The following is a 57,671-nucleotide window of genomic DNA, read 5'->3' on the forward strand; positions in this document are numbered from 1 at the left end:
ATGGTGTACGGAATCAACTGCGACTCTTGCGTCAGGCTAACTCTGATGTTGCCATTGGCAGCTATTGACGCCGTGCTGTTCGTCGGGTCGAGGCTGAGTTTCACGTCGTCGGTGGTGCCGTCCGGGTCTTCGTCGTTTTTGAGCACCGGTACATCAACTGCGGTTTTGCCTAAGGTTTCTTGTTCGGTGAAGTGATCGTCGCTTGCAATCGGTGCCTTGAGCGGAGAATCCGGTGTGACCTTCATCTTGATATGCGCGTTGGACGTGCCACCCTTACCATCGGAAATCGTGTAGTTCATGGTGTAGTCGCCCGGGTCCTTCGGCGAGGTGACAATGACGCGACCTTGTTCGGACAGATGTGGCTTCATCTCTGCCGGGCCCTCGAACTTATCGGGCACAACGCCTAACGGATCGCCGTCGGGATCGGAATCGTTGAGTAACACGTCTAAAGCAACGTTGCGGCCCGGCCGCATCGAAATCACATCATCGTTGGCCACCGGTGGATGGTTTTGCACTTGAATCGGCGCAACACCAACACGGACAGTCCCAGTTGATTCGGCGCCCAAGCGATCGCGCACTTTATAGGTAAGGGTATCCGTGCCCGCGGAGCTCGACGCCGCGGTGTACCGGATGGAATTGCTGGCGACAATTGCGGTACCCAGGCCGGGCGCCTTATCGATGCCAACAAGTTCCACCGAGTCGCCGTCCGGATCAATGCCATCCAACGGGACGTCAATATTGGTCGAGGTACCCGCGATGACACGGCCTGTGAGCGGCTTCGGCACTGGTGCTTGGTTGTGCCCGGGATCGGCCGGCAAGACTTGGATGTTCACTGCGGCAGAACCGAATTGCGGCGAACCCGAATCGATGCTGTTTGCCACCCGGTAAATCGCAGTAAAAGTTCCTGGTTGGTCCCCAGCTATAAATCGCAACCGATCTTGATCCACAAACATCGTGCCGCTGCTGGGCGCGGTAACTATTTGCAACATCTTCAGCGGTTGACCATTAGGATCTGAGTCGTGGGCAAGCACCGGGATGTTCACAATGTCACCGACCCGGACCACAGCTTCATCCGGCAGCACTGTTGGCGGCGCTAACTTTGATGGCCGAGGAATCGGCGTAACAGCAATCTAGCCAACACTGGTGCCATAGGCGTTCGCGACCGTGTAATTGATCTCTACCGGTGAGATGATGCCGGGCTGGTCAACAATCTTGACTACGTTGTGCTCTAAAACTGTTGCTGTTACTGCGGCACCATTCGGCACGCTCACCGATTTGACCACTAGTACGCCGCCGCTTGGATCGGTGTCCTTGCCTAAAACATCCACGAGGGTACTGCCACCAGCGGGCAGTTGCGCAACATCCTTTACCGCGATGGGCGGGCTTTGTTCTTGAGACTGAGCTACTTCAATACGGATCAAACCAGTAGAACTCTGCGGTCCATTGCTCACTTGGTAGGTCAAGTACACCGCACCTGCCGAATTGCTCTTGAACGTGAAGAAACTACTGTCCTGAATGTCGGACATTTCGGCAGTATTAGTCCGCTCGACTTGCGCTAAACGCAGCTCTTGCCCAGAGGGGTCGACGTCGTTCTTCAAAGGTGCGATTGAGATCTCTTGGCCCACGACGGCGCGAAAATAATCGGCGTTGGCGATTGGTGGCACCGATCCGACTGGCTTAATGACAATTTTGATCTGCTTGGAGGTAACTGCCCGGCCGTCTGAAACCTGAACGGTTAGAGTTTTTTGTCCGGGAGCCTCGCTGTTGTCTGCATAGACCAGCTGACCATCCGGTGTGGTCTTGATCTGGGCGCTATTGTCATCCGAGACCGCGCTGGAAAGGTAGATGTCGTCGCCGTCGGGATCACGCCAATCAGTCAAAATATTCTGCGAAATCGACTTACCCTGCTCAACCACCAACGTAGTTTCACGCAACTGTTTCGGCGGATTATTCTCCGAATCAGGCACCACCCTAATCGCTACCGGAGCAGACGCCGAACCATTACGACCATCATCAGCCGTATACGCAAACTGCGCACTACCAATCGTCGTCCCCGCCGGCACACTCAACTGCAAACCCGTACCACCATAAACCGTCTGCAACTGACCAATAGCCGGCTGCTCCGACGGCGGCACCACCGTCAAAACATCACCATCCGGATCAGAATCATTAAACAAAACCGGCGACAACGTCGTCCTACCAGCCCGCACCCCAAACTCATCCGCCACCGCATTCGGCGGACGATTAGGCTTCGTCCGATCCGGCAACGTATTCACAAAAATCGGATCAGCAGACTCCTTCTGCGCATCCGGACTATTCTTCGTCTGAGTTTCCAAATCCTGCCAGTTATCAACAATGATCATGTTCTTATTCACCAACCGCACCGTGCCCGCACTCACATCATTGAGCACCACAATGTCCCGGTTTTGCCGGAAAGCAAACAACGCCCCCGCAGCAGCCTTCGGCACATCAACAAGCCGGTTATCCCCACCATCGCAATACCGCACATACTTACTCGCACCAGACCACGCCATATGCACACAACCCGACTGCTGCACCGGAGCCGGCGGCGTACCAGAACCCTTCAAATCAAAACTACGCGACGCCGAACCATCCAACGGCTGCTCAACCAACCCCTTAGACGTAACCAATCGCCACAAAAGAACTACCCGCGCTGTACTGCTGCAACTGGGCACCACGAGCCTGATCAACATCAACAATCTTGTTACCGGGCAAATAAAGCTTCGATGCACTCGGATCAAAAATAACAACCTGATCACCCACCACAGTGATCTGCAACTTCGCCTCCGTACCAAGCCCCTCAATCTTCGACTCTTTCTTACCCGTCACCGTGCCCGCTGCATCGAGTGAAATGCTGGTTAAGATGCCGGTTTGACCATCGGCAACGTAGATAGTGTCATCCAGCCCAACCGAAGCTACTGGATTTGCCAGGTTTTCCAGCAACGGTTTGCTGCTTTTGTCATCGAATGAGCCGGCGTTTCCCGCGGTAACCGCCCAGACACTCTTCTTCGCTTTATCCACCAAAGCCAAAACTCCGGAGCCGAGCGATATTTGCTTATTGCCGCCAAGTTTGGTGTCCGGCAACAGCGACATTTGCGGAACATCAACGCCAGCAAGCAACGAACCAGAATCATTATCCATAAAAACATTGCTCGCCTGCTGCAAAACATCAAAACCAGCCGACGTCGCCGTAAAACCACCATCAAGAGTCTTCGACTGATAATTCAAATGACCAACCAGATTCTTACTCCGATTAGTCACCCAAATACCACCATCATTAAGATTCACATCGGCAGTAGTGAACCCCGGATAGATCACCGCGCTAGTCACCAGGACTGTACCAGCAATCACCATGCCACCTGCGGCGAAAAACCGCGATCGGTTCCTCAGTTTTTTCGCAAAATTAACCAAAGCCATTTACAGCCAAACCTTCATGAAGCAATCGACACCCGAGTCCCCCAGCAAACATGAATTTGCCAATACTCTGGAATAACCAGCTTATCCAGTTTGCACTGCATGATCGATTAATACAACGGGGACTTCTCCCCATCCAGACCAGGTTTGAACCCTTAGTCCAAGACCAGCCCGCTGCCGCGACCTCGACTCAATAAGATCGGTTCAACGTCGCCAAAACCACGCACGTTCTGGCTCGGAAGCGGGGTGAAGATAAACCGTTCGTCTTTTTTCAAAGCCGCCATTGTCACACCGTCAACCAGAACCGTCCCCGGCTCGGCCAAGGCGGTAAGCCGGGCAGCGAGATTAACGGTCGGACCATAAATATCGCCCAGACGGGACAGAATTCTGCCCCACACCATGGAAACTCGGGCCTGCGGCAGCACTTCGTCTTCGGTGAATGCCTGCGCGAGCGCCAGCGAAATTTCGGCACCAGCAACCGGTGTCTCAGCGGTGTAGAGGACTTCATCGCCGATCGTCTTGATCAGCCTGCCGCCGCCAACCGAAATGATCTCAGCGCACTTGTTTTCAAAACGCTGCACCAACTGCGCCAAGGTTTTCTCATTCATCCGGCGCGACAGCGAGGTGTAACTAACTAAGTCAGCAAACCCTACCGCGCGGGCCAACGGCAACGGTGCGTCGTCCTCGTCGCCGTCGCGCCCTGCTTCGCTAGCTTCCAAACCAGATTGCGCACGCACCGCCATTCGCTGCACACCGGCTGCGAATTGCCTACGCCAGGCATACGTCAGCATTTCTTGGAGCGGCTCAACCAACTCCGGTAACGCCGTCACCAATTCCTGCCGTGCCTGCGCATCAGTCAAGCCGCGTTGGGCGACCATATCCTCAATCATCGCTTCGACTTGCCACACCACAATCCGGTCAGTCATCTGGCCCACTGATCGGCTCAGCGATATTGCCGCATCTTCAGTCAGCTTGCCAGCCCGAACCAGGTCAATAATGTTGCTGAGCGCGCGCTCATCGCTTGGCGTGAAGGCCTTGTCATCGTCGCCAAGATTAGGGAAGCCCAATGCGCGCCAAATTTTCCGCGCGGAAAGCAACGAAACTCCCGCAGCAGCTGCCACTTCACGACGTCGCAGACTCCGCTCGCCGCCAAGTAACTGCGCCTCCAAAGCGCGCACATCTCGACGCAGTGCACTAGGAAGCGAGATGTCAGCAGGAGTTTGTTCAGCCAAGCTGGGCGGCGCAAGTTCTTCGACGAACTCTTCATCACCAATTGCTGTCTCGTCCACGCTCCCCCTCTCCGGCAAGTTGCACTGGGCTCATCTGGCCCGGTTCCCATGGCATATGTTCTTCGCCTAGTAACGCCGAGTGCGGTAGTTCCTCAATCGCGTCAAGAGTCAAGTTTTTGAACTTAATCACTTCGGGAACCTCACGAACCACCACCGACTCGCCGACCCCCGAAATCAAGGTTATATTCCCGCACCGCCGCATTCGCTGTGCAACACCTTGGCTCACGTTGAAGGTAAGCAAGGAGAAAAGCGGAATATCCGTTTGTCCACGCGTGAGCGCTCCTTTTCGGATCACAATGCGCCTGCTGGTCAAGATATAGGAGGTAGCAAACCACTTCAGGTAGCGGCGCAACGAAAAAAAGAGCAGCACCACAATCGTCAACGCCACAGCAACGAACTGACTCGCCGCGCGCCATGAGTCCCACTGTGGGCCCCAATAAGCTCGGCTTAACCAAGCCAACCCAATGCCGAGTGCGGTTGGCAACAAGATTGCGATGATCGCGGGAAGGGCCAGCTTTCGGGCGTGCGGTCGGGTGATGACGATGACTTGCTCCCCTGGTACCAGCCACTTACGCATAACCGATGCCTTGCCCATCCGCTCGGCGCAAGTGCACGACGTCGGCCGCGGAGATCGTGGTAGTACTGCCGGCCGCGTCGGTCACTAATAGCGCGCCCTGAGCATCAATTCCGCTGGCTCGACCATACGAATAAACTCCGCCGGGCAATTCCGCCCGGACTTGTTGGCCAAAGGTGATCAGAAGATCGGTGACCTCTTGACGCAAACTGGGAATTCCTTCGCCCGAGCTACGCACCGGTAGTTGTGCCAATTGAAGCCGTTGATAAAGCTCGTTGAGCCTGCGCAGATAGTCTTCCAACAAGTGGTTGCGATCAATCGAGGTGCCACCGGCAACCAATACTGAGCTGGAAGTTTCAGTGGGCAATTCCTCAGTTGATTGCGAGACGTTAATTCCGGTACCCAGCACGACTACTGGCGATTTGCCGGGTAAAGCTACCAGCTGAGCCAAGGTTCCACAGACCTTTTTGGCTTCGCCATCAGCGCCTCGAACCAAAACATCGTTTGGCCATTTGATACCTGCTTCGACGCCGACGTTGCGCAAGGTCTGACATACCGCGACTGCGCTCATCATCGATAACCAGCCGAACGTCTCCACAGCGAGGTTTTGCGGTCTAAGCAGCACACTAATTGCCAACGCCGACCCCTGAGGCGCCTGCCAATTTCTTTCTAAGCGTCCTTTGCCAGCAGTTTGAACTTCCGCCGTGAGCACACTGAAGTCCGGCCATTCTGCTTCATGTCGAGTGACAACAGCTGCCAACTCAGTGTTTGTTGAGGCGAGCGCCTCCGACCAGTCAAGCCTCGAAACCGGTCCAGCTGGCGCCAATAATCGCGAACGCAAGTCGCCTATATTTAGGGCGAGACGCGACTCCTCGATTGAATGACTCATGCTTCGATCTTATCCGGGCGAAGCTACTCAGCAGCCGATGCGGAGCTGAGCGAAAGCGCGTTTCTGACGGGTAACTTGCCATGATGTTCTCGGGATATTTGTAGGTTTCCTACATCTTCAAGGAATCCGCGACTAGCTAAACTAGGCTGAGGTTTAGAGGAAATATCCAAATATCATCAGTAACCTGATGTTGGACGAGGAACCGGAGCAACAATGAGCCATGACCTGACCACCACCGCGGGAAAGATTGCAGATTTCCGCGATCGGATTGCTCAGGCGGCCCAGCCTTCGGGACCGGAAGCAATCGAAAAGCAACATGCACGCGGCAAAAACACCGCCCGAGAGCGCATTGCCTTACTTCTAGACGAAGGTAGTTTCGTCGAATTCGACGCGCTGGCAGTGCATCGCTCAACAGCATTCGGCATGGAAAAGAAGAAGCCGCTTGGTGATGGCTTAGTTTCTGGCTATGGGACTGTGGATGGCAGAACGGTAGCCGTTTACAGTCAAGACTTCTCGGTTTACGGCGGATCGCTCAGCCAAGTCAACGGCGAAAAAATCTTCAAAGTACAAGAGTTTGCGTTACGAAATGGCTGCCCGGTGGTCGGCATCCTCGACGGCGGCGGCGCACGAATTCAGGAAGGCGTAGCGTCCTTGGCAATGTTCGCGGACATTTTCCGCAACAACGTGCACGCATCCGGTGTAGTACCGCAGATTTCAATCATCATGGGACCCTCTGCTGGCGGCGCAGCGTATTCGCCCGCCCTTACTGACTACGTGGTGATGGTAGATAAGACCTCGCATATGTTCATCACTGGGCCTGATGTCATTAAGACTGTCACTGGTGAAGACGTCGATATGGAAACGCTTGGCGGCGCGCGTCAACATAACGTCACCACCGGAACCTCCACCTATCTGGCCGCCGATGAAGTTGATGCCATTGAATTTGTCCGCGAGCTCTTGGACTTCCTGCCATCCAATAACCTCTCGGAAGCGCCGCCGACCGAACACGATCAAGAGCTGGAAATCAGTTCGGACGATCTAGCTTTGGATACGTTAATCCCTGATTCCGCGAACCAGCCGTACGATATGCGCGCCGTGATTGAAAACATCATCGACGACGGTCATTTTCTGGAAATGCAGGCACTTTACGCGCCAAACGTCATCATCGGCTACGGCCGGGTTGAAGGCCATACAGTGGGCATCGTTGCGAATCAGCCGATGCAATTTGCCGGCACGCTAGATATCAACGCTTCGGAAAAAGCTGCCCGCTTTGTGCGGCACTGTGATGCCTTTAACATCCCGATTCTGACCTTGGTCGACGTCCCTGGCTTCTTGCCCGGTAAAGATCAAGAATTCCAAGGCATTATTCGCCGTGGTGCAAAACTTCTCTATGCCTATGCGGAGGCTACCGTGCCGAAGCTGACGGTCATTACTCGCAAAGCTTACGGTGGTGCTTACATCGTGATGGGGTCCAAGAAGCTGGGTGCGGATCTCAATTTAGCCTGGCCGTCAGCGCAAATTGGCGTCATGGGTGCGCAGGGTGCTGTCAATATTCTCTACCGTCGTGAACTGGCAGCGGCCCAAGACACTGAAGCCTTACGTGCAGACCTCATTCAGCAATACGAAGAAGAACTGTTGAACCCTTACCAAGCCACGCAGCTTGGCTACGTTGATGCGGTGGTTAGCCCATCAGAAACCCGCTCGCAAATCATCAGAGGTCTGCGCGCTTTCCGTGACAAGCGCTCCAGTTTGCCGGCCAAAAAACACGGGAACATCCCGCTATGACCGAACTCATCGAAGAGGCTTTCGCCTCTGAACTAACTGCCCAGCTGCCGCTCTTTCAGGTAACCAAAGAGAACCCGAACGCAGAAGACCTCGCGGCCTTGACCGCCGTCGTACTGGCGCTGGCTTCAGCAGAATCCGGTGCGGAAGCAGCTGATTCAGTGGAGCACGGCCGCGCCTGGATTCGTCGTGAACGATTGCGGCTGGCTCCTACGCCAGGACCGGGCGCTTGGCGACGCAGCGCTTGGCGCTGACTATCTCAAAAGCCGGGGGCGGATTAGGCTCTCTATGTGACTGAGAACACCAAACCAACTCGTACCCCGTCAGCCATCGATGCAGCTGCAGAAAAATATAGCCTGCAGCTCTTCGATCTAAACCCGGAACTAGCCACCATGCTTGGCGTTTCCGGATACGAAACTGAATACCACGATCACTCTCCCGCTGGGCTTGCCAGTTTGAACGATCTTGCCGTGCAGACCCTTGCGGCCCTGGACTCCTTAGAAGCCACCGACGACGTCGACCAGGTCACCCTGGGCGCGATGCGCGAACGGATCGGCCTGGAAATTGAGACCTATAACTCGGGCTGGACGCTAGCCTCGCTCAACAACATCGCTTCACCGGCGCAAGAAATCCGCGCCATCTTCGACTTGATGCCAACCGATACCGACGAACAGTGGGGGCACATTGCAGGCCGTTTGGCTAACGTGCCGAAGGCCATCGACGGATACATCGAAAGCCTTGCCGCCGCAAAAGAAGCTGGCAAAGTAGCGGCAATTCGCCAAGTCAAAACCGTGGTTGAGCAGGTCACCCGTTATGCCGAAGATGGCGGTTTCTTCGATAAATTGGTTGCGGGGGCAAGCGATGACGGCGACCTGCGTGGCAAATTGCACCAGGGTGCGGAAAAGGCGAAGGCGGCGTATCGCGACCTAGTGAATTTCCTCAACGATGAGCTGTTGCCAGTTGCGCCAGAAAAAGACGCAGTGGGGCGCGAGCGTTATGCCTTGGCCTCGCGCGACTTCCTGGGCGCAACCGTTGATCTCGAAGACACCTACCGTTGGGGTGTCGAGGAACTCGCTCGAATCATTGCTGAGCAGAAAGCCGTTGCTGAGCTGATCAAGCCCGGCGCCAGCATCGAAGAAGCCAAGCAAGTCCTCAATAATGATCCGGCCCGTCAGTTACACGGCACCTATGCCTTGCAATCCTGGATGCAGGGCTTATCAGATACCGCGGTCAAAGAACTTGCTGGCGTGCATTTCGACATTCCAGACATCATGAAGAAGCTCGAATGCATGATTGCACCAACTCAAGATGGCGGCGTTTACTACACCCCACCGACTGATGATTTCTCCCGTCCGGGCCGGATGTGGTGGTCAGTTCCTGAAGGCGAGGACTCCTTTACTACTTGGGGCGAAGTCAGCACGGTCTATCACGAGGGCGTGCCGGGGCACCACTTGCAGTGCGCAACCGCTGCCTACCAGAGCGGCCTGTTGAACACTTGGCGGCGCAATATGTGTTGGGTCTCCGGCCACGGCGAAGGCTGGGCACTCTACGCTGAGCGGCTGATGGACGAACTGGGATATCTCTCTGATCCCGGCGACAAAATGGGCATGCTAGATGGGCAGCGCATGCGCGCCGCGCGCGTCGTTTTTGACATCGGCCTGCACCTAGAACTTGAAGTCCCGGAACAGTGGGGCTCCGGAGTTTGGACTGCCGAATCTGGCTTGGAATTCTTGCGAAAGAACTTGGACATGTCCGATGGCCAGCTAAATTTCGAGTACTTGCGCTACCTAGGCTGGCCGGGCCAGGCGCCGTCCTACAAGGTTGGCCAGCGCATCTGGGAAGAGATTCGGGCTGAGCGCGAAAATCGTGAGGGCGAAGCGTTCGACGTTAAATCCTTCCACACCGAGGCGCTAAACCTCGGTGGTTTGCCACTAGACGTGCTCAAGACCGCACTGCTGGGCTAGCCCCCTTCACCACGATCCGTCGAGTGTCGACTTGTGGTCGGTTTGCGACGCGCAAACCGACCACAAGTCGACACTCGACGGAAACCAAGCGGACAGCCAGTAGCCTGGCCCGATGGCCCAATTGCCCTCATCTCCGATCTGCGCGGCAACGTTACGGCGTTCAAAGCAGCGCTAGCGGACATCGCGTCGCGCGATATCGACGCGATCTACAATCTTGGCGACGTGGTGGGCAAGGGACCGCGAGGTTCCGAATGTGTTCGGCTGAGCAAAGCTCATTGCGAAGTTACCGTGCGCGGAAACTGGGACGAATTCTTAGCGCAAGAATCTGAGCCAAATCGCGATGAAGCTGGCTGGTGGTGGCACCATGAGCTTACGGATGCCGACCTTGATTGGTTGCGAACGCTGCCGCTGGTGCACACCATTGAGCTGAGCGGTCGCGTCATTCGGCTGGTGCACGCCTCGGCAGAAAGTCCACACGTTCGCATCCAGCTGGCGCATACGCAACAACAGTTCGAGGACATGTTCGCCAGCACTGAAATGACTGGGGACAGCCCCACGCCGAGCATCGTCTGTTGCGGCGATATTCACGATGCTTATCTGAAAGTCCACGAAGGCCGAACCCTTGCCAACGTTGGCAGCACCGGAAATCCACTCGATGAGCCCACTGCTTCGTACCTGATCTTAGAAGGCACCCTTAATGGCTCAGTACGAGATGGCTTCTCGATGCAATTTGTTCGCGTCCCTTATGACCTCGAAGCAGAGATCGCGGTTGCTCAGGAGCTAGGCATGCCCGAGCTTCAGGCCTATGCCATTGAACTCCGCACCACGGTACACCGTGGGTTGCACGCCAGATTGGGTCTCGTCTAAGCGTTCCAAGCTCGTCGAGTGTCGACTTGTGGTCGGATTTCGCGCCGCAAACCGACCACAAGTCGACACTCGACGGGTTGTGGTGATTCGACGGGCTTGCTTGGTTCGACGGGTGAATTCACTGAACAACACAGCGATTTCAAGGCCAATATTGCTGTTGAATCTGGGGACTGCTGAGATAGGCTAACTCCGAGGTTTTCCGAAATAAAGGGGCAAAAATGATCATCGTCACCAGTAACGACGTTCCGGGTTACAAGATCGACGCGATTTTCGGTGAGGTAATGGGATTGACCGTTCGCGCCCGGAATATTGGCGCGAATATCACGGCGGGCTTTCGCTCGCTTGGTGGCGGCGAGTTGCCGGAAATGACCAAAGCACTTTACGAAAGCCGCCACGAGGTGATGAACCGGATGGTCAACGAAGCGCAGCAAAAGGGCGCCAACGCAATCATCGCGATGCGCTTTGACACTTCTGAAATGGGCCAGACCTGGACCGAAGTGTGCGCCTACGGTACTGCCGCATTCGTCATTCCGCTCGCTGAAGGTGAGCCCGGCGCCACGGGTCAATCTGCCTATCTAGTAGCCAATCCACAGGTTCCCCAGCAACCACAGACCCAGCAAATGCCGCAAAACGTCCAGCAAGCCTGGTGACCGCCCGACTGGTTCTGGCCTCGGCGTCACCGGCTCGAACTACGCTGCTGAAGCAAGCCGGGATCCAGCACACCGTGTTGGTCTCGTCGGTCGATGAAGATGCGGCAACAGCGGCAGCCGGTCAGCCGACGCCGGCAGAAACGGCGCTGCTGTTAGCCCGGGCAAAAGCTGAAGCCGTTGCCGAGTTGCCCGAAACGGCAGCTGCCTTAGTCCTGGGCTGCGACTCGGTCTTCGAGTTCGACGGCGAAGCGTACGGAAAGCCGCACCTCGCCGACGTCGCAAAGCAACGGATCTCAGCCATGAGCGGACGCTCCGGCGTCCTACACACCGGCCATTGGCTCGTCGACAATCGATCCAAGAGAGAAGCACCGGGAGAGGGAACTGGACAGGGCGCGCTGGCGTCAGCAACCGTGCACTTCGCGACCATGACTTCCGCTGAAATTGACGCCTATGTTGCCACCGGCGAACCCTTGGAAGTTGCGGGTTCATTTACCATCGACAGCTTGGGCGGGGCTTTTATCACCAGGGTGGATGGTGACCCGCACGCCGTGGTTGGTTTATCAGTTTCGACCTTGCGCGAGTTGTTGATCAACAGTGGCGTGAGCATCACCGAGCTGTGGGCCGTCTAGTAACATTTCAGCAAAACACCAACCTTTTGTAGAAAGTCTACAAAATCGGCTGGCAATACACGCAGAAATGCCATGTCTCTTGGGCGAAATCCTCCCAAAACCGCTAGGCTCCACAGTGAGAAGAAGGAGTCTTTGTGCCCACCATCACCAAGGTACTGATCGCTAATCGCGGCGAAATCGCCGTCCGCGTCATTCGCGCTGCTCGCGACGAAGGCATTGCCTCCGTGGCTGTTTACGCTGAGCCAGATAGGGACGCCCTGCACGTGCGTTTGGCTGACGAAGCCTGGGCATTAGGCGGCCAGAATGCGGCCGAGTCGTACTTAGCCATGGACAAGCTATTAGAGGTCGCTGCGCAAAGCGGGGCCGACGCGGTTCACCCCGGCTACGGCTTCCTTTCCGAAAACGCCGAGTTTGCCCAGCGGGTTATGGACGCCGGATTGACCTGGATCGGCCCCTCACCGGACGCTATTTCGCAGCTGGGCGATAAAGTGCAGGCTCGGCACATCGCTGAACGCGTTGGCGCTCCCCTGGTTCCAGGCACCAAAGATCCCGTGCAAAACACCCAAGAAGTTTTGGACTTCGCGGACGAATTTGGCCTTCCGCTAGCTATCAAGGCTGCTTATGGTGGCGGCGGACGCGGCATCAAAGTGGTGCGAGACCGCTCAGATATCGCCGAGGCTTACGAGTCCGCAGTGCGTGAAGCAGTCGCCGCCTTTGGCCGGGGCGAATGCTTCGTCGAGCGCTTCCTCGATTCACCCCGACACGTAGAGACTCAGTGCCTCGCCGATGCGCACGGCAATGTTGTGGTGGTTTCTACCCGCGATTGCTCGCTGCAACGACGCAACCAAAAGCTCGTCGAAGAAGCGCCCGCGCCGTTCTTGAGCGCCGAGCAAAACACCAGACTTTATGAAGCGTCAAAAGCCATTTTGCAAGAGGCTCGCTACCAAGGCGCAGGAACGTGCGAGTTCTTGGTTGGCCAAGACGGAGTCATCTCCTTCCTCGAAGTAAATACCCGGTTACAGGTCGAGCACCCCGTCTCCGAAGAGGTCTCCGGGCTGGACTTAGTTCGGGAGCAGTTCCGGTTGGCTCGCGGCGAAGAACTGGGTTACTCAGATCCTGAGGTGCACGGTCACTCCTTCGAATTCCGCATAAACGGCGAAGATCCTGGCCGGAACTTCATGCCGGCCCCTGGAACAGTGGAGAGACTCAAGTTGCCAAGTGGTCCTGGCGTCCGAGTCGATTCTGGTATTGAATCTGGCGAAGTCATTGGTGGAAATTTCGATTCCATGCTGGCCAAGCTGATCGTGACCGGCGCGACTCGTCAGCAAGCGCTAGAACGTTCCCGCCGGGCTCTGGACGAAATGGACGTCACCGGGATGCCTACCGTGTTGCCGTTCCACCGCGCCGTCGTGAGCGATCCGGCGTTTACCTCGAACCCTTTCACCGTGCACACTCGGTGGATTGAAACTGAGTTCGTCAATGACCTGCCAGCCTTTGTGCCCGGCGCACCTGCCGACGCAGACGACGACGGCGAGCGCCAGCGCGTCACCGTTGAGGTTGGTGGCAAACGACTCGAAGTTGTTTTGCCGGCGTCGTTGGCCGTTTCCGGGCGCGCCGCCACACCAAAGGCTAAAGCCAAAAAGGGTGGCCGGTCCCGTGGCGCTGCGTCCGCCGCTGCCGATGGTGATGCGCTCACCTCGCCCATGCAGGGCACGATCGTCAAAGTGGCAGTCGCTGAAGGCGATCAGGTCGCCGAGGGCGATCTGATCGTGGTTCTTGAAGCGATGAAGATGGAGCAGCCTTTGACGGCGCACCGGGCCGGGAGCATTCGCGGGCTAACTGCCACCGCGGGTGACACTGTTTCAGCTGGCGCGGTCATCGCAACCATCGAGGACTAGTTACTCTTCAGCACCATCGAAGATAGCCAGGCGGCTTTCGGATAGCAACAAGACACTATGTCTTGCTATCCGAAAGCCGCCTGGCTATCTTTTTTGGAATTGCGCAGAAGGTTTGCGCGGCGGACGAGGTTAGCTAGATTGCTCTACCAAGTCGGCGTCCTTGGTTTCCTTTGAAAGGTAAATCGCGATCAAGGTCAGGATCGCCATAGCGCTCAAGTAGATTCCGACCAGCCAGGTACTGCCGTTTGCGGCTTGCCAAAGCGCGACGGCGATAAAATAAACGGCGCCACAGCCGCGCCCAAGATGCTGGAGAGGTTGTAGCTAACCGCAGAACCGGTATACCGGACGTTTGTTAGGGAAGAGCTCGGGCAAAAACGCGCCCATTGGCCCAAAGGTCAGTCCCATCAAAGTGAAACCAATGATGAGCCAGGCCATAGCCCCAACGAACCCACCCGCAACCAACGGAACGAAGCAGAGACCAAAGACGAAGGTCAGCGCGGTAATCACGGGCAAAGACTTGCGCCGACCGTATTTCTCCGCAATCGGACCTGCAACCAGGGTGAAAATGCCGAAGAAGACCACCCCGATTATCAACATCAACAAGAAGTCGTTGCGTGAGTACCCCAGACCTGGCACAAAAGCATCGATTGCACTCTGCGTCATCGGCTTGCCGGCCTTGGCAGCAGCGGCCTTTGCCGCATCTAAGCTCGCGGCAGTGGTGCCAAACGTCAAGGTGAACGTGGTCATGAGGTAGAACAACACATACGTTGCCAGCATGATGAAGGTGCCCAAAATGAGCTGCTTCCAGCTGGTGCGAAATACCCGACCAATCGGCAGTTTGGAAACTTCGCCTTGCTCAACGACTTTTTGAAACGCCGGAGTTTCCACCAATTTGAGTCGAACATAGAGACCAATAATCACCATGACCGCACTGGCCAGGAAGGGGATACGCCAGCCCCACGCGGCAAAAGCATCAGCAGACAACGTGAGGTTGAGCAGCAAGAAGAGCAGGTGCGCAATAATGAAACCGATTGGCGCACCGAGTTGCGGAAAAGTGCCGTAAATAGCTCGCTTGTTTTTGGGCGCATTTTCAGTGGCCAGCAACGCCGCACCACTCCACTCGCCGCCCAGAGCCAAGCCTTGAGCAAAGCGAAGCACTACAAGCAACGCCGGCGCCCAGAATGTCCAACCACCTATCTGCGCTGTTGGCAAACAACCGATCAAAAACGTTGCGATACCCATTGTAAGCAGCGATGCAACCAACGTGCCTTTGCGCCCTACCCGGTCGCCAAAGTGTCCGAACAGAATCGAACCAAGCGGCCGGGCGACAAAGGCAACACCGAAAATCGCAAACGAACTAAGCAACTGGGTGACGTCATCGGCATTAGGGAAAAACAGTTTTGGGAAGACCAAAACTGCGGCCGTGGCATAAACATAAAAGTCATAAAACTCGATCGAGGTTCCGACCAAGCTCGCCAAAATCACACGTCCTCGTGTATTGGCTTTGGGAATCTCTGTATCTATAGTCGACATCGCTGCGAGCTTTCCACTAAAGACAGCTCCGCGCTTTCAGACTCCCCAGAGTCCCGCACGCCAAGCTGCCGCATCCTCAATGATTTAGTCATAGTAGACCCGTAAGCACAGGAAACTTCCATCCCTCGGACGGCATGCCCATTATTCGGACGCGATCTTGCGACAGTCTGACGCTAAACCGAAATGCGTTCGCCCAAGAGCGCCTTGATAGAGTCCAGGCTGAATTGAACGCCATCTTGCGTTGCCATCTGCAAGGCAATCTCAGCCGATCGTTCACGGATCGCAGGTTGCTGGGCTGCTTCGAAAGCCGCGCGGAGATCAGCTGCGGTAGCTTCGAACCCGTCCACCTTCACCGCAACTCCGGCAGCAACTAGTGAGTCAGCATTCTGGAACTGGTCGACTGCCTGCGGTGCCGCAATCATCGGCACGCCCAAGCTGAGTCCTTCGCGAGAGCCACCCATCCTCGCGTGCGTCAAAAACAGCTCGGCATTCTTGAGGATCGCTACCTGCGGTACCCAAGAATGCACCTCAAAGTTCGCTGGAATATCACCCAGCTCCTCGACGGCTGTCAACGGCCCAATCTGCAGCACAACATGCCAGTCTTCAAGGCCGCCAAAGGCCTCGATGCATGCCCGGTAGAACGCGACATTTCGGGTAAAGGTGGAGCCGAGCGACATGAGCATCACCTTTTTGTCCGTTGGCAGATTCCAATCAACCTCACTCTGCGAATCGCTAATGGCGACGCCGGCAAAGTGATAGACGCTGCGATCAACCTTTTCCGGATGCGGCTGCAAGGCTTCAGGAATGAAGACCAAAGCATTTTGAGGCCGGGAATTGAAGCCGACACGGTCGCTCCACTCTTCGAGCCCAAACTCCCTCAGTGTTCGATGCGAATCTTCTTTTGCTGCCACGAACGTCGGATCGCTCAGATCGACACTACCCATCCGCTTCAGCATCTACTCTTCCGCGCCGTCCCACGCAGCAAAAGCCGGAACCATCGCCACCGCGGGCACATTCATTTTCTCGGTAAAGATGCCAGCCGCAGGAGCTCCTGAGCCGAAGAGCACCAGATCTGGTCGGTCTGATTCAAAAAAAGCGCTGAGTACCGGCAGCATTGCAGCGGTGTCATTGGCCATGAGGATCATGCCCGTAGCCGGGTTCAGTTTCTGAATGTCGCCGGCAAAAGCTGCTTTCGACGTCGAATCAGCAGCGTTCGTTGCGCCGCCTAGCCGAGGGAAAGCGCTTTCGTAACCAACAAATTCGGCACCAGTACCCTCAATGACCTCACGGAATCCCTCACCCATCAAATAACTGACCCGATAGCCCGATTGCACCAAAGCCCGAATGACCTCTAAGTGCGGATACACATGCCCCGCAGCTGGCACCGAGGCCCTCAAGATGTGCGGGGCGGTTGTGCTGTTGAGTTCAGTCATTGGTAGATGCTCCTTGAAAGTCCGGGGTTGTTGGTTGCTTATGGCACCAAAATAGCCAAACATTATCAAAACTGGCTGAACAAATAACGTGAAAGCGCTCTGTCTAGAAGGCGCGCAGCGAAGCGTCTGCAGATTCAAACAGTCGGGACTTAATGGTGCCCAAAGTTGCCTTGTCTTTACCCAAGAGCGAAGCGGCTAGTTCCTGGCCGGCAGCGGCCAATTCCGCCTCGGAAACGGCCCTATCCACAATGCCCCAGCTCGCCGCATCAACCCCGGAGAGCCGCTGCCCGGTAACCATCGAGGCAACCGCTGCCTGCGGCGTCAGCTTGGCTTGGATCAAAGCGGTCATTCCGGGCGTAATACGGAATGTGAATATCAACTTCTGGAAAACAGAAATAACCTCGATCGTTGCGCATAATCCGGAAATCGTGCGCAAGAGCAAGCATTGCCCCCGCACCGAAGGCATGCCCATTGACCAGGGCAATCGTTGGCACCGGCAGCGTCAGAAATCGGGCCAGCAATACTTGAACACGGGCAGCATAAGAATTGAACTGGTCGAAGTGCTCTTTGACCCAATCCAGATCTAGCCCGTTAGAAAAGAACTTGCCGGTGCCAGTGGTCAGCAAAACGGAAGAATCGCCGTCGACTACTTCCTCTAGCGCTTTCTCGACCTCGGAAAGCCAGGAGTCAGTAAACCGATTCTCGGTATCGCCCACATTCAAAAACGCGATTCCGTCGTGGTGTTCTAGGGTTGCCGCCATGATACGAATTCCTTCCGAAGTTTCTCTGAATGTACCAAAGCCATGCTCAAACCGCTTTTGCCGAGGAATGCTGCCTTCATTTCATTGAACCAATGCCCAGTCAAGAGTTAGGCTCCTTGAGGTTGCCCAACGGATAGGAATGATCTTCATGTATGACGTCGTAATTGCCGGTGCCGGGCCAGTCGGACTCTTCCTTTCTTGCGAGCTACGTTTAGCTGGCCTGTCCGTTCTGGTTCTGGAAAGCGCGTCGGATCCGTACTCAGCACTCAAGGGCCGCCTTTTGGTATGCGTGGCCTCTCCATACCCACAGTTGAAGCGCTTTATCGACGTGGCCTGCTAGCAGATATTGCGGTATCCAAAGCACCAAACGCGCCAGCGAAAGTTGCGTCAGCGGACACGCCGCAATCAGCCAAACCTCGCCGTCAAGCTGGACACTTTGCTGGGATCCCTTTTGATGAGGAAAATATCGATAGCTCACGGTGGCCCTACCGGCTGCCGAATCCAGCCGAATCAACCGTGGGCACCACCATGGAACGAGTCGAATCGGCTCTCACGGCTCGGGCCCTTGAGCTAGGTGTGGAAATCAAGCGCGACGCCGCAGTAGAAGGCTTCAGCCAATCGGATGAGGGCGTGCGCGTTAACGCCGCTGGCGAGGTTTTTCAGGGCAAATGGCTGGTTGGTTGCGACGGCGGTCGTAGCACAGTCCGCAAAGCTGGCGCTTTTGAGTTTGGCGGCACCGACCCGGAGTTCACTGGTTATTCGGTCCAGGTGAAGATCTCAGATCCGGACAAGCTCAACATGGGTCGGATCTATACCCCTACTGGTATGTATTTCCAATCGCAGCCCGGAATCATTGCCATGGTTGCCTTCGATGGAGGCTCCTTTCACCGGAGCGAAGCAATAACCCTGGAACATGTGCAAGAGGTGCTGCGACACATTAGCGGCACTGAAGTCACCTTGACCGCGCTTGAGCTTGCTGCGACGTGGACTGACCGCACTTACCAGTCAACGAATTACCGCAACGGGCGGGTGCTGATTGCTGGCGATGCCGCCCACATCCACTCGCCTTTGGGCGGGCAAGGACTCAACCTGGGGCTGGGCGATGCGATGAACCTGGGCTGGAAGCTTGCCGCCACCATTCGTGGCACCGCTTCGAGTACCTTGCTCGACAGCTACGCTAGCGAGCGGCATCCGATCGGTGCCAAAGTGCTCAACTGGTCCCGCGCGCAAGTGGCGTTGATGCGACCAAGCCAAAGTTCTCGTGCGCTTGAAACGATGATTCGGGATCTCATTGGCACACGCGATGGCGCAACGTACTTTGCTGAGCAACTTTGGGGCGTCTCATTGCGCTATGACCTTGCTGGCAACCATCCGTTGATCGGGCGCAGCTTGCCAGACTTTGAATTTGCCGATGGCACCAGGCTGGGTCCGTTATTGAAAGATGGCTTGGGCGCATTGCTCAATTTCACCGGCAACGCGGAGCTTCGGCTACTCAGCGAGCGCCTGGGGAACTCAATCAGCTACTTCGAGGGACAAGTGCAGGATAATTTGGGCCTCAGCGCGGTTCTGGTCCGCCTCGATGGCTTCGTCGCCTGGGCTACCGACGGCGAACCCGACGTGGCTGAGATCGACGCCGCTCTTTCCGAGTGGCTTTAGCTACATGTGAACGTGTAGGCGCCGAGCTGCTTCTGAAATAGAGCCAGAAAGCGACGGGTACACGGTAAAGGTATTAGCTAAGTCATCCACGTGTAGTTTCTGCGTCACCGCGATGGCGATCGGGAAGATCAGCTCCGAGGCGTTGGCACCAACCACCACGCCGCCAATCACCGTGCCGGAACCCTTGCGCGCAATGATCTTGATAAAGCCGTCCTTTGCGTTACGCATTTTGGCGCGCGCGTTGGTTTGCAACGGCAGCTTCACCACATCGCCCTGATACCGACCAGATTCCAGGTCAGCCTCAGAAATACCCACCGAAGCAATTTCCGGCGAGGTGAAGATGTTCGAAGCAACTTGGGTGAGTTTCAGCGGACGCAGCCCGTCACCGAGCAAGTGTGCCATCGCGATCCGGCCCTGCATCGCGGCAACTGAAGCGAGCGCCAGCACTCCGGTGCAATCCCCCGCAGCGTAAATATTTGGCGCAGAGGTGCGTGAGACGCCGTCGACCTTAATGTGACCAGATTCAGTCAAAGCCACGCCGGCGGCTTCTAGGCCAATACCTTCGGTCTTCGGAATCGAGCCAACACACACCAGGCAGTGCGACCCACTGACCTGACGGCCGTCGGAAAGCGTCACGAGTACCCCCTCCTCGGTGCGCTGCACGGATTCGGCTCGTGAACGTGAAAGCACCGTCATACCGCGGCGTTCAAAGACGTTTTCAAGGACTTCGGCAGCGTCGGAATCTTCGCCCGGCAAAACCTGGTCACGGGAGGAAATCAAAGTAACTCGCGAACCCAGGCCGTTGTAAGCAGAAGCAAACTCGGCACCGGTAACGCCAGAACCGACCACAATAAGTTCCCGCGGGAGTTCAGTCAGACCATAGATTTGCGCCCAGTTAAGAATGCGCTCGCCATCGGGTTTGGCGGTGGGCAGTTCGCGTGGGTGTGCACCAACCGCGAGCAAAATCGCGTCAGCGGTAACCAGCTCGACGCCGGAGTCCGTCACGACCTCGATCGTGTGATTGTCCTTCATGGTGCCTTGACCAATAATGATCCGGACACCAGCTTGCTCTAGCCCGGCTTTAATATCGCCGGACTGCTCGCGAGCCAATTCCAGCAAGCGGTCGTTGACTTGCTTCAGATCCGCACGCATCAAAGGCACGCAATCACCGCCGTCAACATCAAAGCGGGCACCAAGGTCGGTGGCACTTTCAAAACGGTTCATAACATCCGCGGTAGCGATCAGCGTCTTAGACGGCACGACGTCGGTCAGCACCGCAGAGCCACCCAGACCGTTGCGTTCAACAATGGTCACCTGCACGCCGAGCGAAGCAGCCACCATCGCGGCCTCATATCCGCCCGGGCCACCACCCAAGATGGCTAAGGATGGGATGTTCATATCGTTTGGAGTCGTCACAGTCCCCTATTCTCGCCTATCCTGCCGCAGCCGCAAAGCGAGCCAAGCCTGACTTAGTCGCAAGTTAGCCGCAACTTGGCAGCGCGCGTACTTTCTAGGAAACAGGTAAATTGATTCCGTGAGTAACCTCGACGCTGAAACCGCACAGACTGAACCATTCCTTGCCGCCGCTCGCGCCGCTGCCTACATCGCTGAGCAAACTGGAGTGCCGCAACACGATGTAGCCCTGGTGTTGGGCTCTGGCTGGGGCGAAGCAGCCGACTTAATCGGTGAAACAACCGCTACATTGCAAGCAACTGATGTACCGGGGTTTTCCGCGCCGGCAGTGGTTGGCCACGTGGGCACCATTCGGTCGGTATTGACCGCTGAGGGTAAGCGAGCTCTGGTGCTCGGCGCCCGAACTCATTATTACGAGGGCAAAGGCGTTCGCGCAGTAGTGCACGGTGTGCGCACAGCGGCGGCAGCTGGCGCAAAAACCTTAGTACTGACCAATGGCTGTGGTGGCGTGAACCCAGGCTGGGCGCCTGGCACGCCAGTATTGATCAGCGATCACATTAATCTCACGGCAACCTCACCTCTTGAGGGTGCGACGTTCGTCGATCTCACCGACCTCTATTCTTCCCGGTTGCGCGATCTGGCTCGTGAGGTCGACCCGAGTCTCGCCGAAGGCTTCTACGCTCAGTTCTCTGGCCCGCATTACGAGACTCCGGCCGAAATTCGGTATGCAAAAACCATCGGCGCTGACCTGATCGGCATGTCGACTGCGTTAGAGGCTATTGCCGGCCGGCACGCTGGTATGGAGGTCTTCGGAATCTCGCTCGTGACCAATCTGGCCGCCGGAATCTCCCCCGTTCCGTTGAGCCATGCTGAGGTCATTGAAGCCGGTCAAGCTGCTGGCCCGCGAATCTCTCGATTGTTGGCTGAGATCATCGCCAAGCTCTAAAAGACGGTAGGTTATTTCCATGAGTCCCATGAGCAGTGAGCTCCTTGCCCGTGCCCTCGATTGGGCAAATAGCGACCCAGATCCGGCTACCGAAGCAGAGTTGCGCGCTTTGATTGACGTGGCTTCTTTGGATGATTCTGCTGGCGATGCAACGATGATTACCCAGGCCGAACAAGAGCTTGAAGACGCTTTCGCTGGCACTTTGCAATTTGGCACCGCTGGCTTACGTGCTGCCTTGGGACCGGGACCAAATCGGATGAATCGGATCGTGGTACGCCGTGCGGCGGCTGGCTTAGCAAGCTTCTTGCTAGACACTGCCGCCGCAGCAGCTGAGCCCTACCGCCCGCGCGCCGTCGTCGGCTTTGATGCTCGACACAACTCAGATGTCTTTGCGCTGGAAACTGCTGCCATTTTCATTGCGGCCGGCATTGAGACCTTCCTGATGCCCTCAGCATTGCCTACCCCGTTGCTTGCTTTTGCGGTGCGCGCACTTGGTTGCGAGGGCGGCGTTATGGTGACTGCCAGCCATAATCCGCCGCAAGACAACGGCTACAAGGTGTACCTGGGTGGCCGAGCGCTGGCTGCCAATGACGAATCCGGACGCGGCGCGCAGATTGTGGCCCCCTACGATAGCCAGATTGCGGCCCGAATCGACGCCGTTGGCGCTATCGAATCAATTCAACTTGCGCAGGACGGCTGGCAGCCAGTTGCGCCAGAGATCATTGCTGCCTACCGTCAAGGTCTGGTGGAATTGTTGCAGCTCGAGCGTTTTCCGGCTCGCGAACTAAAGATCGTGCTCACACCAATGCACGGTGTTGGCGGCGAAACCGCCCTTCAAGTATTTGAAGCTGCCGGATTCAACGATGTGACGGTAGTGAGCGAGCAAGCGGCACCAGACCCGAACTTTCCCACGGTCGCCTTTCCGAATCCCGAGGAACCGGGCGCATTGGATCTGGCCATACAAACGGCCACTGAAGTTGGCGCGGACTTGGTGATAGCCAATGATCCAGATGCTGACCGGGCTGCTGCTGCCGGCGTTGATCCGAGCACCGGGCAATGGCGAATGCTCCGAGGCGATGAAGTAGGAGCACTATTGGGCGCGCACGTGGTAGCCCGAGCGAAAACCGATGATGAGCCGCGCGGCGTCTTTGCGAATTCGATTGTTTCTTCCCGGCTCTTGGCAAAGATCGCAACGGCGAACGGATTTGCCCACGTGGAAACCCTCACCGGTTTCAAATGGATCGCCCGTGTGCCCGGCCTTAGCTATGGCTATGAAGAAGCCCTTGGCTACTGTGTTGCACCATCTTTGGTTCGGGACAAGGACGGCATTTCTGCTGGCTTGCTCATTGCTGAAATGGCCGCTGCTGCGAAAGCGACGGGCAGAACGCTTTTTGATTTATTGGACGATTTAGCCGTTCGCAACGGGCTGCACGTATCCGATCAATTGAGCGTCCGTGTTGCCGATCTTGGCCTACTTTCGGCTATGATGAACCGATTGCGGGAACACACACCGACTAGTTTTGCCGGATCTGCAGTAGAAACTGTCACCGATCTAGCTACTGGTTCGGCGCAATTGCCCGCCACCGACGGCATGCTATATCTGACCAGGGACAGCACCCGGGTGATCATCCGGCCTAGCGGTACCGAACCGAAGTTAAAGTGCTATTTGGAAGTGATCGTGCCCGTGGATTCGGCCGCTGATCTTAGCGAAGCCCGCAAAAATGCGCGCTCGGTTTTGGATGCTGTTTTGGACGACGTCCGCGAAGCGCTCGGATTGTGATTGGTTACGCTGGCGAAACGTCTGGGAGGATAGATAAATGACGGAGAACATTGCTAGTTTCATTGATCACACTTTGCTCAAGCCCGAAGCCTCCGAAGCTGATGTGCTAAAAGTGTGCGGTGAGGCCGTAAATTATGAATTCAAGTCGGTTTGCGTCAACCCGATCTGGGTCAAGACCGTGCATCAAGCGTTACGAAACTCGCCCGTGCTGACCTGTTCGGTGGTCGGCTTTCCACTCGGCGCAACCCCTACCGACGTCCAGGTTTTCGAAGCGCGTGGCGCGACCCTTGATGGTGCAGACGAAGTGGATATGGTGATAAATATCGCCGAAGCCAGAGCTAGCAATCGCGGTGCGTTGGTGGACGATATCTCGGCCGTTGCTGATGCGGTGCACGCTGGCGGCGCAATTCTGAAAGTCATCATTGAAACGTCGCTGCTCGACGACGCACAAAAGGTCATTGCTTGCGAAGCGGCAGTTGAAGCCGGCGCAGATTTCGTCAAGACCTCCACGGGTTTCAACGGCGGCGGCGCGACGACGGCGGACGTAGCGCTCATGCGGGCAACCGTTGGCCCTTCAGTGGGCGTGAAAGCTTCCGGTGGCGTACGCAGCCGTGAAGATGCCGAAGCGATGATTGCCGCTGGTGCAAGCAGGATTGGTGCTAGCTCAGGAATTGCGATTGTCACCGGCGGTACCGGCACCAACGCGTACTAAGCCAAGCTCTGCGCAGTTTAGAATGGAGCAGAACCCGATTTCAGGAGGAAACATCATGGCCGGAACCACACCCGAGCGCGAGAACAGCTTGGTCCAATCCATCATTCTCTTCTTGGTGTTTTTCGTGATGTTCCTGGGTGGAATCTTTGCCTTCTCCTTTGGTAGCTTGCAGAACGTCTGGCCGTTCGCCATTGGACTTGGCTTGTTTTTCCTGGCTTTCTGGATTCCGCAGACGTTCATGGGCCGTTAAGTATAGCGGCCGTGACGCCCAAGTAGACACCGAACACCGCAAGCCGGTCCGCGGTCACTGATTCAACCGCCTCATGACACATTTTGAGCTGATCATCATTGGCTCCGGCTCAGGAAAAAGCATTCTGACGCCGGATTGGGACGGTAAAAAAGTTGCGCTCATTGAAGCTTGGGTCTTTGGTGGCACCTGTCTAAATATGGGCTGCATTCCCACCAAAATGTACGTTTACCCATCAATGTTGGCGTGGCAAGCAGCTACCGAAGGCCCAGGCCTAGGCGTTGAGACTAAGTTCGACGGCGTGCACTGGGCGGAAATCCGCGATCGAGTTTTCGGCCGAATCGACCCGATTTCTCAGGGTGGTCGAGACTACCGGGCCAATAATGCCAATGTCACTTTGATCGAAGAACGAGTTCGCTTCATTGGCCCAAAAACTCTACTGACCGCAAGTGGTGCCGAGCTGAGCGCCGATCAGATTGTGATCGCGGCAGGTTCACACGCCCAAATGCCTGACGTACCGGGCATAGATTTACCCCAAGTCCACACATCTGACACCGTGATGCGGATCAATGAGTTGCCCAGCCGAGTTTTGGTAGTAGGCGGCGGAGTTATTGCTGCCGAATTCGCCTCAGTCTTTGCTGGCTTCGGCTCCCAAGTAACTCAAATCATCCGTGGCGACGCACTGCTGCGTTCGATGGATGCCATCATGCTCCAAGAAATTCACCGAAGCGGCGGCTCAGCAATGGCGACTGGAAACGGGCCATCAGCTGCACTCCATGACGCCGTCGTCGGAAAATGCGTTTCGGGTAAAGACTCAGGGACAGCACGACGCCGATGGCATCGACGAAGACTTTGATCTAGTTCTCATTGCGATTGGCAGGGCCGCCTCTTCCGAGGGCTTGGACGTCAAGGCCGCCCAGTTTGACACTGGATCGAGCGGAATATTGCTGGTTGATGAGTTCCAGCGCGTGCTGAGCGCCGGCACTGCTGTGCCAGGAGTGTGGGCTCTCGGTGACATCGCTAACGACTATCAGCTCAAACATGTCGCCAACCATGAGGCGCGAATCGTTGCGCATAATGCGGCGCATCCTGATGATTTGCGGGCAGCCAATCACCATGCGGTGCCTGAAGCGGTGTTTTCCCACCCGCAAATCGCCTCGGTGGGGATGACCAGTGCAGAAGCTGCCGCGCACGCCGCCGAGACCGGCGCCGTCGTCGTCGAATATGTTCAGGAATTTGGTGGTACAGCGTACGGCTGGGCGATGGAAGACACGACGTCGGTGGTGAAAGTTATTGCCGAGAAGGACTCCCGACGCTTGTTGGGGGCACATATCATCGGCCCTGAAGCTTCGATGCTGATCCAACCACTGATCCAGGCGATGTCGTTCGGAACCGATTTGACCGAATTCACCCGCGGACAGTACTGGATTCATCCGGCACTGAGCGAGGTTGTAGAAAACGCGGTGCTTGGGCTCGATCTGGAGCATCGTACTACCGATCCGCTGTAGGTTTTTCGATCCGTGAGATCACTTCAGGCGTGCACTGCGCATTAACGCACATCAGTGGCGCGCCGATCTGACTTGATGCCATCGCTAGTTACCTGGATACTCGATCAAAGAGTTGTGTTCCAGATCACAGGCCAGGGGGATTACCGAGCCGCTGCGCGCACTCGCAACTACAAGGAGGTAGTCGGTGGCTCAGTCCGTACACAATGCAGAAGTCAAAGCTAAAGGTGGCAAGAATCGGGGCCTGCGGCAGGTTGTTGCCGCCTCGATGGCTGGCACCGTCGTGGAATGGTACGAGTTTTTTCTCTACGCCACCGCCGCAACGCTGGTCTTTGGCAAAGTGTTCTTCCCGGATACCGGGAATGATCTGGACGGAATCATCAAGGCGTTTCTCACCTACGCCGTGGGCTTCATTGCCCGACCAATTGGCGGCATCGTCTTTGGACACTTTGGTGATAAGTATGGCCGCAAGCACCTCCTGCAACTAGCAATTATCTTGGTTGGTGCGACCACCTTTTTGATGGGCTGCCTGCCCACTTTCAACCAAGTTGGTTACTTGGCGCCAATTCTTGTTGGTGGTCTTGCGATTCTTACAAAGGCTTCGCCGTTGGCAGGGAGCGGGGTGGTGCGGTTCTTCTAGTCGCCGAGCACTCCCCTAATAAAGAACGCGGGTTTTGGGCCAGTTGGCCACAAGCCGCGGTTCCAGCTGGCAACCTGCTTGCGACCGTCGTCCTGGTGATACTCTCCAGCACCCTTTCCCAAGAAGCATTCCTTTCCTGGGGCTGGCGGGTTGGCTTCTGGCTTTCGGTAGTGATCGTAGTGATCGGCTACTACATTCGCTCCAGAATTACCGACGCCCTTATTTTTCAGGAAGCAAAACGCGAGCTGGAACAAAATAAGAGCGCCGGTTACGGCGTTATTGAAGTCTTCCGCCGGTATCCGCGTGGGGTATTCACCGCGATGGGTTTGCGGGTTGGTGAGAACATTTTGTACTACATGGTGGTGACCTTCTCGATCACTTATCTAAAAACTCAGTTGAAGATGGACACTTCGCTGATTTTGCTGCTGCTCTTAGCGGCCCACTCCTTGCAATTCATCATTGTGCCGATCATCGGTCGAATGACCGATAAGTTGGGCCGTCGGCCAATCTACGGCTTGGGCGCGCTCTTGATGATCGGTTGGGGATTCATTTGTTTCCCACTTTTCAATACTCGAAATACCTTGGTTATCCTGCTAACGATCTGCCTGGGACTGGTGGTGCATTCGCTGATGTACGCTGGCCAGCCTGCGATCATGGCGGAGATGTTCCCTACCCGAATGCGCTACTCGGGCGTATCGCTGGGGTACCAGGTAACCTCGGTTGTGGCTGGGTCGCTAGCTCCGGTGATAGCGGCATCCCTGCTGGACCAGTTCCACTTTTGGTCACCGGTATCGATTTATATGATGGTCGCAGCCCTCGTTACCTTGGTAGCGGTCTACTTTTTGCGCGAAACTCGAGGTAGCTCATTCCAGGAACTCGATGAGCAAGATCGGCAACGCTTCGCCCAATAGCGCTAGCAGCCAGCTAAAGCCTGCGCGACGCCGTCGACCGCAAGGTTTCGATCACCAAGGCGACCGCCGGGTTACGTGTTGCTTCTTGCCGAACAACTGCCCAGTAGGACAGCGGGTGCGAGTATTCATCGCGAAGAATTCGGCGTAATCCGCGATTTTGATCGGCCAGAAAAGTTGACAAAATGCCAATTCCAGCACCGGCTTCGGTGGCGGCAACATGGGCAAAAACGCTTGTGGAGTCAATACCGTGCCGGAAATCTGGCAAGCTTTCGGTCGCTCGGTCTAAATCATCAACGTGCAGCGCAGATTCAATATAGAAATTGATCCGACGCCCGGCAATTTCTGCAAGCGAACGTGGAACTCCGTGTGCGGCCAAGTACGCCTCGCTCGCATACAGCCCTAAGGAGTAGTCCACAATATGCGCGGCCACCGCTTTGTGCACCGAAGGCTCCCCTGCCACCACTTCAAGATCTACCCCGGAACGGTTCTGCCGGACGCGCTGGGTGGCGCTGATAAGTTCGACAGCCAGGCCCTGGTTGTCATTTTGCAGGCCTGCCAGGGCTGGGGCAGCCACCAAAGTGCTGAAGGCATCCGGAGCGGCCAGTCGCACCATCCCGGTGATCTCCGCGCCGCTATGCTGCTGAGCGAGGGAGCTCAGTGCCCGTTCAACTTCCTCGGCAGTGCTCAATGCCTGCCTGCCCAACGGCGTCACCTCCCAGCCCGAGGTTGCTCGCACCAATACCCGGCCCCCCATCGCCTTTTCTAGCGCATGGATTCGTCGGGAAACCGTCGAGTGATTGACGCCGAGCGCCTCACCGGCAGCGTTATAGCGACCGAGTCGAGCGACGGCTAGAAAAGTCATGAGACCTTCAAGATGCCGATGTGAAGTGTCAAGATATCCCGTCTCAGCCATACTGCATTGTGCATGAACGCACAGAAGAGGTGCAATTTTGGCGGCCTGACGTGCATTGATGAGCATCCCTGAAACTCATAGAGTGGGCTCATCAACGACGATTGAGGGAGTTTCAGATGGCGGTTTACGCGTGGGTTGGCTTAGGAAACATGGGCGGTCCGATGACGGCGAATCTCGTCAAGGCAGGGCACACCGTACGCGGCGTGGACCTTGACCCCGGGGCCAAGGGCGCAGCCGCCGAGGCTGGCGTACAGATTGTCGATTCCATTGCGGAGGCGGTGGCTGGCGCGGATGCTGTGTTCACTATGCTACCCAAGGGCGAACACGTACGAGCTGTTTTCGCCGATATTCTTGCTAGTGCAGATGTTTCAACGCTGCTGATCGACAGTTCCACGGTGGACATTGAGACCGCAAAATATTGCCATCAGTGCGCTGCAGCCGCCGGGTTCCGTTTTGTTGACGCTCCGGTCTCCGGTGGAATCAGCGGGGCCGCCGCCGGTACTTTGTGTTTCATGCTGGGCGGCGAAGAAAGCGCAGTTCAGGCTGCCGTAACTTTCGTCGAGCCCATGTCCGGAAAGACGATTGTGGCTGGCGGCGCCACCGCAGGAATTGCTGCAAAAATCTGTAACAACATGATGCTGTTCATTGATCTGATGGCCGCCTCGGAAGGCTCACAGTTAGCGGAACATCTGGGTTTAGACCCGCAAGTCTTCTGGGAAATTGCTTCAGTGTCTTCTGGCCGGTCTTGGGCGCAGCAAACTTGGTATCCGGTACCCGAGGTGGTGCCGACGTCGGCCGCAAATCACAATTTCGACGCGACCTTCCGAGTGGACCTGGCTCGCAAAGACATTGGCCTAGCGCTTGACGCCGGCAAGAGCACCGGGGTGAAACTGCCGGCGGCAGCATTGGCCCAAGCGCACTTTGATGCCCTCATCGCGGAGGGTTTGGCGGATAAGGACTGCTCATTGATCGTGAAGCAGATCTCGCCCGATGGCACGGTCCGAGGCTACACACCCTAAGCCGTCTTACGCTTGCGCCTCGGCGGTAAAGATCGCGGTGAGCACTTGTTCCGCCCACTCCAGCACTTGAGCGTCAACCAAATCGCGGCCACCAATTCGGGCGGTCTTCGGCCTTGGCACCAGAATTTGGTGGAGCGCTGGTTTGATCAAAGAACCCGGGTACATTCGCTGCAACCGCATCTGCCGTGACTCGGGCAAATCGGCCGGGAAGAACTTGACGAAATTGCCTTGAACCGCAACGTCGGTGAGGCCAACTTCGCGCGCCGCAACCCGGAATCGATCCACCGCGATCAGGTTCACTACCGCAGCCGGCGGCTCGCCGTAACGGTCCACAAGCTCTTCCAGCACCTCGTCAATCGCTGCGTTTGATGCCGCAGCAGCCAACTTCCGGTAGGCCTCCAAGCGAAGCCGCTCCCCCGGTACGTAGTCGTGCGGTAGATGCGCATTCACCGGCAGCTCGATCTTCATATCGGCGGCTTTATCCTCGGTTTCGCCGCGATAATCCGCAACGGCTTCACCCACCAACCGGATATACAAGTCGAAGCCCACACCCGCAATGTGGCCGGATTGCTCGCCGCCCAAAAGGTTGCCCGCACCGCGAATTTCCAAGTCCTTGAGAGCCAATTGCATACCGGCGCCAAGCTCGTTGTGTGCCGCAACCGCTTTGAGCCGCTCCAGGGCTACCTCACCCAGCGGCTTTTCTGCCGGATAAAGGAAGTAGGCGTAAGCGCGTTCCCGGCCACGGCCCACCCGGCCACGCAGCTGATGCAACTGAGATAAGCCATACTTATCTGCGCCGTCGACAATCAGGGTGTTTGCGTTGGAAATATCCAAGCCGGTCTCAATGATGGTGGTGCAGACCAGCACATCAAAGCGTTTTTCCCAGAAGTCCACAATGATTTGCTCAAGCCGAGATTCGCTCATTTGCCCGTGCGCCACCGCAATTCGAGCTTCCGGAACCAACTGCTGCACATGCGCGGCAATCCGCTCGATCGAAGAAACCCGATTGTGCACAAAGAACACTTGGCCTTCGCGCATCAACTCACGTCGGATCGCGGCTGACGCTTGCTTATCCGTGTACGGGCCAACGTAGGTGAGCACCGGATGCCGTTCCTCAGGAGGCGTGGCCAAAGTCGAGGTCTCGCGAATACCGGTCAACGACATTTCAAGGGTTCGCGGGATCGGCGTGGCACTCATGGCCAAGACGTCCACGTTGTTGCGCATCTTCTTCAGCTGTTCTTTGTGCTCAACACCGAACCGCTGCTCCTCATCAACAATCACCAAACCCAAGTCCTTGAAGGCGAAGTCTTTCGATAGCAATCGATGGGTGCCGATCACCACGTCGATTGAGCCATTTGCCACGCCTTCGGCGGTCTCTTTGGCTTCTTTGCCAGACTGGAATCTGGAAAGTGGCTTAACCCTTACTGGAAAACCGGAAAACCGCTCGCTAAACGTTTCATAGTGCTGTTGCGCCAGCAAAGTGGTGGGCACCAAAACAGCAACTTGCTTACCATCTTGTACGGCCTTGAACGCGGCCCGTACCGCAATCTCCGTTTTGCCGTAGCCCACGTCGCCGGAGACTAGTCGGTCCATCGGAATCTCGCGTTCCATATCCGCTTTGACCTCGTTGATCGTGGTCAACTGGTCTGGAGTTTCCACGTAGGGGAAAGCTTCTTCGAGCTCACGCTGCCAAGGAGTGTCCGCACTGAAGGAAAAACCTCGTGAAGCCATCCGAGCCGAGTAGAGACGAATCAACTCGCCAGCAATCTCCTTGACCGCTTTGCGCGCTTTGTTCTTCGTCGAAGCCCAATCCGAGCCACCCATTTTGGACAACGCCGGGGCATCGCCGCCCACGTAGGCGGTGATTTGGTCCAGTTGATCGGTGGGCACAAACAGCCGGTCACCAGGCGCACCACGCTTCGACGGTGCATATTCAAGCACCAAGTACTCACGGCTGCCGTCAGTACCAGCAACTTTTCGCTGAATCAACTCGAGGAATCGACCAATACCGTGTTGTTCGTGCACTACAAAGTCGCCGCCGCGCAATTGCAGCGGATCTACCGCATTGCGTCGTTTGGACGGCATTTTCCGCATGTCTTTGGTGCCAGAGGCCGAAGATCTGCCGAGTAAATCGGCCTCGGTCAACAGACCGATTTTGAGTCCGTCAAGCACAAAGCCATGGCCGACGGCGGCGGTCGTCACCTCGATGATGCCCAGTTGCGGCTGCTCATCTAAGGAATCGACTCGTGCGGTAGGAATATCAGCATCGTGGAAAAGCTCCGCCAAGCGCTGCGCTGGGCCCGGGCCATCGGTCGCGACGACCACTCGCCACTGCCCGCCGCCATCGTTGCCGCGAACACGCGAGCCGATGAACTCGAGCATCTCGGCCACATTGCCCTGATAACCGCGTGGTTCACGAGCTGGCACGCTCAGCACATCAAGTTCTGGCGCAGTCTCGTCATCGATGCCTAGCGCCGAAACTGACCACCAGCTGACGCCAGCGCGTAAGGCCGCGCCGCGAGTTTGCGCCAGCGAGGCAAAGCTCGCCGAAGCGAGTGTCTGGGAGACGTCCAAGGGCGCCGCACCGCCGTCGGAAGCTGTTGACCAGGCTGCCTCGAGGAACTCCTCATTAGTCGCTTCCAAATCATGGGCCCGGCCGCGCACTCGCTCCGGTTCAAGCACCACGGCTATTGAGCCGGGTGGAAATTCCGCGACCACGGGCACCATCGAATCAACCAGTACCGGGGTGAGAGATTCCATTCCCTCCACGGCAATACCGCCAGCAATCTTCTCCAACATTGCCGCGGCAGCAGGGAAGGAGTCTTTCAGTTTCGCGGCTTTCGATTGCACCTCCGGGGTGATCAAGAGTTCCCGGCACGGCGGAGCAAAGAGTGCTTTAGGGTGCTCGATTGTTCCGCTAATGCTGGTCAAGGTGCGTTGATCCGCCACCGCAAACCAGCGCATCGATTCCAATTCATCGCCAAAGAATTCAATGCGAACTGGATGCGGATCAGTTGGTGGAAAAACATCAATAATGCCGCCGCGCACCGCAAATTCGCCACGATGAGTAACCATGTCTACCCGCGCATAGGCAGCGTCGGCCAGGCGTCGGATCACCTGATCGAAAGGAGCCCGTTGGCCAATACTCAGCTCAACTGGCTCTAAATCCGCCAAGCCCTGAACAATCGGCTGAACTACAGCGCGCACCGGCGCCACCACAATCCGTAAGGGACCGGTGGTACCCATGCCACCATGTTTTAGCCGGCGCAGCACCGAAAGACGCCGCCCGACGGTATCGGAACGGGGCGAGAGCAGCTCGTGCGGCAGCGTCTCCCAACTGGGGAAATCCGCAACGGCATCCTCCGGCAAGTAAGCACGTAGGGCCGCGACCAGGTCTTCGCTTTCCCTGCTCGTCGCGGTTACCGCGAGCACCACCCCGGCGTGATCCCCGTTCGCTTGCGCTGCAGCCAAACCTTCAGCTACCTCAGCGAGTAGCGGAGCCCGCAGACCGTTGGGCGCACCAATCTGCAAATCCTCGCTTCGTTTGGCGTGTTCGCGCTCCGCATGGGCCCGGACTCTGGCGATGCTCGGATCCTCGCGAAGTGCAGCACGCAAACCGTTCAAGCCCATGGAAACTCCAACCCACTTAGATCGCCGAAGACAACACGAAAGCCCGAAGTTCCAAGAACTCCGGGGGTGATACCTCCATCCTATCCCCGTCGAGTGTCGACTTGTGGCTGGTTTGCGCCTTTCAAACCAGCCACAAGTCGACACTCGACGGCGGGCGCTGGCTGATCGACACGTAAGATGGATTCGGACAAGTCCCCTAACAAGGAGAACCATGGCTCTGACCTCCACAGCCTCACTTCCCGCCAATGTCGAGCGCGTCGTCGAACTTTTTGCCAGCGAAGACTTCGCCCGACAGGTCAGCGAAGCCGCTGGTGGCACGTTAGAATCCTTCGAGATTTCAGGCGAAACCTCTGGAGCCTTCCAAACGACGACGGCGCGCTCGCTCCCGAGCGACCGGTTGCCGGACTTTGCGAAGAAATTCTTCGGAGCCAGATTGACCATGCAGCAGAAGGAAAATTGGTCTGCTCCCGCCGCCGATGGGTCGCGTGAAGTGAAGATCAGCGCCAAGATCTCCGGGGTGCCGGTTGAGGCCAACTTGGTGCAGCGTTTGAATGCAGACGGCGAACAGACGCAGATCCAGATGGCGGGCAGTGTCACCTCCAGCATTCCGTTCTTCGGCGAAAAAATCGCCAAAGCAGCAGAGCCCGCAATTGGTAAGGCTTTGAACCTGCAAGTTAGCGAAGCACTCAAGGTACTAGGCGGAACCGCATCATGAAACTACCTTTGATTTTGTCCCTCATCCTGATTCTTGCCGGTATTTGGTCTTTCATTGTCTGGCCGCCGTTCCTGCGCCGCGTGCTCAAGGATCCACGTGCCCGCGATGAGAACGGCCGGCCCACTAAGTTCCTCACGGTGCACATTATGTTGGTGAGCATTTCCATGATTTTGGGCATCGCTACCTTAGTAATCGGCATTCGCACGATCTTCAGCTAAGTTTCCTCAGCCAAAAACGGGTAAAATAGATCATGGTGTGCCGGGAAGTCTGGTCGGCATGGCTGCGTTCGTAGCCATTGTTCTACCTTCTTTTGCCATGTCTTCTGTGAGGATCTTTGATGATCACGTCTCGAACTGCCCGCCGTACTTTCCGCCGCAATTCCTATCCAGAGCATTTGCGGATCACCGCAATCTTGCGCAAGGAAACCGTTGGCGGCGCATTGCTGTTGGCGGCAACTATTGCGGCGTTAATCTGGGCTAACTCCCCGGGATCAGAGAGTTACTTTGCACTCCGAGACGCAAAAATTGGCTTCAATCCTTTCGGGTTGAAACTCGACCTCAGCTTGGGTGCCTGGGCCTCCGACGGCCTGCTAGCCATTTTCTTCTTTATCGCGGGCCTAGAGCTTAAACGTGAGTTTATTGCTGGCGACTTACGGCGCTTTGATCGCGCTATTGTGCCGATTGCGGCGGCAATTGGCGGCGTAGCGGTGCCAGCAATTATTTATACCCTGATCAACCTCAGCTCGGGGGCCGAAATCCTCAATGGTTGGGCCATCCCCACCGCCACCGATATCGCCTTTGCCCTCGCCGTGCTCGCCGTCATCAGCACTCACTTACCGACGGCGCTGCGAACCTTCTTGCTAACGCTCGCGGTTGTCGATGACCTTATTGCCATCTCGATCATCGCGGTGTTCTACCCGCACAACTTGCAGCCACAGTACTTGGCCTTAGCTTTGATCCCGCTGGGGCTGTTCACTTGGGCTGTGCAGAAACGTATCCGCAGCTGGTATCTGTTACTGCCGCTAGCGATTATTACCTGGGTCTTAGTGCACGAATCGGGCGTACATGCCACCGTCGCCGGTGTGCTGCTGGCCTTCGCGGTCCCGGTGGTTCGCCGGGATCGCAATCCAGATAATGGACCAGGCCTCGCCGAACACTTTGAGCATCGTTTCCGGCCGCTATCAGCCGGAGTTGCGGTGCCGATCTTCGCGTTCTTCTCGGCCGGCGTCGCAATTGGCGGCTGGGCAGGGTTCACCAACTCGCTCACAGATACCGTGGCGATCGGAATTATTGCCGCGTTGATCCTGGGTAAAGCCATCGGCATTTTCGGCGCAACTTTCCTGATCACCAAAACCACCAGAGCCTCGCTTGACGATGGTTTGTCCTGGATCGATGTCTTGGGCCTAGCAATACTGGCTGGCATTGGTTTCACAGTTTCGCTCTTGATCAGCGAACTCGCTTTTGGTGCTGATTCTCCGCACAATGACCATGCCAAGGTCGCGATTCTGACCGCTTCGCTGGTTGCTGCTCTGCTAGCTACCGTGATCTTGAGAATAAGAAATCAGCATTACCGCAAGCTTGAAAAACTCGAATCGGTCGATGCCGACGGCGACGGCGTACCCGATGTCTTCGATGAAAAGGACGATTGAGCAGCAACGGCTGGGCTTAACTCGGATTGCATTGGGTGTGCGCGCCCAGGCCGAGCAACAATCCGGGATAGTTCAGAATGGTCCGGTTCGCCACGGTGAGCGCTGAGGAGGACCAAATAATGTTTGACCAGTCGGAGCTCGCTAGGCCGCCAGTGGCTATCACCGAAAAGATACTGATCCGAAACGTTGTGGGACCACTGAGAAGTCCTAACAGCACCCCCGCAGGTGTGAAGGTGAAGGCCGTTATACCGGCTGCCGTGCTGAAGTAACCCTGCTCTTGATCGACGCTGCCATCGGCTTTGAGCCGAGTAACTTTCAGCGCATAGCTACCCTCTGGCGGTAAAAACGGTGCCGGATTCCAGGTGATAGTTGAGTTAGGAAAGCTATCGGTGCACTGAATTCCACCCGTGATATCCATTAGTCGGGCTGCCCGCAGCGTTCCGCCGGTGGCCACCGAAGAATCGGTAAATGACGCCAACGTGCCTTGGGAGGAGCCAGAAAAACTCATCCCGGCAAGTGGCAGAACTACGACGGCGAGCAGCGCGGCAACCCGGCGTCCGGATCGTCGGGTAGTCGCGCGTTCGCGAGACTTCGGCGGCTTAAAGGCGATGAAAACAAGGACTCCGGCCAGAAGTCCACCAGCAAAGATCGCCCACGGCGACTGCAAAAAAGCAACGGCATAGCCAAGTCCATTGGCGGAGAAAAATATCAGGTCAACTTTGCTGCTCTGCGGCACTGGATAAGGTAGCGGATCTGCCAAGGCGTTGGCATCGCCCTTGAGCGTCAGCATGACATTGCCGCTTTGCGCTGGAGCGACGGCCACAACTCGGTGAGTAACCCGCTCGCCCTGCGCATTCGAAACGCTGACCACATAATGTATCGAAATATCAGTGGCAGCAACCGGCCGACTCAAGGCAAGCGCACCAGTATCGATCGTGGGGCCCATTGAACCTGGGCGGAAGACTATTGGTGTGATGCCAAAGACGACGGCGGCTAGCGCACCAATGAGACAAAGCAAGCCCAGTACGGCACCGGTCGTCAGCAAGACTTCCCTTGCCAACGGCAGTGCGCGCGCACGCTTCCGTGCTGGACCGCCTGCGGGCACCAGTAAGGCGGCGGCTCCCGGCGAGAGCTCCGCGTCGTTCGAATGCTTGGCTGCGGCCATATCAGCTCTGAATGGCCGAGAAGTTGAAGACGATAACGCCGGTTTGATTCTGCAAACCTGTTACCGCAGCGGTGTCGAGCCAAGCGCGTACACACAGTAAATCTGCGCCAGCAGCAGCCAATGCCCTGACGGCGGTAGCCGCACCGCCGATCTTGCCGCTGTAGAGCTGGCCAGCCGTCGTAGTTGCCGTGCAGGTTGCCGAAGCATAAATGCCAATGTTCAAACCGGTTGCATCGGTGGCAAGCGTGCCGCTACCGGTGACCGCAATACTGTAATTGAAATTTAGCGAACCTGAATTGCGTACCGTGAGTTGTTTGAACACGGCCACACCGCCAGGAGCCAGGTTAGTGCCAGCAAAATCGGTAAAAGCATATGGCTGATTTAGACCAACGGCGCCATCACTCGAGGCTGAGCCTTGCCGCAAGGTGAGGTCTACCGTGCCAGCCACAAAGCTCCCGGACGTTACCGCGCTGGTATCTTGCCAAGCAGCTAAGGTGCCAACCGCGCCAAGCCCAAAGACCATGCCGAGCGCAAGTAGCGCGCGGGCCCTGACCGAGCCAAAGCGTCGCCATAAATTGGGTTTTTGCGAATGCCTGCTCATGACCGTCCCCATGTCTTCCCGAACCAGCCCGGCGCAGGCCAAAACCCAGCGCAATCAAGATCAGCGCACTCAACAAGCCAGCCGTCACTGCAGCTAACGGAAAGCCGGTATTTGGCAATCCGTCCGGTCCGGTCGCCGTCGGGCTGGCAGAAGTTGAGTCGGTTGAAGTTGGCGTTGCCGTTTCCGGAATCGACTCGCGAAGGTCGAACGAGAGCTCAACAGGAATTGTCTGTAGTTGCGTGTCGTTTCCGGCCTCGGTGCTGAGCCCGACGGTGAGGGTTATTTCCTCAGCGCTCCCTGCCGGAAGGGTAAAAAGCATGCTGCCATTTTTCATTAAGATTTTTGAGCCCTTAGTCGTTGAATCAGTTACTGTCGCTAGGCCGTTCGCGATCAATCCTTGCCAGGCGGCATCAGTTAGCCGGGCACTCAACTCAGCGGTGGACGCTGCTCCATTGCGTACCCAGAGCTGCGCGCTACGGTTCTCGCCCGGAATTAGCTTGTCTCCGGCGGCGAAAAGCGGACCGGGGAGTTGCTGAGCCCAGTGCACACCGTCGAGGCTCAGTTCCAGCTCCCCCGCTGCGTGCGCGGGAGCAGCGAACGTGAGCATCGCAAAGAACACAGATACACCAATTGCCGTGCACAAGCTAAGAAGTTTCATCATGAGCGGCTGCTTTTCTGGCCGTGCCGATAGCCGTGCCGATGACCACGGCGATGATCGCGCCAAGCGCTCAGCAACATGAATACCGTATAGCCGATCAAAATCGCCACCGCGCCGGTTAGCAGCCAAATATGCCATTCCCCGCTGATTGCTGAATTGAGGTATCCCAAAAATGGCAGTGAATACCAAAGTACGCCTCGGATTTGCACTGGTCGTACTGCGGCTGCGTCCGGGGTGTTGTTTGCATCGCCTTGCATTTGGAAATTGCGTTCGCCGTTGGGAGCAACCGAAATCCCCACCACCCGGTGCGTTACAACATCGGACAATCCGGAGTTCAATTGGTAGCTCACGACCGAGCCAATGGAGATATTTTCGACTGGCGTGGCTTTGATCACCAGAAGATCGCCAGGTTGCAGACCCGGCCGCATCGACCCTGTGAGCACCGTGAAGGTCTCGCCACCAGAAACTCTGGGTACCACGATCATGACCGCAACGATACCGAGCACCAAGAAGAGCAGTAGCCAAGAAAAGACCTGGCGGAACCACCACAGAGGTCCTGTGCTTTGCTGCCTGACTCGGCGAGTTGGAGCTAGCTCAGTTGGCCGAGCGCTAGTCGTCGTCATCGGCTCTGATCCGCTCTAAATCCAAAAAACAGCTGGAACCCGGTTTGGTCTGTGCTCTGCGCGGCGTCGGTCCCGAGCACACCACGCAAGCACAGCACCAACGAAGCACCTGCGGCCAGCCTAGGCTGGCTGGTAAATACTGCGTTGGCTTGTTGCGATCCCTGGTAGAGCGTCAGACCATTTGTGGTTGCTGAGCCAAGAGGACAATCACCCACCAAATTGACCTGCGCGATGGAAATCACAAAGGACTGCAGCAAGCTAGGCGAACCAGATGTTGCGGTGATTCCTTTCAGATTGAGCAGAAATGGGGTATTGCCAGCATTTTTAACCACGAGCGGAGCTTGTTTACTCGCGCCGGGGCTAATAGCCGCCGCACTGAAATCACTGAGCTGATAATTCTTCACCTGGCTCGTCTGATCACCATTGAGCAAAATCAAAGAACCAGTGCTGATCGTGCCAGGATTCACCGTAGCTTGGTCACGCCAAAGCGCGGCGGTTCCGGTCGCCCCCACTAGCAGGAACGCCGAAACTGCCGCTGCCAGGGCCAAGCCCAGTTTCAGTCGCATGGCAGGACCCCCAAATGCCGTCAGCGAGTCTGCTGCAATTTGAGCGCAAGGCCGTTCAAATTGGCGGATTGGTTTTCAATAGTCTCATCGTCGGTTCCGGAAGCGTTGGCGCCCTTGGCAAAGGCAACGGTACTTCCGACGTCGAAGGTGTAGCTTCCTGGGGCAGCGAAACTAATCACGCCCGCAGTATTGGTCAAACCCGAGGGTAGGCTCTCCGGTGCCACCGTGACCGTAACGTAAGGCTGCCAAGCAGCCGGGATCGCGGTATTGATTGAGCTGGGGTCAATGGTCAAGGAACCCTTGAGATTCTTGCCATCAGCGGTGATGGTGAGAATCTGCACGAATTTGACGGTATCCCCAGGGACGAGTTTGAAAGTGGTCAAATCAATGGCCGTCGCACCGGTCACATCTGAAGAAACGTCTTTCCAACTACCTGCAGTTCCGAGCGCGAGTTTGAGCTGTCCGGTGTTAACCTGGCCTGCATCGACAGTCTTGTTGTCCTGCCAAAGGGCCCAAGTAGTGCCACCTCCCAGCAGAAGCAATCCCGCAATACCGGCGGCAATTCCAGCTTTTGCGACTTTGTTCATCCTAGTTCCTCACTGTTTCTGCTCCCCCCGGAGCATCACTGAGAAGATACGCTGGCTTACTGTTTTGCCACCAGACCCCAGTCGGCTAATTCGACTAGCCGGGTGACTAACCGAGCCGGTTTAAGGCGTCTTCAACACCCACCCATGCCAGCATCGCGCACTTCACCCGAGCCACGTATCGGGAGACACCAGAGAAGGCCGCCGCCTCACCAAGAACTTCCTCGTCACCTTGAATTTGGCCTCTAGAGCGCATCATGGCGCGGAATTCCGTCATCAATTCCGCGGCTTCGCTCCGGTCGAGCCCGGTCAACAGATCACTCAGCACTGAAGCTGAAGCCATTGAAATTGCGCAACCTGCACCATCCCAGTGCACGCCGACAATTATGTCCGGAGTCACATCGACTCGGATGGTAATTTCATCGCCACAGATCGGATTTAGTTGGTGAGATTGTGCGCTATTGGCATCCTGAGGTTCGGGATGTGCGGACATCGGCGAACCATGCTTAGCCTTGGAGTGCTCCAAGATGATGTCCTGGTAGAGCGAATCCAGGGCGCTCATGAACGCACCGCCGCAACACCAGCACCAAAGTACGCTCGAACATCTGCAACGGCTTGCAAGAAAACGTCCACCTCAGCTTCGGTGTTGTAAAGGTAGCTGCTGGCGCGGGTGCTCGCGGTCAGGCCCAGCCTGCGATGGAGCGGTTGCGCGCAATGATGACCTACCCGGACGGCGATGCCGCGATCATCCAGGAACTGACCCACGTCATGTGCGTGTACGCCCTCGACGTCGAACGCGGCCAAACCCAAGCGTTCCTCGCCGGGTTTCGGGCCCAGCACTCGAATGCCAGCAACGGAGCTCAAGCCGGTCACTAGCCGTTGGCCCAATTTCGCTTCCCAGGCAGCAATCCGGTCCATGCCCGTTTCGGATAAATAACTTGCCGCCACGGCAAGCGCAATGGCTTGCGAAATCTTTTGCGTGCCGGCTTCGAATCGTTGCGGGGGCGGCAGATAGCCAGCAGTTTCCATGGTTACCGAGGTGATCATGGATCCGCCGGTCAAGAACGGCGGCATTGCGGCGAGCAGTTCAGTCCGGCCATACAGCGCACCGATTCCGGTGGGTGCAAGCATCTTGTGCCCGGAAAAGACCGCAAAATCAACGCCCAGCTGCTTGACGTCAACCGGCAGGTGCGGCACGGACTGACAGGCGTCTAAGACGGTCAGCGCGCCTACCTGTTGCGCCTTCGCTACCAACTCGGCAACCGGGTTGATGGTGCCAAGTACATTCGAGGCATGGCTGAAAGCGAAAACCTTGGTGCGATCAGTGAACAGTTCATCGGCAGACTGAAGGGTGCCGTCGTCGTTAATCGGAATGAACTTCAGGCTCGCACCGGTACGCCGGGCGAGTTCTTGCCACGGAACCAAATTGGCGTGATGTTCCATCTCGGTGACGAGAATTTCATCACCAGGACGCAGCGCAAAACGCTCGGCTTCGGCAGATACTTGGCCGATACTGGCGTTACTGAAGGAATAGGCAATCAGGTTGATCGCTTCGGTCGCGTTGGAAGTCCAAACCAGCTCGTTGTCCGCCGCGCCAATAAAATCGGCGACGCCGACGCGGGCGGCTTCAAAAGCTTCCGTGGCCTCGACCGCGAGCCAGTGCGCACCCCGGTGCACGGCAGCATTGCGCTGCTCGTAAAATTCTTGCTCAGATTCCAGCACACTGAGCGGCTTTTGCGAGGTCGCACCTGAATCGAGGTACACCAAAGGGTGACCGTTGACTTGTTGATCCAGGACTGGAAAGTCGTTCCGGATGCGTAAGACTTCCTGCGTGGTCAACGCAGTTGTCGTCGATGCGGTGTGGACCGGTACTGATTCGCTCACGTTGCTCCTAGCTGATCTCAGCAGCTTTCTTCACGAAAGAGGCAGAGGATGACGAACCCAATAATTCTCCCACGATTCATATGACATTGGTTTGTGAGAAAGGCCTCGCTCATCCCCCGCGCTCACGCTGAGCACAAGCTGCTCAGCAGCGGGTCTCGTCATATCAGGAGGAATCTGTGCGGATATCGGTGATTGGCTGCGGTTATCTGGGAGCGGTCCATGCGAGCTGTTTGGCGAAAATGGGGCACGAAGTGATCGGCATCGACGTCGATGCGCGAAAAATCGAAGAACTCTCCGCCGGGGTAGCGCCATTTTTTGAGCCGGGGCTGCCGGAGCTTTTGGGCGAGGCGATGTCCAGCGGGCGACTGCGATTTAGTACCGATATGGCCGATGCCGCTGGCTGCAGTGTGCATGTTGTCTGCGTAGGAACCCCGCAACGCAAAGGCGAATACGCCGCCGATTTGAGCTACGTCGACGCAGCATTCGCCGGACTGGCGCAATATTTGGCGCCCGGCGATATTGCAGTCTGTAAATCCACCGTGCCCGTTGGCACCGCAGCACGCATTTCCGCCGAATTAGCAAACTCTGCTCCGGAAGCGGTGCTGGCCTGGAATCCAGAGTTCTTGCGCGAAGGCCATGCGGTGCAAGACACCATTGCGCCGGATCGTTTGGTTTACGGCGTGCCAGACGGCGAACCGGGCGAACGCGCGACGGGCCTGCTTGATGAGGTGTACAGCACCCCCTTAGCGGCAGGCACGCCGCGGCTGGTTATGGACTACGCCACCGCGGAACTCGTCAAAGCCGCGGCAAACTCTTTTCTGGCCACCAAAATCTCTTTCATCAACGCGATGGCAGAGGTCTGCGAGGCCGCGGGTGCTGATGTCAGTGTGCTTGCAGATGCTATCGGCATGGATGAACGGATTGGTCGAAAATTCCTCAATGCCGGGCTAGGATTCGGCGGCGGCTGTCTGCCCAAGGATATTCGGGCCTTTATGGCCCGTACCGGCGAGCTGGGCGCAGATCAAGCGCTGACGTTCCTCAAAGAAGTCGATTCGAGCAATATGCGCCGCCGCACCAAAGTTGTGGAGTTGGTGAAATCGGCCTGCTCTGCGCTTGATCCGCAATCTTCTGGCTCGCTTATTGGCAAACGAGTCACGGTGCTTGGTGCCGCTTTCAAGCCCTGCAGCGATGACGTACGCGACTCACCCGCCCTCAACGTGGCGGCACAGTTGCAACTTCAAGGTGCCACCGTCACGGTAACGGATCCAGAAGCGCTGAAAAATGCGGCCGAGCGCTTCCCCACATTGGCTTTTGAACCGGATCTGGACGAGGCGCTGGAACGCGCGCACGTCGTCGTGCTGTTGACTGGATGGCCGCCATACCGGGCTTTGGACCCGGTGACTTTGGGCGAAAAGTCAGTTCAAAATATTTGATCGACGGACGTAATGTGCTGGACGCGGCTGCTTGGCGATCCGCCGGCTGGACCTACCGCGGCATGGGCAAGCCTTAAACAGCTTTGCTCCCAGCTATTTTGCTGGATGGAACTTTTGCTGCGCTGCTAACAGTCCGTCGCTGATCAGAAGTTCGACGGCGTCGGCGGCATCTTGAATCAGAAAAGGCAGCTCTTTTTTCTCTGCGGTAGAGAAGACCTTCAAAACATGGCCTGCCGCGTCGCCCTGGCCACCAGGCGGCCGGCCAACGCCAACCCGCACCCGCAAGTACTCTTTGGCGCCCAGGGCCTTGCTGATGTCGCGAAGTCCGTTGTGGCCGCCTTCGCCACCACCGATCTTCAGCTTGATCGTATTGAAGGGAATATCAATCTCGTCCTGGACCGCTATGACATTGTCCGCGCCGAGGTCATAAAACTTTGCTAAGGCCGACGTCGGGCCACCGCTGAGATTCATAAAAGTCTGCGGTTTGGCTAGCACAAGCTTTGGTCCACCCATACCCAAGCGACCTTCGGCAACTAGCGCACGAGATTTATTGCTTTTGAAGCTGGCACCGATTCTAGAAGCCAGCTCTTCGGCCACCATAAAACCAATATTGTGCCGGGTATGACTGTAGTCGGGCCCGGGGTTTCCGAGCCCGACTACAAGCCAAGTATTGCTCATGAAGCTAGAGGTTACTCAGCTGCCGGTGCTGCGGCATCGCTGGAGCCAACCGTGACCGGAGTAGCTTCAGCAGCGTCCTCGCCCAAGTCTTGGTCTTCAGGCTCGGAGATGTTCGCGATCAGCGTCTCAGCATCAGCCAACAACGAAACGCCCTGTGGCAAGACGATGTCCGAAGCGAAAACGTGCTCGCCCGGGTTACGGCCTTCAATGCTGACCTCAAGGCTGGACGGCAAGTGAGTTGCTTCTGCCTCGACGCTGATGGTGTTCGCGTCCTGGTTGACCACGGCACCCGGCGCAACTTCACCGGTCAGTACAACCGGGATGTCCACGGTGACTTTTTCGCCACGGCGCACAGTCAGCAAGTCAATGTGCTCGATGATCTGCAGAACCGGGTCACGCTGAATGTCTTTGACCAAGGCAAGGTGCTCTTCGCCGTTGATGTCCAAGGTCAGCAATGCGTTAGCGCCACGAGCGGCACGAATGGTCTCGCGCTCCGGTAAAGCAATGTGAATCGGCTCCGCGCCGTGGCCGTAAATTACGGCGGGGATCTGGTTGGCGCGACGTGCACGGCGGGCTGCGCCCTTGCCGAATTCGGTGCGCAGCTGTGCTGCAAGTTTAGTTTCGCTCATAATTGAGATGCTCCTTCTGGTGTGAGATGCAAGGACGACTGGGGCCTCATCTCCACGGCCGGACCGTATCAACGGCTCTACCAGAGGATTTCAGACCATGTCGATCACGGAAGAGAACAAGGCTCTTCCCTCGCCAAGGTACTTATCAAGTCTACCACCCGAAACGCTGCACCACTTTTGGGGCTTAAACCATGGTTTAAGCCCCAAAAGTGGTGCAGCGTTTCGAAGGAGTTTTAGGCTTGGCCGTCAAATAAGGAGGTTACCGAACCGTCTTCGAAGACCTCTTTGATTGCCCGGGCGATCAACGGTGCAATCGAAAGCACCGTGAGCGATTCAAATCGCTTCTCTTCCGGAATCGGCAAAGTATTGGTAACCACAACTTCGTTGGCTCCGCAATTTGCCAGACGCTCAGCAGCTGGATCTGAAAACACCGCGTGCGTCGCAGCAATGATGACATCGCGGGCTCCTGCGTCCTTGAGCACCTGGACCGCTCCAGCAATCGTGCCACCGGTGTCGATCATGTCATCGATCAAAACACAGGTGCGGCCTTCAATCTGGCCAACAACTTGCTTGGATACCGCTTGGTTGGGCACGGTCAGATCACGGCTCTTGTGAACAAACGCCAGTGGAGCACCACCTAGACGGTCTGCCCACTGCTCGGCCACTCGAACTCGGCCGGTGTCAGGTGAAACAACAGTAATTTCGTCCACGTTGACCTTGGTCCGAATGTATTCGGCAAGCAACGGGATGGCCATCAAGTGGTCGACCGGACCGTCAAAGAAGCCTTGGATCTGAGCCGTGTGCAGATCCACGCTCATCAGACGATCAGCCCCAGCAGTTTTATATAGGTCGGCAACCAGACGGGCCGAGATCGGCTCGCGGCCACGCCCCTTTTTGTCCTGCCGAGCGTAGGGGTAGAACGGGGAAACTACCGTGATCCGCTTGGCAGAAGCCCGCTTGAGCGAATCGATGAGAATCAGCTGCTCCATGAGCCAGTTGTTCAACGGCGCGGGATGCGCTTGCAAAACAAAGACGTCAGTTCCGCGCACACTCTGTGCTGACCGAACGTAGATCTCGCCGTTGGCGAAGTCATAAGCATCGATCGGCAACAACTCAGTATTGAGCTCGGCGGCGATCTCACGTGCCAGCTCGGGATGCGCGCGGCCCGAGGCCAGCAGTAGTTTTTTCTCGCCGTGGGCGGTTATCGCACTCATATTTCCCTCATGACTGATTGTGATCTTCTGCTGAAGCTTCGTTGGTTACCTGACGAGCAGATTCAAGGGTCGTGGCATCTAGCGCTTGCTGTGCTAGATTCGCGGAGCGAGTCCCGGCACGATTGTGCAGCACCCATTGTTCGGCGTTACGCTGCGAGGCGATGGTCAAAGCCAAGGCGCCCGGCGGCACGAACTTTCGGATGACCGCGCCAGCGCCGGAGTAGGCACCATCGCCCACCTCAACCGGAGCCACAAATACCGTGTTCGAGCCCGTCCGCACGCCCGAACCAATAACGGTGCGGTGCTTTTTTTCGCCGTCGTAATTTGCGGTGATATTTCCGCAACCAATATTGGTATCGGTACCAATTTCGGCGTCGCCAGCGTAGCCAAGGTGCGAAAGTTTCGATCGCGCGCCGATTCGAACGTTTTTGGTTTCATAGAACGCGCCAATCTTGCCATCTTCGCCCAATACCGTGCCAGGACGAAGATAGGTGAAGGGCCCAACTGAAGCTCCTGAGGAAATGATTGCGCCGGATCCGTGCGTGCGCACCACCGAGGCGCCCTCGCCAATTTGCACGTCAGTCAACGTGCAGTCCGGGCCGACGACGGCGTCGCGCTCCACCGTGGTGTTGCCGTGTAGTTGGCTACCAGGCAGCAAAGTGACGTCCTCACCCAAGGTGACCTGAACATCGATCCAGGTGCTTGTCGGATCCACGATTGTTACTCCGGCGCGCATCCAACGCTCGAGCACCCGGCGATTCAGCTCGGCACCTAAGGCCGCTAGCTGAACGCGATCATTCGCGCCTTCTACCGCCCAGCGGTCCTCAGTGCGAACCGCCGCCACCCGGCCGCCGGCCGCGCGAGCAATTTCAAGGACGTCGGTAAGGTACATTTCGCCTTGCGCATTTGCGACGCTGACTTTGCTCAACGCGCTGGAAAGGACCGCAGCGTCGAAGGCATAAATACCCGAGTTGATCTCCTGGATCTGACGTTCGGCCGCAGACGCGTCTTTGAACTCGCGAATGCCTAAAACGGCACCGTCGGAATCGCGCAGAATTCGACCATAGCTGCCAGCATCGTCCAAGACGGTAGTCAGTACGGTTACGGCGTTGGCGTCCTGCTCGTGAACTCTCACGACATTTTGTAGCAGTTCCGGGCTGAGCAAAGGCACATCGCCATAGGTCACCAAGACGGTACCGGTAATGCTGCCAAGAGCTTCGAGAGCAACCTGTACGGCCCGTCCTGTGCCGGGGACGTCGTCCTGGTCAACGATAACGGCCTGTGGTTCTAGCTCAGCAACCTTCGCCGCCACCAATTCACGTTCATGCCGCACCACAACAGCCAACTGGCCCGTTGCAGAGTGAAGATTCAGCAGGCCCCTAGCCCCAGCCAATGCGTGGCCAACCATCGACAAGCCGCCAATCTCATGCAAGATTTTGGGCTTTCGTGATTTCATTCTGGTACCTGCACCGGCCGCCAGCACCAAAATGGTTAAATCAGCAGCTTGACTCGATGGCACGGAATTCAACCTGGGCGCTCCTGTTGTTTGGTGCATCTTCAGTGCGTGCTCCAGCTGTCCCGTCGAAAGGAACAGCTGGACCGGTGACGGGGCTATCTTACTCGCCCATATCGTCCCGCGTTCCGCGTTCCGCCCATAGGATTCGAACCTATACTCCACAGCTCCAAAGGCTGGGGTGCTGCCGTTACACCAGAGCGGACTGTGCACCATGGCACGAACATCTAGTTTGCCATGACTGCCACCCGCAACGCGAGTTGAGATCAGAATCTGTCCAAATAGGCCTAGAACAAGCGGGCAAATCCTGTTGATAAGTTGGGTGATATTGCGGAAAGTTGACATGATAGGTGCATGAGTCTTCCACTACGCACGGGTGAACACGAGCAAATTCCCGTGCGCTCAAGAATGACTCGTGCGCAACGCAGGCAGCAACTGACCGGCATCGGACGTTCGCTCTTCGCCGTTCGAGGCTTGGACGGCACCACGATTGAAGAGATTGCTGCAGCAGCGGGCGTCTCAAAACCGGTAATTTACGAGCACTTTGGTTCCAAAGAAGGCCTCTATTTGGAGGTCGTGGAACAAGAGTCGAAAGTCTTACTCAGCTCAATAACTTCATCATTGAGTGAAGAAGCAAGCCCACGAGTGCTGCTTGAACGCGCCGCGTTAGCCGTCTTGGACTACATCGAAGACCACACCGACGGGTTCCGGATTCTGGTTCGCGATGCACCGCCGTCGTAACCTGAAGGCGCGTATTCCACTTTGCTGTCCCACATCGTGGTGCGGGTGGAACATATTCTTTCTGACGAGTTTGAGCGCCGCGGCTTCTCACCCGCAGATGGCGCAATCTATGCGCAGATGTTGGTTGGCATGATGGCGATGACCGGCCAATGGTGGCTGGACGTGCGCAAGCCAGATAAGAGCACTGTTGCAGCGCATTTGGTGAACCTAGCCTGGAACGGTTTGACCGGTCTAAAAATCAACCCGGAATTGCAACAGGGTCACTAAATTCCGTCCCCGAAATCTCGCGTCCCGGGATGCATTTTCGGCTTGCGGATGCGTAAAATTCGGCAAAATCCGCATCCGGATGCTGAAATTGCCTCCGTAAAGGCATTAGCCCAGAATTTCGGCGGCTTCCAACCATTCGAGTTCGAGTTCTTCTTTTTGCCCAGCAACATCTTGAAGTTCTTTGTTCAAACTGCCGAGTTCCTCAAAATTCCCACTCGTGGACGCGGTATCCATCTGGGCATGTAGGCGCTCTTCTTGCTGAGTGAGTTTGGAAAGTTGGTGCTCGATGCGATTCACGTCTTTGCGGGCCTGCCGCAGATCGGCTTCGGAAGCGCCAGCGGCCGACGACGGCGCAGCTGCCGCAGCCTCCGGCCGGCAGCTACCTTGCGTCGTGCTGAACCCGGAGCCAAGGCCCTGCTCCTTGCGCAGTTGCAAATACTGATCCACTCCACCAGGTAAGCCGCGCAATTTGCCATCCCCTAGCAGCGCGAGCTGGTGATCGGTAACTCGCTCCAGCAAATACCTGTCGTGCGAGACCACGACCAAGGTCCCAGGCCAGCCATCCAAAAGATCTTCTACCGCACCCAAGGTATCGGTATCTAAATCGTTGGTCGGCTCATCGAGCATCAAAACGTTCGGCTCACCGATCATCAGCCTGAGCAGTTGTAGCCGACGACGTTCACCACCAGAGAGGTCCCCTACCGGCGTCCACTGCTTCTCTTTGCTAAACCCGAGCTGTTCCACCAGTTGGCCGACGGTAAGCTCACGACCGCCAATTTGAACTACCCGTTTTTCCGCTTCAATAACTTCAAGAACTCGCATGTGCGCAATTGCATCGAACTCGGTGACTTCCTGATTCAGCACCGCGGTCTGGACGGTTTTACCCCGCTTGAGTCGGCCAGCATCCGGCGGAATCTGTCCGGCCAGCATCCGGAGCAAGGTGGATTTTCCGGCGCCGTTGACGCCAACAATGCCAAGCCGCTCCCCCGGCGCGAGCCGCAAGGTGATCCGGTCGAAGAGTCGCTTCTCGCCAAAGCCCAGGCTTACCTCTTCGAGGTCTAATACGTCTTTGCCCAGCCGAGCCGTTGCTAATCGGTTCAACGCCACCGAATCGCGAGGATCCGGAACATCTGCGATGAGTTGATTTGCGGCTTCGATCCGGAATTTCGGTTTTGCAGTTCGGGCCGGCGCGCCGCGGCGCAGCCAAGCAAGTTCCTTCTTAGCCAGTTGAACGCGCTTGTTCTCCACTACGGCGTTCATCCGGTCCCGCTCAACCCGGGCAAGCACATAAGCCGCATAGCCACCCTCGAAAGCATCTACGGTCGCGTCGTGAACTTCCCACGTCCGATTGCAAACTTCGTCCAGGAACCAACGATCGTGCGTGACCACCAAGAAGGCAGCTTCGTTGGCACGCCATCGCGTTTTGAGGTGCTCAGCGAGCCAAGCGACGCCTTCGACGTCGAGGTGGTTGGTGGGCTCATCGAGCATGATCACGTCGTGCTCGCCAATCAGCAATTTGGCCAGCGCCACGCGACGTTTTTGGCCACCAGAGAGCGCTGAAACCTTGGCGTGCCAATCCACTTCGGCGACTAAGCCACCCATAATGTCGCGGATTTTGGGATTAGCTGCCCATTCGTGTTCGGCAGCTTCGCCGACTATTGCCTCGCCCACTGTTGCCTCGCCGTCGAGCACGTCCGATTGGTCCAGGTAGCCAACTTCCAGCCCTCGGCGCGCGGCAACTCGGCCAGAGTTCGGCGTTTGCCGATTGGCCAGCAGCCGCATCAAGGTGGATTTACCGTCGCCGTTGCGGCCCACGATGCCGATCCGATCGCCATCTTCAAGCCCGATGGTGATCGATTCCAAGATGGTGCGAGTAGCGAATTGGACGGTGAGATTTTCGCCGCCGAGCAAATGGGCCAAGGGATTCCTTACAAACGTGCCGGTGCTGACGTCAACGCGTCAAGTCAGAAACAATTTTCGCACCATGGACCGGCGAATGCACAGCGAGCGCATTTTGCCCTGCCTCAGCAAGCCGATCAGCAAGTTCAATCGCATGGTTTTCATCGCGGGCCAGCATGGCCACAGTAGGCCCGGAACCGGAAACTAAACTGGCCAACGCGCCGTATTCAGCTCCCTGGTCAATCACGTCAGCTAGTTGCGGTGCCAGCTTGAGCGCAGCTGGCTGCAAATCGTTACCGAGCACCTGCGCCAAGCCAGCCGCATCCCCGCTGCGTAGCGCCTGCAAAATACGCGGGTTGATGCCCTCAGGCTCGCTGGGCTCAACGCCTTTGGTGACGCGCAGGCGGTCTAGAGCGGTAAAAACGGTCGGGGTTGAGAGCCCAAAATCGGCAAGAACCAATGCCCAGTGCAGCGGTCCTGGGGCCAGCGCAGGCGTCAGCTCATCACCAACGCCTAAGCCGACGGCGGCACCGCCTAAAAGCGCGAACGGAACATCTGCACCGAGTTCTGCGGCTAAATGCGCCAACTCTTCGCGGGAAAGCCCAGAGCCCCACGATGCGTCACATGCAAGCAAAGTGGCTGCGGCATCCGCTGAACCGCCGCCCATTCCGCCAGCAACCGGTACCCGCTTCGCGATCTCTAGATGGAGCCCGGTGGGGTGCTCGGTCACATCAGCCATCAATCGCGCTGCCCGCACAGCTAAGTTGCTCTCATCCAGCGGCACCGCGGCGTCCGAGGCCAATGTGCTGGCATCGTTTTGGCGCAAACTCACGGTGATCTCATCACCGGCGACACTCGTGGCCGAGACCTCTTCGTACAGTGAGACGGCCAAGTAGACGCTAGCTACCGAATGATAGCCATCAGCGCGCAACGGTCCAACAGAAAGCGACACATTAATTTTGCCTGGAGCTTTAGCCCGGACAGTCCGGCTGCGTGTGCCGCCTTCGGAGGTGGCAAGGGATGGCGTCATAGCCCCTAACTTATGGCACCGGGGCCGATGCATCCAACTAGCTCGACACGTTCTGGATAGCTCTGGCCCCAAAGGCGGCCAGATAGCTTCTGAAAGTCAGGCCAAGAAAGTTTTTTTGGCTTCAGCGATTCGGGAGAACGCGGCAATATCAAGCACCTCACCACGTGCCCTCGGATCGACTCCGGCCGCAATTAGGATCTGCTCAGCGTCAGCGCCGCTACCAGCCCACCCCGCGAGGGCCGCCCGCACAGTTTTACGTCGCTGGGCAAAAGCTGCATCAATCACGGCAAATACTTCACGGCGCTCCGCCCGGGTCTGCGGCGGTTCACGTCGAATGAATTCCACCAACCCGGAAGAAATTTTAGGCGCAGGCCAGAAGACATTCATACCAATGACGCCAGCTTTGCGCACCTGTGCGTACCAAGCGGCCTTGACGGAGGGTACCCCGTAGGTTTTGCTGCCTGGAGGCGCGGCAAGTCGGTCAGCTACCTCGTCTTGCACCATAACCAAACCGTGTTCAAGCGATAGGAAATATTCTAAAAGATGCAACACCACGGGCACAGCAACGTTATACGGCAGGTTGGCCACCAAAGCAGTGGGCTCTTGCGGCAGTTCGGTGACTTTGAGCGCGTCCGCAGTTACGACGTCGAACGCCCCGCTCTTCTCCGGCCGGAATTCAGAAATAGTCTGCGGCAGCCTGGCCGCAAGTTTCGCATCAATTTCGACGGCGACGACGTGCGCGGCAGCGTCAAGCAAGCCCAACGTGAGCGATCCTAGACCCGGGCCGATTTCCAGCACGGTCTCCGAAGGAGCTATTTTCGCAGCTGCCACGATGCGACGAATGGTGTTGCCGTCAATAACAAAATTCTGGCCAAGAGTCTTGGTTGGACGCACGTCGAGCTCCGCGGCGAGCCGTCGGATGTCCGCAGCACCGAGCAATGGGCGGTCAGTTGCTCGGGCGGAATTGGTTTCGTCAGGGGGCAAAGTCACTGCTGAAGTCTATCTCTTGCTCTCGCACTCTCGCGCTCGCCGCAACAGTTGAGGGGTCGTATTATGCCGCTAAAACTGAACCATAGCGGCATAATACGACCCCTCAACGGAGTGTAGAGATTTGGTTAGCGGCTAGCAGCGCCTGCACAACCCCAAGGACGCAAACCGGCCTTGGCGTAGTACGTGTTTGCTACCGCAATTTGCTGCTCACGCGAAGCCAAATCGGCGCGTGCTGCGTACTGGCCGCCACCGTTGGCATTCCAGGAACCAATATCGAACTGCAGGCCACCGTAGTATCCGTTACCGGTGTTGATAGCCCAGTTTCCGCCAGACTCGCACTGGGCGATTTTGTCCCACATTGCATCGTTTGCGGTGGGTGGCGGAGTTGCGCCGGTGTTGCCACTGGCTGCTTCTTGCTTGGGCCGGTCTTTGCCGCCGACTGAAACTTTTTCCGCCACCGGCTTCAACGTCACGTTTTCGCCAGTCTGAGTTCGGCTCACTTCACGGCCGTCAATGGTCACCACGTTGAAAGTCTTTTCGACCTTGCCCAATACCCCGGGCTGCGTGACTTTACGTTCGTCCTTGAACGCATCTGGATTGACTGTTTGCTCGCTTGAGAACGGCAGGTTTTCGGTGACGTTGACCGCGCCGTCGCTCTTGACGCGGGAAACCTTAATCACCATATTGGCCACAATTGGCGCAGCGGCCGGAACAGAGGTTACGTCGCCGGCATTGACTGCGACAGCTGCCGCACTCAATACGTCAGCAACGGTGCCAGCCGTCGTGGTTTGTGCAGAAGCCTTGCCGTCTACGACGATTTGAACTTTTTTCGGCGTGCTGATTGAAAGCTGTGCGCCTTCGGTGGCCAGCGCCGAATCTTTGGCCACACTCACGGAGGCGGCTGAGGCGATGCCCAGTTGGTTGACCAATTCGCTCACTTTGCCAGCGTTGGTTTGCACGACTGTCTGTGCGCCGTCGAGCGTGACCTTGACGTCTTTCGCAGTATTCACCGTGATGACGGTGCCGTCGGAAACGGCAGTCTCCGCGCTGGGAAATACCTTGTCACCGACTTTGGTCTCCACATTGGCAAGCTGTAGAACATCTTTGACGGAACCGCCGAAGGTCTGCACTGAAGTCTCAGTTCCGTTGACTGCTACCGTCACGGTTTTGTTCGTGCTGATGAACCCGACTAATCCGAGTACTAATGCTACCAGCACCAGCGATTGCCCGCCGACCTTAAGCCAGCTCAACTTTCCATTGGATGTGAAGAAGTTTGTCACCGTTACTCATTACTACTCAAGCATCCGGGCACGGGGACAAGCGCACAGCAAGCAACTACAGCGGATTGACCCGATGTTTTCACCAACTAATGCAACGCCTCTACACACAAGCCAGCGCAATTTTGGCCGCAGAAAAGCTAGTCTTTGTTGTCAAAAAATAGACAGCAAAGGCCAACATAATCGTTAATCAAAAGCGATGAACTTCGGTAGTGACAATGTCCGCAGGTCTTCCCCGACCCCGGCTATTGTTTTCCACTGTAACCGAACCGTGACATAAACTCCAAGAAAAATCACAGATTGGTGTGATCTGAGTCACTATTTAGTGATGGAAAGTGGTCACTCAGCACGCCACGGGCCGTAAACCCGCTCGGTATTATGCCGAAGCTGGATACAGAAATCGGCTAGCTCAACCGCCCGATATTCGGCTATTGCTCGCACGGTATAGGGCACCAAGTAGCTCGCGTTTGGTTGGCCACGGAATGGATGCGGAGTCAAAAAGGGAGCATCCGTTTCCACCATGATCAACTCCCGCTCAGCGAGGGCGAGCGCCTGACGTAATGGGTTGGAATTTTTAAAGGTTACCGTGCCAGCAAACGACATGTACCAACCATTTTCGTTACAGACCCGCGCCAATTCGGCATCCCCGGAAAAGCAATGGAAAACTACCGTCTCCGGGGCCCCCTCCTCGGCAAGAATCCGAAGCACGTCCTCGTGCGCATCTCGATCATGAATTTGCAGCGCCAAGCCCAATCGCTTTGCTAGATCGATATGCCATCGAAAGGAGTAGTGCTGACGGTCCAGTCCCTCCGCGCCAGTACGAAAATAGTCCAGGCCGGTCTCTCCAACCGCACGAATCCGCGGATGCGCGGCCATTTTTTCAATTTCAGCAAGCGCCTGTTCTAAGCCGCCCGCTTCAGCCAGCCGCGGGGCGTCGTTGGGATGAATCGCTACTGCGCCCAGGAGCCGTTCATCTGCTTCCACCGCTTGGACGGTGAACCGAGACGACTCAACATCGCAACCTACCTGGACTGCGCCTTGCACGCCGACGGCGGCCGCCGCGTCGAGCGCCTGGTGTACCGAAACTTCCACCAGTCCATCGCGGAAGTCTAAATGGGTGTGATTATCAATGACCGGTTCAGGTAGTGGTTCTGGCGCCACCGGATAAGCCAATTTACGACGTCGTCCGGTCTCATCTTGTGGTGAGCGTTGCAGGCCACCCCGGTCATCAAGGCCCAGCTGCCCTGGCTCAGCTTTGGCACGGTACGCTTCGGGCACGGTTGGCAAACTCATGGCCACTACTTTAGTCAGCCATCCTGATTTAGGTGGCCGCCTTGGGCGCAACCGACTTGCAGAACGAGTAACCTTGATCACACTAAGGTCGGTCCGGATTCGCACCGGGCAGAAATGGGGAGCACCAGATTGAGTCAATCACCATTCCAAGCTGAACAGAATCATCGTCTGCACGATGCGGCCGCCCTCGATTCAGCTCGCTTTCACCAACTCAGTGAAAGCATCCTCGCGCAGATAAATACCGTCATGGATGGCAAAGCGGACGCCGCGAGACTCGCCTTGACAGTCTTGTTGGCAGAAGGGCATCTGCTGCTTGAAGATGTGCCCGGAGTTGGAAAAACGATGCTCGCAAAAACTCTCGCGCGAAGCTTGGACTGTTCGGTCAGCCGGATTCAATTCACGCCAGATCTGTTGCCATCCGATGTGACTGGTGTTTCGATTTTCAATCAGGCTAAAAACAGCTTTGAGTTCCGGCCCGGCGCGGTCTTTGCCAATATCGTCATCGGCGATGAAATCAACCGAGCCTCCGCCAAGACACAATCGGCATTACTCGAATGCATGGAAGAGCATCAAGTCACCTTTGACGGGACCTCGTACTGACTGGCCGCGCCCTTTATGGTGATTGCCACGCAGAACCCGATTGAGATGGAAGGCACCTACCCGTTACCCGAGGCGCAACGCGATCGCTTTATGGTGCGAATCTCAATGGGTTACCCGGACGCTGCTGCCGAAATTGAAATGCTCGAATCGCATCAATCTTCCTCTCCACTCAATGACGTCCGTCCAGTGGCAAGCGCCGCTGAAGTCGCCGCAATGATCAACACCGTGCATGCGGTTTATGTCTCGCCCGCGGTGAAGCAATACATCGTCTCTTTTGGCAGAGCGAGCCGAGAAGATCCAAACATCCGCCTTGGCGCGAGCCCGCGAGCGCTACTCCAACTTTTGCGCGCAGCAAAAGCCACGGCAGCGCTTGCGCAACGAGACTTTGTTTTGCCAGATGATGTCGCCGCAAACGCTGAAGCAGTCCTCACACACCGAATCATCCTGGATCGAAAAGCCACCAGCTCAGGTCAGACGCCAGCCAGTCTGGTCAAATCAATTCTTAGCCGACTTCCGGTGCCGCAGCACAACGCCAAAGCAATCTGAGTAAGTTTCCGCCGATGGATTGGTCAAAAGCGCGAATTCTCACCCCGCGAGGCTGGGGGCTCGCCGGTGCGGGCTTATTTTGTATCTTGTTAGCGCAAATTATGGGCCGCAAAGACCTTTTAGTCCTTGGCCTATTCCTGATCTTGCTGCCGGTGCTTGCTGCCCTAGGTATCCGGCTGATGTCACCTAGTTTCAAGGTCTACCGAGAATTCACCCCTGCTGTGGTGGAATCCGACTCAAGCAGTACAGTCGATTTGGCCGTTGCTGGGCCGGCACGTTCTAGCGGTCGGGCCAGAATGCGTGAGACACTTCCGGCACGGTTCGGACGCTCACCGGAATTCTTTTACCCAGGCAGGGTACAGAACACCAACACAGCCGACGGCGACACCCGCAGCAGCAGGTACCAGTACCACGTCTGCTCCGGAATGCGCGGACAGTTTCCCATTGGGCCGGTTAGCGCTGAGCTCTCCGATGCCTTTGGGTTGAGTACTCACAGCAGGTCCCTACCGGGAATTGATCTGCTTACCGTGACCCCTCGCGCTTTAGAGCTACCGACAACAACAATTTTTGGCGCGCGAAGTTTCGACGGCGTGACGGCCACCCGCCAGCGAGCCAACCCCAGCGATGACGACGTGATGACCCGCGAATATCGCTACGGCGACGCCATGCGAAGGGTGCATTGGCCGGCCACCGCGCGGCACGGGCAGCTAATGGTTAGACAAGAAGAATCGGTCACGACGCCCGAAGCAACGCTGCTCATCGATCAACGCGCTAGCGCGTTTAGCCTGACTGAGGGCTTACCTTTCCGCCCCCGTGATGAAGAACATCCGGAGCTCAAAAGCTCGGCAACTTTTGAATGGTCTGTGGTAGCGGCAATGTCGATCTGCGCGCATTTAGTCGAGCGCAATTTTGACTTAAGACTATTGGACGTATTTGGCCGGCCAGGCTTGTGCAGGTCTCGTTCCGCACCAGAACCACTTGTCGAGGATTACAGCGGCTCCGCTGGTCTGGCCAGTATCGCCGAGGCCTTGGCTGCCATCGAGCTTCAAGAGGATGAAGTCTCCCGGGCCTTCAATGATTTGCTTCTGGATCGAATTGCGCTGAGTCGTCAGCGTGGACCGTTGATTGCGATCCTGGGCAATCTCAGCGTCGCCGAAGCCAAGACAGTGGCGATTGCCGCTGAAGGTAATACCGCCGCGTGTGCCATCGTAGTGACCCATCAGCCCGAAAAAGCCCATGATGCCTTGGCTACGCTGCGCCAAGGCGGTTGGCGCGCTATTGCGGTCAGCGAAAACACCGTTCTGCGGAACGCCTGGAGCTATTTCGATTCGCGACCGGTAGAAACCGCGGCAACGCAGATTGCCCGGGCTAGACCATGAGCGCTGCGCTAAAGACCATGATGGATAACGCTGGCTCTGCGCCGGCAAAAAACCAAAAAACAGATCAATCGACCAGGTTCAGCACCCTGGGCCTTGGCCGGTGCTATTTTTCTAGCCGTCTGCGGCACCTCGGTGGGCCTCTCCGGCGTGGTACGCGGCGGTACCTGGCTCATATTCATCGCCTTCACTGTGGGCACGGTACTTGCCGCGAGGGCATTGGCACGGACGCTACGCGCACCGGCCGCCTTGGTGCCGGTGGTTGGTGGCATTGCCCTTTTGCTGAAGCTAACTTTTGTCTTTTTCTCCAGCACCGCATTTCTGGCAATCATTCCGACGCCGGCCTCCTTCGATCAGCTTGGCACGCTCCTCAGCCAAGCCTCACAGACCGTGATCCGAGATACCGCTCCGGTTCAGGCCAGTAGCGGGGTGCTTTTAGTCATATGCTTTGGCACCGGCTTAGTTGCCATGCTGGTCGATGCGCTCGCGATAAGCGTGATGATGCCGGCGATCAGCGGCTTGGGCTTGCTGACCATCGCACTCATCCCGGCGACGGTTAAAGCTGAAAGTCTAGGAATATTTGGTTTTATCTTCGGCGCGTCCGGTTATTTGCTCATCCTATTTCTAGCCCAGTGGTATTTGACTGACAGTCAAAAGCGGCGCTC

At 56.8% G+C, this 57,671-nt stretch carries 50 protein-coding genes, 1 tRNA gene and 5 pseudogenes (2 of these 56 only partly in view); 25 read left to right on the top strand and 31 right to left on the bottom strand.

The features are described from left to right. The 6 genes from RSAL33209_RS16545 to RSAL33209_RS12975 all read right to left on the bottom strand — a co-directional run. Positions 1–1,082, bottom strand: the 5' portion of a protein-coding gene (locus RSAL33209_RS16545; RefSeq protein WP_049758997.1) for an Ig-like domain-containing protein. Its footprint begins 805 nt before the window's first position; the window shows 1,082 of its 1,887 coding nt (coding positions 1–1,082); the start codon lies at positions 1,080–1,082; the stop codon falls past the left edge of the window. 48 nt (positions 1,083–1,130) lie between these two features. Next, positions 1,131–2,633 (bottom strand): Ig-like domain-containing protein, encoded by a 1,503-nt coding sequence (locus RSAL33209_RS16550; protein WP_012246313.1) that lies wholly within the window; start codon positions 2,631–2,633, stop codon positions 1,131–1,133. A 4-nt stretch (positions 2,634–2,637) separates the two neighbouring features. Beyond that, positions 2,638–3,438 carry a hypothetical protein gene (locus RSAL33209_RS16555; protein ID WP_012246314.1) on the bottom strand — a complete coding sequence of 267 codons (801 nt, stop codon included), beginning with the start codon at positions 3,436–3,438 and terminating at the stop codon, positions 2,638–2,640. A 152-nt stretch (positions 3,439–3,590) separates the two neighbouring features. Beyond that, a complete protein-coding gene (locus tag RSAL33209_RS12965; protein ID WP_012246315.1) occupies positions 3,591–4,667 on the bottom strand; it encodes an adenylate/guanylate cyclase domain-containing protein in 1,077 nt (358 codons plus the stop codon). Between the two features lie 34 nt (positions 4,668–4,701). Further along, positions 4,702–5,301, bottom strand: coding sequence for a PH domain-containing protein (locus tag RSAL33209_RS12970; RefSeq protein WP_012246316.1), 600 nt, complete (start codon positions 5,299–5,301; stop codon positions 4,702–4,704). After that, complete coding sequence (locus RSAL33209_RS12975) at positions 5,294–6,187, bottom strand: biotin--[acetyl-CoA-carboxylase] ligase (protein WP_012246317.1); 894 nt, start codon at positions 6,185–6,187, stop codon at positions 5,294–5,296. The genes RSAL33209_RS12970 and RSAL33209_RS12975 overlap by 8 nt, the downstream gene beginning before the upstream one ends. A 213-nt stretch (positions 6,188–6,400) precedes the next feature. Here RSAL33209_RS12975 and RSAL33209_RS12980 point away from each other — a divergent pair, with 213 nt between their 5' ends. The 7 genes from RSAL33209_RS12980 to RSAL33209_RS13010 all read left to right on the top strand — a co-directional run bounded on the left by RSAL33209_RS12980 (position 6,401) and on the right by RSAL33209_RS13010 (position 13,977). Further along, positions 6,401–7,972, top strand: a complete 1,572-nt coding sequence (locus RSAL33209_RS12980) for an acyl-CoA carboxylase subunit beta (RefSeq protein WP_012246318.1) — start codon at positions 6,401–6,403, stop codon at positions 7,970–7,972. Further along, positions 7,969–8,223, top strand: a complete 255-nt coding sequence (locus RSAL33209_RS12985) for an acyl-CoA carboxylase subunit epsilon (protein WP_012246319.1) — start codon at positions 7,969–7,971, stop codon at positions 8,221–8,223. Before RSAL33209_RS12980 ends, RSAL33209_RS12985 begins: the two co-directional genes overlap by 4 nt. Before the next feature lie 36 nt (positions 8,224–8,259). Further along, positions 8,260–9,933: a DUF885 domain-containing protein gene (locus RSAL33209_RS12990; RefSeq protein WP_012246320.1), complete on the top strand. Its 1,674-nt coding sequence runs from the start codon at positions 8,260–8,262 to the stop codon at positions 9,931–9,933. Between the two features lie 33 nt (positions 9,934–9,966). Then, positions 9,967–10,800 (top strand): metallophosphoesterase family protein, encoded by an 834-nt coding sequence (locus RSAL33209_RS12995; protein WP_012246321.1) that lies wholly within the window; start codon positions 9,967–9,969, stop codon positions 10,798–10,800. Between the two features lie 218 nt (positions 10,801–11,018). After that, positions 11,019–11,450: a YbjQ family protein gene (locus tag RSAL33209_RS13000; protein ID WP_012246322.1), complete on the top strand. Its 432-nt coding sequence runs from the start codon at positions 11,019–11,021 to the stop codon at positions 11,448–11,450. Beyond that, positions 11,447–12,079, top strand: a complete 633-nt coding sequence (locus RSAL33209_RS13005; RefSeq protein ID WP_012246323.1) for a Maf family protein — start codon at positions 11,447–11,449, stop codon at positions 12,077–12,079. Before RSAL33209_RS13000 ends, RSAL33209_RS13005 begins: the two co-directional genes overlap by 4 nt. A gap of 134 nt (positions 12,080–12,213) precedes the next feature. Then, entirely contained in the window at positions 12,214–13,977 is a 1,764-nt protein-coding gene (locus tag RSAL33209_RS13010; protein ID WP_012246324.1) for an acetyl/propionyl/methylcrotonyl-CoA carboxylase subunit alpha, read from the top strand. Positions 13,978–14,106: 129 nt separating this feature from the next. Here RSAL33209_RS13010 and RSAL33209_RS13015 read toward each other — a convergent pair. From RSAL33209_RS13015 to RSAL33209_RS13025, 5 genes and pseudogenes are all read right to left on the bottom strand, one after another. Continuing rightward, positions 14,107–15,510, bottom strand: a pseudogene (locus RSAL33209_RS13015) (MFS transporter). 173 nt (positions 15,511–15,683) lie between these two features. Then, a complete protein-coding gene (locus tag RSAL33209_RS16560) occupies positions 15,684–16,454 on the bottom strand; it encodes a nucleotide disphospho-sugar-binding domain-containing protein (RefSeq protein WP_158539320.1) in 771 nt (256 codons plus the stop codon). A gap of 12 nt (positions 16,455–16,466) precedes the next feature. Then, on the bottom strand, positions 16,467–16,943 hold the full coding sequence (locus RSAL33209_RS16565) for a glycosyltransferase (RefSeq protein WP_145962092.1): 477 nt from the start codon (positions 16,941–16,943) through the stop codon (positions 16,467–16,469). 103 nt (positions 16,944–17,046) lie between these two features. After that, positions 17,047–17,241, bottom strand: coding sequence for a Clp protease/crotonase-like domain-containing protein (locus RSAL33209_RS19360; RefSeq protein WP_267895905.1), 195 nt, complete (start codon positions 17,239–17,241; stop codon positions 17,047–17,049). Beyond that, entirely contained in the window at positions 17,210–17,704 is a 495-nt protein-coding gene (locus RSAL33209_RS13025; protein ID WP_012246328.1) for an enoyl-CoA hydratase-related protein, read from the bottom strand. The genes RSAL33209_RS19360 and RSAL33209_RS13025 overlap by 32 nt, the downstream gene beginning before the upstream one ends. A gap of 148 nt (positions 17,705–17,852) precedes the next feature. Between RSAL33209_RS13025 and RSAL33209_RS20090 the strand changes: the two genes are divergently transcribed. Continuing rightward, the gene (locus RSAL33209_RS20090; RefSeq protein WP_174258549.1) at positions 17,853–18,044 is read left to right on the top strand and encodes an FAD-dependent oxidoreductase; all 192 of its coding nucleotides are present in this window, start codon (positions 17,853–17,855) and stop codon (positions 18,042–18,044) included. Further along, on the top strand, positions 17,990–19,360 hold the full coding sequence (locus tag RSAL33209_RS13030) for an FAD-dependent monooxygenase (protein WP_174258550.1): 1,371 nt from the start codon (positions 17,990–17,992) through the stop codon (positions 19,358–19,360). Before RSAL33209_RS20090 ends, RSAL33209_RS13030 begins: the two co-directional genes overlap by 55 nt. Here RSAL33209_RS13030 and RSAL33209_RS13035 read toward each other — a convergent pair whose 3' ends face one another. Further along, a complete protein-coding gene (locus RSAL33209_RS13035; RefSeq protein ID WP_411741000.1) occupies positions 19,361–20,758 on the bottom strand; it encodes an NAD(P)H-quinone dehydrogenase in 1,398 nt (465 codons plus the stop codon). A gap of 136 nt (positions 20,759–20,894) precedes the next feature. On the opposite strand from RSAL33209_RS13035, the gene RSAL33209_RS13040 reads away from it, so the two are divergent. From RSAL33209_RS13040 to RSAL33209_RS13065, 7 genes and pseudogenes are all read left to right on the top strand, one after another. Beyond that, the gene (locus RSAL33209_RS13040) at positions 20,895–21,719 is read left to right on the top strand and encodes a purine-nucleoside phosphorylase (RefSeq protein WP_012246331.1); all 825 of its coding nucleotides are present in this window, start codon (positions 20,895–20,897) and stop codon (positions 21,717–21,719) included. Between the two features lie 19 nt (positions 21,720–21,738). Then, a complete protein-coding gene (locus RSAL33209_RS13045) occupies positions 21,739–23,499 on the top strand; it encodes a phospho-sugar mutase (RefSeq protein ID WP_012246332.1) in 1,761 nt (586 codons plus the stop codon). A 37-nt stretch (positions 23,500–23,536) separates the two neighbouring features. After that, on the top strand, positions 23,537–24,211 hold the full coding sequence (gene deoC, locus RSAL33209_RS13050) for a deoxyribose-phosphate aldolase (protein ID WP_012246333.1): 675 nt from the start codon (positions 23,537–23,539) through the stop codon (positions 24,209–24,211). A gap of 55 nt (positions 24,212–24,266) precedes the next feature. Continuing rightward, a complete protein-coding gene (locus RSAL33209_RS13055; RefSeq protein ID WP_041684808.1) occupies positions 24,267–24,461 on the top strand; it encodes a hypothetical protein in 195 nt (64 codons plus the stop codon). Positions 24,462–24,534: 73 nt separating this feature from the next. Next, positions 24,535–25,314 (top strand): FAD-dependent oxidoreductase, encoded by a 780-nt coding sequence (locus tag RSAL33209_RS19770; protein ID WP_325050055.1) that lies wholly within the window; start codon positions 24,535–24,537, stop codon positions 25,312–25,314. Next, positions 25,235–25,966, top strand: coding sequence for an FAD-dependent oxidoreductase (locus RSAL33209_RS19775; protein WP_325050056.1), 732 nt, complete (start codon positions 25,235–25,237; stop codon positions 25,964–25,966). Before RSAL33209_RS19770 ends, RSAL33209_RS19775 begins: the two co-directional genes overlap by 80 nt. A 184-nt stretch (positions 25,967–26,150) precedes the next feature. Continuing rightward, positions 26,151–27,514: pseudogene (locus RSAL33209_RS13065) on the top strand (MFS transporter). 13 nt (positions 27,515–27,527) lie between these two features. Here RSAL33209_RS13065 and RSAL33209_RS13070 read toward each other — a convergent pair. Next, entirely contained in the window at positions 27,528–28,427 is a 900-nt protein-coding gene (locus tag RSAL33209_RS13070; RefSeq protein WP_233494208.1) for a LysR family transcriptional regulator, read from the bottom strand. Positions 28,428–28,543: 116 nt separating this feature from the next. Here RSAL33209_RS13070 and mmsB point away from each other — a divergent pair, with 116 nt between their 5' ends. Further along, positions 28,544–29,446, top strand: a complete 903-nt coding sequence (gene mmsB / locus RSAL33209_RS13075; RefSeq protein WP_041684809.1) for a 3-hydroxyisobutyrate dehydrogenase — start codon at positions 28,544–28,546, stop codon at positions 29,444–29,446. Positions 29,447–29,452: 6 nt separating this feature from the next. On the opposite strand, the gene mfd is transcribed toward mmsB, so the two are convergent. Further along, positions 29,453–33,076, bottom strand: coding sequence for a transcription-repair coupling factor (mfd, locus tag RSAL33209_RS13080; RefSeq protein ID WP_041684810.1), 3,624 nt, complete (start codon positions 33,074–33,076; stop codon positions 29,453–29,455). Positions 33,077–33,287: 211 nt separating this feature from the next. Here mfd and RSAL33209_RS13085 point away from each other — a divergent pair, with 211 nt between their 5' ends. The 3 genes from RSAL33209_RS13085 (at position 33,288) to nhaA (ending at position 35,439) form a co-directional block, all read left to right on the top strand. After that, positions 33,288–33,791: a DUF2505 domain-containing protein gene (locus RSAL33209_RS13085; protein WP_012246340.1), complete on the top strand. Its 504-nt coding sequence runs from the start codon at positions 33,288–33,290 to the stop codon at positions 33,789–33,791. Then, positions 33,788–34,009 carry an SCO4848 family membrane protein gene (locus RSAL33209_RS13090; protein WP_012246342.1) on the top strand — a complete coding sequence of 74 codons (222 nt, stop codon included), beginning with the start codon at positions 33,788–33,790 and terminating at the stop codon, positions 34,007–34,009. The genes RSAL33209_RS13085 and RSAL33209_RS13090 overlap by 4 nt, the downstream gene beginning before the upstream one ends. Before the next feature lie 119 nt (positions 34,010–34,128). Beyond that, positions 34,129–35,439, top strand: coding sequence for a Na+/H+ antiporter NhaA (gene nhaA, locus RSAL33209_RS13095; protein WP_012246343.1), 1,311 nt, complete (start codon positions 34,129–34,131; stop codon positions 35,437–35,439). A 16-nt stretch (positions 35,440–35,455) separates the two neighbouring features. On the opposite strand, the gene RSAL33209_RS16570 is transcribed toward nhaA, so the two are convergent. The 7 genes from RSAL33209_RS16570 to RSAL33209_RS13130 form a co-directional block, all read right to left on the bottom strand. Continuing rightward, positions 35,456–36,604 carry a SipW-dependent-type signal peptide-containing protein gene (locus RSAL33209_RS16570; RefSeq protein WP_012246344.1) on the bottom strand — a complete coding sequence of 383 codons (1,149 nt, stop codon included), beginning with the start codon at positions 36,602–36,604 and terminating at the stop codon, positions 35,456–35,458. A 1-nt stretch (position 36,605) separates the two neighbouring features. Then, positions 36,606–37,205 carry a SipW-dependent-type signal peptide-containing protein gene (locus RSAL33209_RS13105; protein WP_114597747.1) on the bottom strand — a complete coding sequence of 200 codons (600 nt, stop codon included), beginning with the start codon at positions 37,203–37,205 and terminating at the stop codon, positions 36,606–36,608. Between the two features lie 657 nt (positions 37,206–37,862). Continuing rightward, entirely contained in the window at positions 37,863–38,486 is a 624-nt protein-coding gene (locus RSAL33209_RS13110) for a signal peptidase I (RefSeq protein ID WP_012246346.1), read from the bottom strand. Continuing rightward, entirely contained in the window at positions 38,483–39,052 is a 570-nt protein-coding gene (locus RSAL33209_RS13115; protein WP_012246347.1) for a SipW-dependent-type signal peptide-containing protein, read from the bottom strand. Before RSAL33209_RS13115 ends, RSAL33209_RS13110 begins: the two co-directional genes overlap by 4 nt. A gap of 20 nt (positions 39,053–39,072) precedes the next feature. Further along, entirely contained in the window at positions 39,073–39,639 is a 567-nt protein-coding gene (locus tag RSAL33209_RS16575) for an alternate-type signal peptide domain-containing protein (protein ID WP_012246348.1), read from the bottom strand. A 106-nt stretch (positions 39,640–39,745) separates the two neighbouring features. Continuing rightward, positions 39,746–40,198 (bottom strand): Fe-S cluster assembly sulfur transfer protein SufU, encoded by a 453-nt coding sequence (sufU, locus tag RSAL33209_RS13125; RefSeq protein ID WP_012246349.1) that lies wholly within the window; start codon positions 40,196–40,198, stop codon positions 39,746–39,748. Continuing rightward, positions 40,195–41,520 (bottom strand): cysteine desulfurase, encoded by a 1,326-nt coding sequence (locus RSAL33209_RS13130; RefSeq protein ID WP_012246350.1) that lies wholly within the window; start codon positions 41,518–41,520, stop codon positions 40,195–40,197. The genes sufU and RSAL33209_RS13130 overlap by 4 nt, the downstream gene beginning before the upstream one ends. Before the next feature lie 176 nt (positions 41,521–41,696). Between RSAL33209_RS13130 and RSAL33209_RS13135 the strand changes: the two are divergent. After that, positions 41,697–43,030 (top strand): annotated as a pseudogene (locus tag RSAL33209_RS13135) (UDP-glucose dehydrogenase family protein). Between the two features lie 16 nt (positions 43,031–43,046). Here RSAL33209_RS13135 and pth read toward each other — a convergent pair. From pth to RSAL33209_RS13160, 5 genes are all read right to left on the bottom strand, one after another. Continuing rightward, entirely contained in the window at positions 43,047–43,631 is a 585-nt protein-coding gene (gene pth / locus RSAL33209_RS13140) for an aminoacyl-tRNA hydrolase (RefSeq protein ID WP_012246352.1), read from the bottom strand. 11 nt (positions 43,632–43,642) lie between these two features. After that, complete coding sequence (locus RSAL33209_RS13145; RefSeq protein ID WP_041684811.1) at positions 43,643–44,260, bottom strand: 50S ribosomal protein L25/general stress protein Ctc; 618 nt, start codon at positions 44,258–44,260, stop codon at positions 43,643–43,645. Between the two features lie 233 nt (positions 44,261–44,493). Then, the gene (locus RSAL33209_RS13150; RefSeq protein WP_012246354.1) at positions 44,494–45,474 is read right to left on the bottom strand and encodes a ribose-phosphate diphosphokinase; all 981 of its coding nucleotides are present in this window, start codon (positions 45,472–45,474) and stop codon (positions 44,494–44,496) included. Positions 45,475–45,481: 7 nt separating this feature from the next. After that, positions 45,482–46,930: a bifunctional UDP-N-acetylglucosamine diphosphorylase/glucosamine-1-phosphate N-acetyltransferase GlmU gene (glmU, locus tag RSAL33209_RS13155; protein ID WP_233494209.1), complete on the bottom strand. Its 1,449-nt coding sequence runs from the start codon at positions 46,928–46,930 to the stop codon at positions 45,482–45,484. 190 nt (positions 46,931–47,120) lie between these two features. Then, positions 47,121–47,192, bottom strand: a tRNA-Gln gene (locus RSAL33209_RS13160). 149 nt (positions 47,193–47,341) lie between these two features. Between RSAL33209_RS13160 and RSAL33209_RS20095 the strand changes: the two are divergent. Then, positions 47,342–47,995 (top strand): annotated as a pseudogene (locus tag RSAL33209_RS20095) (TetR/AcrR family transcriptional regulator). 105 nt (positions 47,996–48,100) lie between these two features. On the opposite strand, the gene RSAL33209_RS13170 reads toward RSAL33209_RS20095, so the two are convergent. The 5 genes from RSAL33209_RS13170 to RSAL33209_RS13190 all read right to left on the bottom strand — a co-directional run bounded on the left by RSAL33209_RS13170 (position 48,101) and on the right by RSAL33209_RS13190 (position 54,484). After that, on the bottom strand, positions 48,101–49,915 hold the full coding sequence (locus RSAL33209_RS13170; RefSeq protein WP_012246358.1) for an ABC-F family ATP-binding cassette domain-containing protein: 1,815 nt from the start codon (positions 49,913–49,915) through the stop codon (positions 48,101–48,103). 31 nt (positions 49,916–49,946) lie between these two features. Beyond that, the gene (locus RSAL33209_RS13175; protein ID WP_041684813.1) at positions 49,947–50,924 is read right to left on the bottom strand and encodes a 4-(cytidine 5'-diphospho)-2-C-methyl-D-erythritol kinase; all 978 of its coding nucleotides are present in this window, start codon (positions 50,922–50,924) and stop codon (positions 49,947–49,949) included. A 96-nt stretch (positions 50,925–51,020) separates the two neighbouring features. Beyond that, positions 51,021–51,914 (bottom strand): 16S rRNA (adenine(1518)-N(6)/adenine(1519)-N(6))-dimethyltransferase RsmA, encoded by an 894-nt coding sequence (gene rsmA / locus RSAL33209_RS13180; protein ID WP_012246360.1) that lies wholly within the window; start codon positions 51,912–51,914, stop codon positions 51,021–51,023. Positions 51,915–52,039: 125 nt separating this feature from the next. Continuing rightward, complete coding sequence (locus RSAL33209_RS19370) at positions 52,040–53,194, bottom strand: resuscitation-promoting factor (protein ID WP_012246361.1); 1,155 nt, start codon at positions 53,192–53,194, stop codon at positions 52,040–52,042. 336 nt (positions 53,195–53,530) lie between these two features. Continuing rightward, positions 53,531–54,484, bottom strand: a complete 954-nt coding sequence (locus tag RSAL33209_RS13190) for a TatD family hydrolase (protein ID WP_012246362.1) — start codon at positions 54,482–54,484, stop codon at positions 53,531–53,533. A 114-nt stretch (positions 54,485–54,598) separates the two neighbouring features. Here RSAL33209_RS13190 and RSAL33209_RS13195 point away from each other — a divergent pair. The 3 genes and pseudogenes from RSAL33209_RS13195 to RSAL33209_RS13205 all read left to right on the top strand — a co-directional run. After that, positions 54,599–55,630: pseudogene (locus RSAL33209_RS13195) on the top strand (AAA family ATPase). Positions 55,631–55,644: 14 nt separating this feature from the next. Continuing rightward, positions 55,645–57,009: a DUF58 domain-containing protein gene (locus RSAL33209_RS13200; protein WP_012246365.1), complete on the top strand. Its 1,365-nt coding sequence runs from the start codon at positions 55,645–55,647 to the stop codon at positions 57,007–57,009. Between the two features lie 93 nt (positions 57,010–57,102). Then, a protein-coding gene (locus RSAL33209_RS13205) for a transglutaminase TgpA family protein (protein ID WP_012246366.1) crosses the window boundary here: on the top strand, positions 57,103–57,671 show its 5' portion. 1,729 nt of this gene lie beyond the right edge of the window; the window shows 569 of its 2,298 coding nt (coding positions 1–569); the start codon lies at positions 57,103–57,105; its stop codon lies beyond the right edge, outside the window.

It is taken from the genome of Renibacterium salmoninarum ATCC 33209 (assembly GCF_000018885.1).
GTDB lineage: Bacteria > Actinomycetota > Actinomycetes > Actinomycetales > Micrococcaceae > Renibacterium > Renibacterium salmoninarum.

Coding starts and splice junctions, on each gene's coding strand:
- RSAL33209_RS13090 (WP_012246342.1), top strand. CDS start 33,788: ATGAAACTACCTTTGATTTTGTCCCTCATCCTGATTCTTGCCGGTATT.
- RSAL33209_RS13150 (WP_012246354.1), bottom strand. CDS start 45,474: ATGAGTGCGATAACCGCCCACGGCGAGAAAAAACTACTGCTGGCCTCG.
- RSAL33209_RS13025 (WP_012246328.1), bottom strand. CDS start 17,704: ATGGCGGCAACCCTAGAACACCACGACGGAATCGCGTTTTTGAATGTG.
- RSAL33209_RS19360 (WP_267895905.1), bottom strand. CDS start 17,241: ATGGTTACCGGGCAGCGGCTCTCCGGGGTTGATGCGGCGAGCTGGGGC.
- RSAL33209_RS13055 (WP_041684808.1), top strand. CDS start 24,267: ATGGCCGGAACCACACCCGAGCGCGAGAACAGCTTGGTCCAATCCATC.
- RSAL33209_RS13145 (WP_041684811.1), bottom strand. CDS start 44,260: ATGAGCGAAACTAAACTTGCAGCACAGCTGCGCACCGAATTCGGCAAG.
- RSAL33209_RS13115 (WP_012246347.1), bottom strand. CDS start 39,052: ATGCGACTGAAACTGGGCTTGGCCCTGGCAGCGGCAGTTTCGGCGTTC.
- RSAL33209_RS13110 (WP_012246346.1), bottom strand. CDS start 38,486: ATGACGACGACTAGCGCTCGGCCAACTGAGCTAGCTCCAACTCGCCGA.
- RSAL33209_RS12970 (WP_012246316.1), bottom strand. CDS start 5,301: ATGCGTAAGTGGCTGGTACCAGGGGAGCAAGTCATCGTCATCACCCGA.
- mmsB (WP_041684809.1), top strand. CDS start 28,544: ATGGCGGTTTACGCGTGGGTTGGCTTAGGAAACATGGGCGGTCCGATG.
- mfd (WP_041684810.1), bottom strand. CDS start 33,076: ATGGGCTTGAACGGTTTGCGTGCTGCACTTCGCGAGGATCCGAGCATC.
- RSAL33209_RS13190 (WP_012246362.1), bottom strand. CDS start 54,484: ATGAGTTTGCCAACCGTGCCCGAAGCGTACCGTGCCAAAGCTGAGCCA.
- RSAL33209_RS16570 (WP_012246344.1), bottom strand. CDS start 36,604: ATGGCCGCAGCCAAGCATTCGAACGACGCGGAGCTCTCGCCGGGAGCC.
- RSAL33209_RS12975 (WP_012246317.1), bottom strand. CDS start 6,187: ATGAGTCATTCAATCGAGGAGTCGCGTCTCGCCCTAAATATAGGCGAC.
- deoC (WP_012246333.1), top strand. CDS start 23,537: ATGACGGAGAACATTGCTAGTTTCATTGATCACACTTTGCTCAAGCCC.
- nhaA (WP_012246343.1), top strand. CDS start 34,129: ATGATCACGTCTCGAACTGCCCGCCGTACTTTCCGCCGCAATTCCTAT.
- RSAL33209_RS13070 (WP_233494208.1), bottom strand. CDS start 28,427: ATGGCTGAGACGGGATATCTTGACACTTCACATCGGCATCTTGAAGGT.
- sufU (WP_012246349.1), bottom strand. CDS start 40,198: ATGAGCGCCCTGGATTCGCTCTACCAGGACATCATCTTGGAGCACTCC.
- RSAL33209_RS12985 (WP_012246319.1), top strand. CDS start 7,969: ATGACCGAACTCATCGAAGAGGCTTTCGCCTCTGAACTAACTGCCCAG.
- RSAL33209_RS13035 (WP_411741000.1), bottom strand. CDS start 20,758: ATGAACATCCCATCCTTAGCCATCTTGGGTGGTGGCCCGGGCGGATAT.
- RSAL33209_RS13085 (WP_012246340.1), top strand. CDS start 33,288: ATGGCTCTGACCTCCACAGCCTCACTTCCCGCCAATGTCGAGCGCGTC.
- RSAL33209_RS16575 (WP_012246348.1), bottom strand. CDS start 39,639: ATGAACAAAGTCGCAAAAGCTGGAATTGCCGCCGGTATTGCGGGATTG.
- RSAL33209_RS12980 (WP_012246318.1), top strand. CDS start 6,401: ATGAGCCATGACCTGACCACCACCGCGGGAAAGATTGCAGATTTCCGC.
- RSAL33209_RS16565 (WP_145962092.1), bottom strand. CDS start 16,943: ATGACTGAACTCAACAGCACAACCGCCCCGCACATCTTGAGGGCCTCG.
- pth (WP_012246352.1), bottom strand. CDS start 43,631: ATGAGCAATACTTGGCTTGTAGTCGGGCTCGGAAACCCCGGGCCCGAC.
- RSAL33209_RS16555 (WP_012246314.1), bottom strand. CDS start 3,438: ATGGCTTTGGTTAATTTTGCGAAAAAACTGAGGAACCGATCGCGGTTT.
- RSAL33209_RS20090 (WP_174258549.1), top strand. CDS start 17,853: ATGTATGACGTCGTAATTGCCGGTGCCGGGCCAGTCGGACTCTTCCTT.
- RSAL33209_RS13030 (WP_174258550.1), top strand. CDS start 17,990: ATGCGTGGCCTCTCCATACCCACAGTTGAAGCGCTTTATCGACGTGGC.
- RSAL33209_RS13105 (WP_114597747.1), bottom strand. CDS start 37,205: ATGAGCAGGCATTCGCAAAAACCCAATTTATGGCGACGCTTTGGCTCG.
- RSAL33209_RS13175 (WP_041684813.1), bottom strand. CDS start 50,924: ATGACGCCATCCCTTGCCACCTCCGAAGGCGGCACACGCAGCCGGACT.
- RSAL33209_RS16560 (WP_158539320.1), bottom strand. CDS start 16,454: ATGGGTAGTGTCGATCTGAGCGATCCGACGTTCGTGGCAGCAAAAGAA.
- RSAL33209_RS19770 (WP_325050055.1), top strand. CDS start 24,535: ATGACACATTTTGAGCTGATCATCATTGGCTCCGGCTCAGGAAAAAGC.
- RSAL33209_RS13045 (WP_012246332.1), top strand. CDS start 21,739: ATGAGTCCCATGAGCAGTGAGCTCCTTGCCCGTGCCCTCGATTGGGCA.
- RSAL33209_RS13200 (WP_012246365.1), top strand. CDS start 55,645: ATGGATTGGTCAAAAGCGCGAATTCTCACCCCGCGAGGCTGGGGGCTC.
- glmU (WP_233494209.1), bottom strand. CDS start 46,930: ATGAAATCACGAAAGCCCAAAATCTTGCATGAGATTGGCGGCTTGTCG.
- RSAL33209_RS19775 (WP_325050056.1), top strand. CDS start 25,235: ATGACGCCGTCGTCGGAAAATGCGTTTCGGGTAAAGACTCAGGGACAG.
- RSAL33209_RS13000 (WP_012246322.1), top strand. CDS start 11,019: ATGATCATCGTCACCAGTAACGACGTTCCGGGTTACAAGATCGACGCG.